Origin of the sequence: Dactylosporangium aurantiacum, assembly GCF_000716715.1 — a bacterium.
Lineage (GTDB): Bacteria > Actinomycetota > Actinomycetes > Mycobacteriales > Micromonosporaceae > Dactylosporangium > Dactylosporangium aurantiacum.
Map to the genome: position 1 here is coordinate 1 of NZ_JNYJ01000009.1, position 56931 is coordinate 56931.

A 56931-nucleotide genomic window follows, 5' to 3' on the forward strand; every position below is an offset into this window, starting at 1 on the left:
TCGTTGCCGGTGAGACGATCCCGCAGCGCGTCCTGACCGAGGAGACCACCTTCACCCCGGAGCAGGCGAAGGCCGCGCTGCCGAACCGCAAGTACTGAGAGGCGCAACCATGGGGACCGCAATGCTGAGCATGAGCGGCATCAGCAAGCAGTTCCCCGGCGTCAAGGCCCTTGAGGGTGTGGATTTCCGCCTGTTCCCAGGCGAGATCCACGCCCTCATGGGCGAGAACGGCGCCGGGAAGTCGACGCTGATCAAGGTGCTGACCGGCGTCTACGACATCGACGAGGGCGAGATCTCACTCGATGGCCGCCAGGTCCGGTTCGCCGGGCCGCAGCAGGCCACCGAGGCCGGGATCAGCACCGTGTACCAGGAGGTCAACCTCTGCGCCAACCTGTCGGTCGCGGAGAACATCTTCATCGGCCGGGAGCCGACCCGCTTCGGCCGGATCCAGTGGGGCGTCATGCGGCGCCGCGCCACGGAGCTGCTCCAGCGCATGGAGCTCGACCTCGACGTCACCGCCCAGCTGTCGACGTACTCCCTCGCCGTCCAGCAACTGGTCGCGATCGCCCGCGCCATCGACGTCGATGCGAAGGTCCTCGTCCTGGACGAGCCGACCTCCAGCCTCGACGCCGGTGAGGTCGCTCAGCTGTTCCGCATCATGCGGCAGCTCAAGGCGCAGGGGATCGCGATCGTGTTCGTATCGCACTTCCTCGACCAGATCTACGAGATCTGCGACCGGATGACCATCCTGCGCAACGGCCGGCTCGTCGGCGAGCACCTCGTCGCGGACATGAGCCAGCTGCAGCTGGTCAGCCTCATGATCGGCAAGGAGCTGGCGCTGCTGGAGCGGCTCGAGGACGCCGGCAAGCGCTCGTTCACCGGTGTCGAGGCCGTCGCCGAGGCGCACGGGCTCGGCCGCTCGGGCGCGATCGAGCCGTTCAGCCTCACCATCCACAAGGGCGAGGTCGTCGGCCTCGCCGGCCTCCTGGGCTCGGGCCGCACGGAGCTGGCCCGGCTGTTCTTCGGCGCCGACCGCGCCGACGCCGGCCGCCTCGAGATCGACGGCCGGCCCGTCGCGATGCACGGCCCGCGCACCGCCATGGACCACGACATCGCGTACTGCTCGGAGAACCGCAAGACCGAGGGCCTCGTCGAGGAGCTGTCGGTGCGGGAGAACATCATCCTCGCCCTGCAGGCGGCCCGCGGCTGGACCCGCCCGCTGCCCCGCCGCCGGCAGGACGAGCTGGTGCAGAAGTACATCGACGCGCTCAACATCAACCCGAAGGACCCCGAGCTGCCCGTGCGCAACCTCAGCGGCGGCAACCAGCAGAAGGTCCTGCTCGCCAGGTGGCTCATCACCGAGCCGCGGCTGCTCATCCTCGACGAGCCGACCCGCGGCATCGACATCGGCGCGAAGGCAGAGATCCAGCGGCTGGTCGTCGAGCTCTCCGACGGGGGGATGGCCGTGCTGTTCATCTCCGCCGAGCTGGAAGAGGTGCTGCGGCTGAGCCACCGCATCGGCGTCCTGCGCGACCGCCGCCTGGTCACGCAGTTGGAGAACACCGACGCGGTCGACCTCGACCGCCTCACCGAGACGATTGCGAGTGGCGCATGATAGCGACGATCACCAAGCACAGGCTGTTCTGGCCGGCGGCGATCCTCGTGGTGCTGCTCGTCACCAACGTCTTCTTCTCCGGCGGCTTCTTCAAGATCGAGTTCCGCGACGGCCACCTGTACGGCAGCATCATCGACATCCTGCGGGCCAGCGCGCCGCTCGGGCTCGTCGCGCTCGGCATGACGCTGGTCATCGCCACCGGCGGCATCGACCTGTCCGTCGGTGCCGTCGTCGCGATCGCCGGCGCCATCGCCTGCCTGCGCATCAGCAAGCTCGACGACCAGAACGCCGTCACCGGCGTGCTGCTGGCCGTGGGGCTCGCGCTGCTGCTGTCGCTGGCGCTCGGCGTCTGGAACGGGTTCCTCGTCGCCACCGTCGGCATCCAGCCGATCATCGCCACGCTGATCCTCATGGTCGCCGGCCGCGGCCTGGCCCAGCTCATCACCGACGGGCAGATCATCACGATCAACAGCAGCCCGTACAAGATGATCGGCGCGGGCTACTGGCTCGCCCTGCCGCTGAGCGTCATCGTCGCCGTCGGTGTCGCCGTGATCGCCGCGATCATCGTGCGCCGCTCGGCGCTCGGCCTGCTGCTGGAGTCCGTCGGCGGCAACGCCGAGGCGAGCCGGCTCGCCGGGATCAAGTCGCGCTGGCTGATCCTCATCGTCTACGTGTTCGCCGGGCTCTGCGCCGGCATCGCCGGACTGATGATCAGCTCCAACGTGTCCAGCGCCGACGGCAACAACGCCGGCCTGCTCATCGAGCTGGACGCGATCCTCGCCGTCGTCATCGGCGGCACGTCCCTGTCCGGTGGCCGGTTCTCCATCGCCGGCACCATCCTCGGCGCGGTCATCATCAAGACCCTCGACATCACCATCTACACCGTCGGCATCCCGCCGGAGGTGACGCTGCTGTTCAAGGCGGTCGTCGTGGTGGTCCTGTGCCTGGCCCAGGCGCCGAAGTTCCGTGAGAAGTTCCAGCGCCGCCGGCCGCCCGCGCCCACCGCACCGCAGGCGCAGCAGAAGGTCGAGGTGACCGCGTGACCACCTTTGAATCGCTGCAGAAGCGGGTGATCCGCAGGCCGCAGCAGCGGCACATCCCGGTCCTGGCGACCCTGGCGCTGCTGTGCGTGATGTACGGCGCCGGCGTCGTGCGGTACACGGGCTTCAGTGACACCCAGATCGTGCTGAACGTCTTCATCGACAACGGCTTCCTGCTCGTCGTCGGCGTCGGCATGACGTTCGTGATCCTGACCGGCGGCATCGACCTGTCGGTCGGCGCGGTCGTCGCGCTCACCACGATGATCTTCGCGTCGCTGGTGCAGGCCGGCTGGTCACCGATCGCGGTGCTGCCGGTGGTGCTCCTCGTCGGCGCGCTGATCGGGCTGGCGATGGGGTGCATCATCCACTTCTTCGACATCCAGCCGTTCATCGCCACGCTCGCCGGCATGTTCCTGGCCCGCGGCCTGTGCTACGTCATCAGCACCGACGCGATCCGGATCGACAACGCGCTGTGGACGTCGCTCGCCGACTACAAGATCCGCTTCGGCGGGTTCCACATCTCGTGGAGCGTCGTCATCTCGCTCGCCGTAGTGCTCATCGCGGCGTACGTCCTGGCGTACACGCGACTCGGCCGCAACGTCTACGCGATCGGCGGCAACCAGCAGTCGGCGATGCTCATGGGCCTGCCCGTCGGGCGCACGAAGATCGCCGTCTACACGATCAGCGGCGTGTGCTCCGCGCTCGGTGGCGTGCTGCTGACCTTCTACACCTCCTCCGGCTACGGGCTGCACGCCCTCGGCATGGAGCTGGACGCGATCGCGGCCGTCGTCATCGGCGGGACCGTCCTCACCGGCGGCTCGGGCTTCCTCTTCGGCACCGTGCTCGGCGTCCTCGTGCTCGGCCTCATCCAGACCATCATCACGTTCGAGGGCACCCTCAGCTCGTGGTGGACCAAGATCGTCATTGGTGCGCTGCTGTTCGCGTTCATCGTGCTGCAGCGGGCCGTGGCGCGGAGAACAACATGACGCGATATGTAGTCGGGGTCGACTTCGGCACCCTGTCCGGCCGGGCCGTCGTGGTCCGGGTCGCCGACGGGGTCGAGGTGGGCACCGCCGTCCACGAGTACCGGCACGGCGCGGTCGAGCGGACCCTGCCGGCCACCGGCGAGGCCCTGCCGCCGCACTGGGCGCTGCAGATGCCCCTCGACTGGGTCGACGTGCTGCGCAACGCCGTCCCGGCCGCGCTGGCCTCGGTGGAGGGCGGGCTGGACGCCACGCAGGTGGTCGGCATCGCCACGGACTTCACCGCGTGCACGTTCCTGCCGGTGCTCGCCGACGGTACCCCTCTCAGCGACGTCCTGCCGGACCGGCCGCACGCCTACCCGAAGCTGTGGAAGCACCACGCCGCGCAGCGCCAGGCGGACCGGATCAACCGCCTCGCCGAGGAGCGCGGCGAGGCCTGGCTGGCCCGGTACGGCGGCAAGCTGTCGGCGGAGTGGCAGTTCGCGAAGGCCCTGCAGGTCCTGGAGGAGGACCCGGAGGTGTTCGCGCGGGCGGAGCGCTTCGTCGAGGCCGCCGACTGGATCGTGTGGCAGCTGACCGGCGTGGAGACCCGCAACGCCTGCACCGCCGGGTACAAGGGAGCCCACCAGGACGGCAGGTACCCGTCGCGGGACTACTTCGAGGCGCTGCACCCCGGCTTCGGCGCGTTCCTGGACAAGGTCGAGGGCCCGCTGGCGCCGCTCGGCGGGCTCGCCGGCCGGCTCACCGCCGAGGCGGCCGCCTGGACCGGGCTGCCGGAGGGCATCGCGGTCGCGGTCGGCAACGTCGACGCGCACGTGACCGCCCCCGCCGCGCAGGCCGTCGAGGCCGGGCAGCTGGTGGCGATCATGGGTACCTCCACGTGCCACGTGATGAGCGGCGCGACCCTCGCCGACGTGCCCGGCATGTGCGGTGTCGTCGCCGACGGCATCGTGCCCGGCCTGTACGGCTACGAGGCCGGCCAGTCCGGTGTCGGCGACATCTTCGGCTGGTTCGTCGACACCCAGCTCGAGGGCGGCCTCACGCACGAGGAGCTCACGGCGCGCGCCGCGCAGCAGCGCCCCGGCCAGCACGGCCTGGTCGCGCTGGACTGGCACAACGGCAACCGCTCGGTGCTCGTGGACCACCACCTGTCCGGCGTGATCGTCGGGCAGACGCTGGCGACCCGGCCGGAGGACCAGTACCGGGCGCTGATCGAGGCGACCGCCTACGGCACCCGCACCATCGTGGAGACCCTCGAGGCGGCCGGCGTGCCGGTCACCGAGTTCATCGCCGCGGGCGGGCTGCTCAAGAACACGTTCCTCATGCAGGTCTACAGCGACGTGCTGCGCCGCCCGATCAGCGTGATCGACTCCGAGCAGGGCCCGGCGCTCGGCTCGGCGATCCACGCGGCGGTCGCCGCCGGCGAATACCCGGACGTGCGGGCCGCCGCGGCCGCGATGGGCAAGGTCAAGCGCGCGGTCTACACGCCCGACGAGGCCGCCGCCGACGTCTACGACCGACTCTACGCCGAGTACCGCCGGCTGCATGACTACTTCGGCCGGTCCGAGGCGCAGGGCGCCAACGAGGTCCTGCACCGGCTGCGGGAGCTGCGCGAGGAGGTGGCCCGATGATCGACAAGCTGCGCCAGGAGGTCTGCGACCTGCACGCGGAGCTGATCCGCTGGGGACTGGTCACCTGGACGTCGGGCAACGTCTCGGCCCGCGTCCCCGGCGAGGACCTGCTCGTCATCAAGCCCTCCGGGGTCGGCTACCACGAGCTGACCCCGCAGAACATGGTGATCTGCGACCTGGATGGCAAGCTCGTCGAGGGCGAGCACGCCCCGTCGAGCGACACCGAGGCGCACGCCTACGTGTACCGGCACATGCCGCACGTCGGCGGGGTCGTGCACACGCACAGCCCGTACGCGACGGCATGGGCGGCCCGCGGCGAGCCGATCCCGTGCTCGATCACCGCGATGGCCGACGAGTTCGGCGGTGACATCCCGGTCGGCCCGTTCGCCCTCATCGGCTCCGACGCGATCGGCCGCGGGATCGTCGAGACGCTCACCGGCCACCCGTCGCCGGCCGTGCTGATGCTGCAGCACGGCCCGTTCACCATCGGCCCCACCGCCAAGGCCGCGGTCAAGGCCGCGGTCATGTGTGAGGACGTCGCCAGAACCATGCACTACGCCCGGCAGCTCGGGACCGTCGACCGGCTGCCGGAGCAGGCCGTCGCGTCGCTGCACGACCGCTACCAGAACGTCTACGGCCAGCCGCAGGGCGGGCAGAGGAGCACATCATGACGCACGAGGTCTGGTTCCTGACCGGCAGCCAGGGGCTCTACGGCCCCGAGACGCTCGACCAGGTCGCGACCCAGTCGAGGCAGATCGCCGCGACGCTGGACGAGTCGCCGGACATCGCGGTGCGCGTGGTGTGGAAGCCGGTGCTGACCAGCGCCGGGGACATCCTGCGGGTGTGCCTGGAGGCCAACGCCGACCCGCAGGTGGTCGGCGTGGTCGCGTGGATGCACACGTTCTCCCCGGCGAAGATGTGGATCTCCGGCCTGGACGCGCTGCGGACCCCGCTGCTGCACCTGCACACGCAGGCCAACGTGGCGCTGCCGTGGGCGGAGATCGACATGGACTTCATGAACCTGAACCAGGCCGCCCACGGCGACCGCGAGTTCGGTTACATCCAGTCCCGGCTCGGGGTGGCCCGCAAGACCGTCGCCGGGCACGTCACCGACCCGCGGGTCACCGCCCGCATCGGCGCCTGGGCCCGCGCGGCCGCCGGCTGGACCGAGATGCGCTCGCTGCGGCTGGCCCGCTTCGGCGACAACATGCGCGACGTCGCGGTGACCGAGGGCGACAAGGTCGAGGCGCAGCTGCGCTTCGGCGTCTCGGTCAACACCTACGGCGTCAACGACCTGGTGGAGGCCGTCGACGCGACCGCCGACGCGGACGTGGACAACCTGGTCAAGGAGTACCACGACACGTACCGGGTCTCCGCCGCCCTGAAGGCGGACCGGGCGGACTCGCTGCGCTACGCCGCCCGCATCGAGCTCGGCCTGCGCTCCTTCCTGGAGGCGGGCGGGTTCAAGGCGTTCACCACCAACTTCGAGGACCTCGGCGGGCTGCGCCAGCTGCCCGGCCTGGCGGTGCAGCGGCTCATGGCCGACGGGTACGGCTTCGGCGGCGAGGGCGACTGGAAGACCTCCGTCCTCGTGCGGACCCTCAAGGCGATGGCGCCCGGCGGCGGCACGTCCTTCATGGAGGACTACACCTACGACCTGACCCCGGGCAGCGAGGTCATCCTGGGCGCCCACATGCTCGAGGTGTGCCCCAGCATCGCGCTGGACACCCCGTCGTGCGAGATCCACCCGCTCGGCATCGGCGGCCGCGAGGACCCGGTCCGGCTCGTCTTCGACGCCACCCCCGGCCCCGCCGTCGTGCTCGGCCTGGCCGACCTCGGCGAGCGCTTCCGCCTGGTGGCCAACGAGGTCGACGTGGTCGCGCCGACCGCGCCGCTGCCGAAGCTGCCGGTCGCCCGCGCGGTCTGGAAGCCACGGCCGGACCTGTCCACGTCGGCGGAGTCGTGGCTCACCGCCGGAGGCCCGCACCACACCGTGCTGTCCTTCGCCGTCGGTACCGAGGAGCTGCAGGACCTCGCCGAGATGACGGGCACGGAGCTGCTGGTCATCGACGCGGACACGACGGTGCGGCAGTTCGCCAAGGAGGTCCGCTGGAACCAGGCGTACCATCGCCTCGCGCGGGGCTTCTGATAAACCAGGTGCGTTCCGTATACGGAACTGGTGAGGTGGTGGCATGACCGTACGCATCAGGCACATCACCATCGACTGCGCGAACTGCTACAACCTCTCCCGGTTCTGGAGCGCCGTCACGGGCTACCGCGAGAACCCTGACGACCCCAACCTCCCGGAGCACACCGAGGCCGCGCTCGAGGCCCCCGACGGCTCCGCCGGGATGCTGTTCGTCCAGGTCCCGGAGGGCAAGGCCGGCAAGAACCGGGTCCACCTGGACCTGCAGCCGACCGACGCCGGCCGGGACGCGGAGGTCCAGCGGATCCTCGGCCTGGGCGCGACCCTGGTCGCCGACTTCCGCAAGGACGACGGCACCGGCTGGGTCACCCTCGCCGACCCGGAGGGCAACGAGTTCTGCGTGGAGCGCAGCGCCGCCGAACGCGCCGCGTCCTGATCCTGTCCCTGCGCCGTTTCTTGCGGGCGGCGCAGGGGCAGCCGCCGGGTCGTCCGCGGCTTGCTTCACGCTCGTTCAGGGCGCACGATGCTGCCATGCAGCGCGCAGAGCACAGTCTCACCGGCGGCGGCGGGGCCCGCATCGTCTACGACGCGTGGACGCCGGCCAGCGTCGACGGCGTCGTCGTGCTCTCCCACGGCATGGGGGAGCACGCCCGGCGCTACGACCACGTCGTGGCCCGGCTCGGCGAGCTCGGCCTGGCCGTCTACGCCCCCGACCACCGCGGCCACGGCCGCTCCGGCGGCCGCCGGATGTACGTGCGCGGCATCGACGAGTACACCGCCGACCTGCACCTGCTGTTCGGCGAGGTCGCCGCCCGGCACCCCGGCCACGTCCCGTTCCTCATCGGGCACAGCATGGGCGCCATGATCGCGCTCGCCTACGCCCTGGAGCACCAGGCGTCGCTGCGCGCCCTCGCGCTGTCCGGCACGCCGGTCGTGCCGGGCTCCGGCATCGGCCGGCCCGCCATCGCCGTCGCGAAGGTCCTCGGCCGGGTCGCGCCCGCCACCCCCGTGCAGGCCCTCGACTCGAAGTACATCTCCAAGGACCCGGCCGTCGTCGCCGCGTACGACGCCGACCCGCTCGTCTACCACGGCAAGATACCGGCCGGTGTCGGCGGCGCCATGCTCACCACGATGGCCGTGTTCCAGCGCCGCCTGCCGTCGCTGACGCTGCCGACGCTCGTGCTGCACGGCGCCGAGGACCGCCTCGTCGACCCGGCCGGCAGCCGCCTCATCGCCGACACCGCCGGCTCGGCCGACCTCACCCTGCACGTCTACGACGGCCTGCACCACGAGGTGTTCAACGAGCCCGAGCGCGACCGGGTCCTCGACGACCTGGTCGCGTGGCTCAAGACGCACTGAACGCCGCTTCCGCGTAACGCGGGCGGACCTGCATGACCATCGCCACGTCGATGCGTGCCCGGCTGCGTGCCCGGGCGGCCGAGGTCGCCGTCGCGCTGCTCGCCCTGCCGCTGCTGCTCGCCCTGCCGCTGCTGCTCGGCCTGCCGCTGCTGCTCGGCTGCGGCTCCTGCGAGGATCCGCAGCGACCGTGACGCCGGCGACGAGCCGCGCGAGACGAAGCCCGCGGCGAGCGCACCTGGCGGACCGTGCCGGAGTCCGACGACAACGACCAGGAGGCCCGGTTCACGACGGTGACCGGTGGAATGCCGGAGCGGCGCGGACCGTTGCACCTCCTTATGAACGACGTCATGGCTGAGTACCGCAGGGGAGTCCTCTACTTCGACGCCGGCGACCCGGTCGAGGCCGCGAAGATCCTCGCCACCGTGCTCGACGAGGAGCCGGGCAACGCGGAGGTGCGGCTGTGGCTGGCCCGCGCCTACTTCGCCTCGGCGCAGCTGCGCCGGGCCGAGACGCACCTGCGTGCCCTCGTGGACCGCGACCCGAGCGACCACTACGCCCATCACCTGCTCGGCCGCACCCTGGAGCGGCAGCACAAGCCCCGCGAGGCGCTGCCGTTCCTGCGCCTGGCCGCGGCGATGGCGACCGTCCCCGACTACGCCGACGCCGTCCGCCGCGTCGAGACCGCCTGCTGATCGCTGCCTGCCGCCTGCTGACCGCTGCCTGCCGGCCGCTGCCGGTGGCCACTGGCGCCGGCCACCGGACGCGGGCGGCTGGTCGCTGAGGGCTGGGCGCCGGCCGCTGGCGGCTGCCCGGTGACGACCGGCGGCCGGCCGGCGGCGGTCCGGGACCCGGTGGTCGCTGTTTCCACCGGCGGCCCCGGGTCGCGTCGGTCGCTATCCGCGCTCCGGGCCGCCGGCGTCGGGCGACGGGAGCGCGACGGTGGTCAGGGCGACCAGCACGAGCAGGGTGAGCGCGGCCAGGGTGGCGTCCTGCGACCCGTCGCGGCGGTCCTCGCGCGCCCGGTCCGGCGCCCATTCCCGCGGCCGCTGCGTCGAGCCGTCCCAACCGTCGTCCCATGCGCCGTCCAGCAGGTCGGCCGGCGACGCGGCACGGGCGCCCGGCGGGTGGACGAACGCCGGTGGCAGCCACGCGGGGCGGTCCGACGGCACCTCGCCGATCCCGCTGAGCGTCGCGATGTACAGGGTCTGCGCCGGCGGCGGTTCGGGGCTGAACCGGTGCTCCCCGGCCCGCGCCCTGGCGACCGGCACCGCGAGCAGCACGAGCAGCCCCGCGGCCAGCGCCGTGCCCCGGCGCGCCGTGCCCGGGCGGGCCGCCGGCCGGTGCAGGCTCCGGCCCGCGGCCACGGTGCCGGCGACCGCGGCCAGCAGCACCGGCACCGTGGCCAGCAGCAGCCCGGCCAGGTCCCGGGAACTGGTCAGCGGCAGCTTGCCGTACGGATCCGGGCGCCACATCGGCCCGGCCGCGACCGCGGTCACCAGCGCGGCGGCGGCCACGGTGCCGGCAGCCGCCAGCCGGGACCGCCACCACCCCGGATCCCGGGGCGGACGCGACCCGGTGACCGGCACGACCGCGTCCGGCCCCAGGACCCCGAGGTCGAGCACGGCCGGCCCCGGCCCGGGGTCGAGCCCGGCCGGGTCCCGCTTGGGGTCGAATCCGGCCGGGTCCCGCTCGGGGTCGAGCCCGGCCGGGTCCCGCTTGGGGTCGAGCCCGGCCGGGTCCCGCTTGGGGTCGAACCCGGCCGGGTCCCGCTCGGGGTCGAGCCAGGCCGGGTCAGCCGGCGGACCGGCGCCGGGCCCGGACTCGCGCAGGTCGAGGATGCCGGCGCGGCGCTCGGCGAACCACGACCGCAGCCGGGCCCGCAACCCGCCTCCGGCGCCGTGCTCCGGCAGCAGCGCGGCCGCCGACAGGCCGAGGACCGCCGCGGTGAGCAGCGCCGCCTCGGCCCGGGCGGTGGTGCCGCCGGCGGGGGCCTCAGTGAGGAAGAACGGCCAGCCCAGCCCGCCGCCACGGAACTCGGTCACGGCCACCAGCCCGGTCACGGCCGCCAGCCCCGCCAGCAGGGCGAGGCGGCGCAGGGGGCCGGTCGATGCGCGGGCCGTGCCGGCGCCGGCGACCACGAGCAGCGCCGCGGCGGTCAGGGTCGCCGACCACGGTACCGGATGGTGAGTGAGCAGGCCCAGCACGTGCGCCGCCGCGAACGCCAGGACCGACCAGCGTGACACCGCGTCGACCAGCACGCCGGCGATCCTGCCACCGTGCCGTGGCGGTCGTTGTCGGCCGACCGGCTCGTGTCCGCCCGGCCGCGCTCCTACCCGTGCCGGGAGCGGGGCCCGTGCCGGGAGCGGGGCCCGTGCCGGGAGCGGGGCGTCGCCCGCATGGTGCCGCTGAACGCCGAGCCGACCTCGTCCGACGCCGCGCGGGTCCGCACGGTCACGCCGGCCTGACCGCGCGGCCCGTCCCGGTGGCCACGCCACGCCCCGGCTCGGGCCCGCGGGTGGGCAGCGTCCAGCGGAACGTGGAACCCTCCCCGACGGTGCTCTCCACGACCAGGTCGCCGCCGTGGTCGCGCACGATCTGCCGGGCGATGGTCAGCCCCAGGCCGCTGCCGCCGGTGGCCCGGTCCCGGGCCGGGTCGGCCCGCCAGAACCGCTGGAACACGAACGGCAGGTCGTCCGGGGCGATGCCGCAGCCGGTGTCGCGGACCTCGACCACGACCGCGTCCGCCTCCGGGAACGCCCGCAGGGTCACCAGGCCGCCGCGGTCGGTGTACCTGATGGCGTTGCCGATCAGGTTGCCCAGCACCTGCCGGAGCCGGTCATGGTCGGCGTGCACGGGCAGCGGCCCGGCGGTCTCCGCGGTCAGCCGCACCCCGGCGGCCTCCGCGACGGCCAGGTGCGCGACCCGCGCCGTGTCGACGAGGTCCGCCACGTCGAAGTCGCTGCGGCGGTACGTCAGGTGCCCGGCCTCGGCGAGCGTCAGGTCCTGCAGATCGTCGAGGATCCGCCGCTGCAGCACCGCCTCATCGTGCAGCGAGCCGAACAGCTCCCGGCTCGGCGCGACCAGGCCGTCCTGCAGCGCCTCCAGGTACCCGAGCAGGTTCGACAGCGGCGTGCGCAGCTCGTGCGCGACGCTGGCGACGAGGCGGCGCTGCGCCTGCTCCGCGGCCTGCAACGCCGACGCCATCCGGTTGAACGACTCCGACAGCTGCCCCAGCTCGTCCCGGCCGGCGGCGGGCACCCGGGTGTCGAGGTGCCCGTCGGCGAGGCGCCGGGACGCGGCGGTGAGGTCGCGCACCGGGCGGCTCACCTGCCGGGCGATGACCGCCGTGCCCAGCACGACCAGCAGCAGGACCCCGCCGCCGGCGGCGAGGCCGGGCCGGCCGATGAGGCTCGCCGCGCCCTGGTCGACGGCGCCCAGGTACAGCTGCAACGGCTCCGGCGCGAACGAGGAGACCCGCTCCCCGAACGCCTTCGTCAGGCACGCCGCCGGGCGCTGCTCGCCGCGGCAGCCGACCACGAACGCCGTGTCGCCCTCCTGCTCGACGGCGTTGCTGTCCCTGACCTGCTGGCCGCAGCCGAAGTCGTCGCCGGTGCCGTTGACGACCGGGATGCCGTACCGGTTGACGGTCGTCGCCGGCGGTGCCAGGCGCTGGTCGGTGAGGCAGCGGGCGAACAGGACGGTCTGGCGGAACTCGATGATGCTCTGCAGCGTCACCGCCTCCAGCCGGTAGCCGATCTTCGCCTCGAGCTCCGGCGACGGCCGCTCGTCGGCCTCGCCGGGCGGGAACGTCAGCGTCGGGCGCGGGTCGATGAGCGCCGGCTGGCTGACCACCGGCCGGGCGCTGCGCCCGGCCATGTGGTCGGTGTCGACGGTCACCTGGCCGTAGAGGTTCGTCAGCCGGATCCGCTGCTGGTTGGCGGTCGAGACCCGCTGGACCACCTTGTCGATCCCGGCCCAGGTGCCGTGGCGCTGCGCGTACTCGCGGAACGTCTCGACGGTGGTGACCTCGTTGCGGGTCGCGGTCTGCTGCGACTCGGCGATCTGCCGGGCGGTGAGCCGGACGCTGAGCCACGCGGTGACCCCGATCGCGGTCACCGCCACCAGCAGCACCAACCCGAACACCCGCAGCCGGAAGCTCATGCTTACCCCTCGCTGAGCCGGTAGCCGCGCCCGTACACGGTCTGGACGTCTCGCCGCCGGGCACACGATGACCTGGACACCGGGGTGCCCGCCGCGGGAGGAGGCGTACTTCCGGCACGCGCTGCGGCCCCTGGCGCGCCCCGCCGAGGACGCGATCGCCGCCGTGCGCGACGCGCTGCGCGACAGCGTCCACGCCCACCTGCAGTCCGAGGTGCCGCTCGGCGCGTTCCTGTCCAGCGGCATCGACTCGACCGCCGTCGTGGCGCTCGCCCGGGAGCTGCGTCCGGGGATCCGCACGTACACGGTCGGCTTCGACGACGAGCGGTACAGCGAGATCGAGGCGGCGACGCAGACCGCGGCGGCCCTCGGGGTCGGCCTGACCGCGACCCTCGTCCACGACGACGACGTGATCGCCGCACTGCCGCGCATCGTGTGGCACCTCGACGATCCCATCGCCGACCCGGCGATCGTGCCGCTGTGGTTCCTGGCCCGCACCGCCGCCCGCGACGTCACGGTCGTGCTGTCCGGGGAGGGCGCCGACGAGCTGTTCGCCGGGTACGAGATCTACCGCGAGCCGGCCGCGCTCGCCGGTGTGGGCCGGCTGCCGGCGTCGCTGCGCCGCGGCCTGCGGGCCGTGTCGGCGGTCATGCCGGAGGGCGTGCGCGGCAAGAGCTTCCTGGACCGGGCCACCACCCCGATCGAGGAGCGCTACTACGGCAACGCCCGCATCTTCGGGCCGGCCGAGAAGGCCCGGCTGATGCGCGCCCCCGCGCAGCCGCACACGGCGGTGACGGCACCGCTGTACACGGCGGCGGCGGACCTCGACGACGTGGCCACCATGCAGTACGTCGACCTGCACACGTGGCTGCCCGGCGACATCCTCACCAAGGCCGACCGGATGTCGATGGCACACTCCCTGGAGCTGCGGGTACCGTTCCTGGACCGGGCCGTCTACGCCGCCGCCGCGTCGCTGCCGACGTCGCTGAAGGTGGCCCGCACCACGAAGTACGCGCTGCGCGAGGCGATGCGCGGCATCGTGCCCGATGCGGTCGTCGACCGTCGCAAGCTCGGCTTCCCCACCCCGACCCGGGTGTGGCTGCGCGGCGACGTCGGCGCCTGGGCCGGCGACGTCTTCGCCGACGCGGGCGTGGACCACCTGCTCGACCTCGGGCACGTCCAGCGGCTCCTGGCCGCCCACCGCCGCGGCGACGCCGACCACTCCCGCAAGATCTGGACCGTGCTGATGTTCTGTCTCTGGTACGCCCAGCAGACCACCCCCCGCCCGGTGCCGGCCCGTCCCTGAGCGGTTGTTCGGCTGCGCGGGGACAGCACCGCGCCGGCGAGCGACGCCAGGCGGTCGGTGTGCGGGTGGGGCATGGCCGGCCGGCTGCGCACCCAGGACCCGGCGGCCGGCGGCCGGCGTGCCGCTGCGCTCCGCGCTCGTCGTGCCCGTCCGCAGCGGCGAGGGCCGGCCCCTGGCAGGAGGCCGGCCCGCGCCGACGGTCAGGTGCCTCAGAGCCCGTCGGGGCCGCTGACGAACCTGGCGGTCGGTGGGGGGCCGTGGTGCCGGTGGCCAGGTAGCCCTACAGGGTGAACTGCTGCCCGGCCGGTGTCGTGCGGATCGCCAGCAGGTCCGTGTCGGTGTCGCCGTCGACGTTGCCGGTGACGAAGGACCGGTCTGCCCAGCTGTTCATGGCCGTGGCGCAGCCGGTGCACGTGGTCGAGTCCATCCACAGTGACGGGGCGGCCGGGCCGCTCCGGCCGTTCGACGTCCACTGCCAGAGGCGGCGGCCCGAGCCCGCGTCGTAGTAGGCCACGACGTCGGCCTTGCCGTCGCCGCCGAAGTCGGCCACGCGGTTGGTGACGCGGCGCGGGTCCGCGTTCGTCGCGGAGGGTCCCAGGCCGTACCACTGCGCCGGCGGCAGCAGACCGGAATCCGTGCCGGCGAGCGTGAAGATGTGGAAGCCGACCGGTCCGTCCTCGCGCATGAAGACCTGGTCTGCCTTGCCGTCGCCGGTGAAGTCCCCGCTGATCTCCTGGTTGTTGAGGGCGCCGGTGTGGACCATCACCTCGTCGATGTCGCCGTAGAGAAAGTCGACCTGGTTGCCGGTGGTCATGCCACGGCCGATCGCCAGCGGCCCGGTCGCGTTCCACATCGCGGCGGGCATGATCTTGCTGCCCTGCAGTGCACCGTCGACCCACAGGCCGAAGACGACCCGGTACTACAGCCATGGCCTTGCGGTCGTCGCGGTCCGTGACAGCACTGGTCTCACCTGGTCGTGCTCGGACCACCTCGGTACGGCGAACCTCGCGATCAAGGAGAGCACCCAGCAGTACTCCGTCCGTCGCTCAACTCCGTTCGGCGGACGACGGGGCACCCGACCCGCCAGCTGGCCGACGACCAAGGGATACCTCGGCGGCGAGGAAGACTCGGCTGCATCGACGGCGATGTCATCGGCTGCATCAGCCTGGCCAGCAACGTCATTCCCTGGGCCAAGGTCGCCAAAATCCCCAAGATCGCCGGCGCGATCAAGAAGGCCTACAAGGCATGGAACGCCTTCAAGGAGAAGCTGGCCTGGGCGAAGGGCATCCTCAAGAAGGCCGACGACGCGGCCACAGCGGACGACGCGGGCGAGGCCGTGGCGGACGCGGGCAAGGCTGATGCCGGCTGCAACAGCCTGTTGCCCGGCACGCCCGTCCTGATGGCGTCTCGGCCGGAAGTGGGAAGGTAGGTATGACACAGGTACTGGTCGCGGTGGCGGACGGCCGGACGGTCACTACGCCACCGTCGACAGCTGACGACCGGTCCGGACGGGGTCGAGGTGGTGCGGGACGTGCGGCACGTGCAGGACGTCCGGGCGCTGCCGGACGACGGCGGCACCCGGTGGGTGGCCGGCGTCGTGACGAGCCGGCAGGGCTGCCTCGTGCTCGGCCGCACCGGCGGCACCCGGCTGCGGGTGGCCGGGGCGGCGTTCGTGGCCGGTTGGGCGGACGGTTCGCTGCTGGTCGCCGACCGTACGGGCACCGCCCGCCGGCTGGCTCGCGACGGCTCGCCGCTGTGGCAGGTGCCGTTGCGGAGTTTCGCGGTGCTCGACGCCGCAGTGGACGAGGGCGCGCTGGTGAGCGTCGCGTCGGGGCGGCTGCTGTACGTCGGTGCGGACGGCGTGGTCGCCTGGAGTGCGGCGGCGCCGGAACGTGAGTCGATCCCCAAGGTGCGAGCAGTCGGCGACGGCTGGGTCTGCCTGAGCACCGCGTCGTCCCGAAGGACGGTGCCGACGGTGTGGCGGGTCGGTCGCGCCGGCGAGCTGACGCCGGTCGCCGAAGTGCCCGCCCCGCCCGACACGTGGCTCGGCTTCGTCGGCGGTGGCCGGTACCTGCTGGGCCGGGACGGCGGGACGGTCGACCTCGGCGCCGGGCAACGCGTGGCAGGGTAACGCCATGGGGATGGATCTGATCGGGCGGCGGTTGTCGGCGGGTGAGCTGCGGGCGGTCCTGGCCGACCCGGCGGCGGTGGACGAGCTGCTCTATGGCGACCTCGACGACGACGAGGCCGACATGCCCGAGCCGGAGCTCGACCTCGACAGGTCCTGGCACGTCGTGCACTTCCTGCTCACCGGCACCGCCTGGGAGGTCACGCAAGGCGCCGGGGAGGCGGTCCTCGGCGGTGTCGAGATCGGTGAGGACGGCGGCTACGGCCCCGCCCGGCTCCTCGACGCCGCCACGGTGCGCCGGATCGCCGCCGCCCTCGACACGCTGGACGTCGACGCCCTGTGCGCCCGCTTCGACCCGGCCGCGATGACCGCCGCCGACCTCTACCCGGACACCCTGCGGCTCGGCCCGGGCGACGTCAGGTCGTTCCTGGACCCGTACCTCGCCGACCTGCGCCGCTTCTATGCCACCGCCGCCACCAACGGCGAAGCGGTCCTCCTCGCGATCACCTGACCCGGGATGCGCACCCGCGTCGACCGGTCCCCGGAGGCATCGCGCTGGCCGGCTTTTGACGGCGGGCCGGCGCCCCGGCGGCGAGCGCCGGACCTGACCGGCGCACCGGGCGGACCGTGGCGATGATCACTTCGGGGTGAGTGTCGGGGGTGGCGCGGGGGCGGCGGGTGGAGGCTGGAAGCCATGTGCGCAGCCTGCCGGGTCGAGACCCACACCGAGGTGCGGAAACCGCGCAGGTTCGCGGCGCTGCGGAACAAGGACTGCCGGCCGTACCTGTTCGGGGCGGCGCTGGCCATGATGGCCGACAACATCGAGCACGTCATCACGTACTGGGTGCTGTGGGAGAAGTTCCATTCCCCGGCGCTGGCCGGGTTCCAGGTGATCAGTCACTGGGTGCCGTTCCTGCTGTTCTCGGTGTACTTCGGCTCGCTCGCCGACCGGTTCGACTGCCGGCGGGTGATCCAGGCCGGGCAGGCGCTGTTCATGACGGTGTCGGCGGCGTGGGGTGTGCTGTTCCTGACCGGCACGCTGCAGGTCTGGCACGCGTGTGTCCTGCTCGTCCTGCACGGCGTCTCCGGGGCGCTGTGGGGGCCGGGGGAGCAGCTGCTGCTGCACGACTTCGTCGGGGCCGAGGAGCTGCCCAGCGCGGTGCGGCTCAACGCCACGTTCCGCAGCCTCGGGGTGCTGTTCGGGCCGGTCGTCGGCTCGGCGCTGCTGCTGGGGCTCGGGCCGACCGCGGGGATCTTCGTCAACGTGCTGTTCTACCTGCCGCTGACGCTGTTCCTGTTCCGCACGAAGTTCACCGGGCACACCAGGGACAACGGCGTGCCGCGGGCCCGGGTGGGGCTCATGGACTCGGTACGGGTGCTCAAGGCCGTCGGCGGCAACCACACCCTGGTCAGCATGATCATCCTGGGTGGGCTGGGGTCGTTCTTCGTCGGGGCCTCGATGCAGTCGGCGATGCCGATCTTCGCGCAGGACCTCGGGGCCGGCGGCGCGCCGGCGGGCGAGGGCGTCGACGGGGCCAGCCTCGCGTACGGGGTGCTGCTGTTCGCCAACGGCGCCGGCGGCGTCATCGGCGGGATCCTGCTCGAGGCGACGGGACGGATCCGCCCGACCGTGCTCGCCGCCGTGATCAGCACCGCCGTGTACGGCGTTACCAGCCTGTGCTTCGCCGTCACCACCAGCTACCCGCTCGCGGTGGCGCTGCTGCTCGTCGGCGGCGTGGCCAACCTCGCGTCGATGTCGATCGGGCAGACCGTCGTGCAGCTGCTCGCGCCGCCCGCCGACCGGGGGCGGGTGATCGGCGTGTACGGGGTCTCCGCCAACGGGTTGCGGGCCGGCAGCGGCTTCACCGTCGGCCTGCTCGGCGCCGCGATCGGTGTGCACTGGTCGCTCGGGCTGAGCGCCGCCGGGCTGTGCGTCGGCACGGTCCTGGCCGGGGTGTACGCGCTGCGGGGGCGTAAATCGGTTCCGGTGGGTGGCGCGGCGTCCGTATGATCGCCGTACCGTGCCGAGGAAGGGGGAGGAGAGCGCCATGCGTCACCGCGTCGTCGTCCCCCAGTCCCGGCACGAGGTGATCCTGGTGTCTTCCCGGCCGCTGGTGTAAGCCCGCGCGGCTGCACCGGCCGGACCCCGCGCCGCCGAAGGCGTGGGGCAATCGCGCTGCCCTGTTCAGATCATCCTGAGAGGCCGCAGAGCCGTGCGCACCAACCACCTGTCCAGGAACCTGTCGACGACCCGCAACATCGGCATCCTCGCCCACGTCGACGCCGGCAAGACGACCATCACCGAGCGGATCCTGTTCCGCACGGGCGCCACGTACAAGCAGGGCGAGGTCCACGACGGCACCACCGTCACCGACTTCGACGCCCAGGAGCGCCAGCGGGGCATCACGATCTTCGCCGCGGCGGTCAGCTGCACCTGGGACGAGCACCGGATCAACCTCATCGACACGCCCGGGCACGTCGACTTCTCCGCCGAGGTGGAGCGGTCGCTGCGGGTCCTGGACGGCGCCGTCGCCGTGTTCGACGGCGTCGCCGGGGTCGAGCCGCAGAGCGAGTCGGTGTGGCGCCAGGCCGACCAGCATCGTGTACCGCGCATCGCGTTCGTGAACAAGCTCGACCGGGCCGGCGCCGACCTCGACGCCGCGGTCGCCTCGATCCGGACGCGGCTGCGCGTCACGCCGCTGGTCGTGCAGCTGCCGATCGGTGCCGAGGACGGCTTCACCGGCGTCGTCGACCTCGTGACCCGCCGCGCGTACACGTGGGTGGACGGCGCGATCGTCGAGGTCGACGTGCCGGACCCGGCGGAGGCCGCCCGGCGGCGCCGCCTGCTCGAGGAGACCGTCGCCGAGCTGCACGCCGGCGCCCTGGAGGAGTTCGTCGCCGACGACGCGCTCAAGGACGCCACGCTGCGCGACGCGCTGCGCGAGCTCACCGGCACCGGCGCCGGCGTGGTCGTGCTGTGCGGCTCGGCGTACAAGAACCGGGGCATCGAGCCGCTGCTGGACGCGGTCGTGGCGTACCTGCCGTCGCCGCTGGACGTCGCGCCCGTCGACCCGCAGCGCCCGGCCACCCCGGACGCGCCGTTCGCCGGCCTCGTCTTCAAGGTCCAGGCCGCCACCACCGGGCGGCTCACGTACGTGCGGGTGTACTCCGGCACGATCGCGAAGGGAGCCACCGTGCTCGACACCGGCACCGGCCGCACCGAGCGGATCAGCCGGATCCTGCACGTCCAGGCGGACCGGCACACCGAGCTGGACGACGCCTCCGCGGGCGACATCGTCGCGGTCGTCGGCGTCAAGCACGCCCGTGTCGGCAGCACCCTCTGCGCGCCGGACGCGCCGCTGGTACTGGAGGCGGCCACCACCGCGGAGCCCGTCGTCTCGGTGGCGGTGGAGGCCCGGGTCGCCACGGACACCGACCGGCTGGCCGCGGCCCTGGCCCGGCTGGTCGAGGAGGACCCGTCACTGCGCGTGCGCAGCGACCCCGAGACCGGGCAGACGGTGCTGTCCGGCCTGGGTGAGCTGCACCTGGAGGTGGCCGTGGAGAAGCTGCGCCAGACCGGCGGGCTGAGCGTCAACGTCGGCCGTCCCCAGGTGTCGTACCGCGAGACGGTCGTGGCGGGCGTCAGCGGCCTGCTGTACCGGCACGTCAAGCAGGACGGCGGCGCCGGCCAGTACGCGCACGTGCTCATCGACGTCACCCCGTCGCAGGAGCCGTTCGGGTTCGACTCGGCGGTCGTCGGCGGGCGGGTGCCGAAGGAGTACGTCAGGGCGGTCGAGGCCGGCTGCCGCGACGCGCTGCTGGAGGGCCCGCTCGGCGGTCACCCGGTGACGGGCGTGCACGTGACGCTCGTGGACGGCCAGACGCACGCGAAGGACTCCTCCGAGCTGGCGTTCCGCACCGCCGGCCGGCTCGCGCTGCAGCAGGCGCTGCGGCAGAGCACCATGGCGGTGCTCGAGCCGGTCGCGGAGGTCACCGTGACCGCCCCCGACGACACCGTCGGCGCGGTCCTCGGCGACCTCGCCGCCCGCCGCGGCCGGGTCACCGACTCCACCAGCCGCGGCGGCACGGCGGTGGTGACGGCGACGGTGCCGCTCGCGGAGCTGTTCGGCTACGCGACCCGGCTGCGCAGCCGGACCCAGGGCCGGGGCACGTTCACCACCCGGCCGGCCGGCTACCAGCCGGCCCCCGGCGGCACCTCAGGCGGCACGGCCTGAACGACGGCTGGGGCCCCACCGGCGACGGTGGGGCCCCAGCCCGGGTCGTTCGAGGAACTCGAGGAAGCGGGCGTCAGCGCGTCATCGCGGAGTACAGGAAGCCGACGATCACCAGCACGCCGATCACCCCGAACAGGATCAACGCGCCGGAGCCGCTGGTGCTGGGGCCCTCGTCGTGCAGTTCTGACGTTTCGGGCTCTTCGTCGGAAGTCACAGGATCTCCCTATACGGACTTGCGGGACATCCTAGCCTGACAACGGGTGGCCGGGCGGTCAGGTTCGCCGCTCGATCGGCAGCCGGGCCCGGGTGAACATCGCGGTACCCACCATCGCGACGGCCGGCACCACCAGGACCGCGACGGCGACGTTCGGCCACGGCACCGCCCACGGGTAGGTGTTGTCGCTCGGCCACATGCTCAGCGCCTTGCGGTTGAGGGCGGCGAGCACCGCCCACCCGGCGCCGAGCCCGGCCGCGGCGCCCAGCAGCGAGCCCAGCCCGGCGATCACCCCCGCCTGGCTCAGCGTCAGCCGCCGTCGCACGCCGGGCGACGCGCCGACCGCGCCGAGGGTCGCCAGGTCCGGCCGGCTGTCGACGGCGGCGAGGCCGGTCGCGATGCCGGCGGCGCCGAGCGCGATGACCGCCGCGACGATGCCCAGGACCACGAGCTCGACGGTGACGTCCGGCCGGTACGGCCACGCGACGGAGCCGTGGTAGGAGTTGCCGAGCGCCTCGGCCGCCTCGTTGAACGCGCCCATCTCGGCCCGCGTCGGCATCCGGCTGGTGGCCACCACGATGCCCTTGACCTCGACGGCCAGGCCGGCCTTCGCGACGGCCTGGGGTGACATCGCGACGAACACCCGCGACACGGCGGTGGTGGTGACGTAGCCGGGGACGGCCACGGTGTGCCCGTAGCCCTCGGGGTCCTCGCGCGAGGGCACCGCCAGCAGGACCGTGCCGTGGTCGACCAGCGACGGGTCGGCCACGACGACGCCGCCGGCGCGCAGGGTCGCCTCGGCGCGGGCCAGGTCCTCGCCGCGTGCGGCGGAGACGACCCCGACGGTCGAGCCGTCGTCGACGATGGTGGTGGCGTTGCCGCCGCCGTTCAGCACGTACCCGTTGCCCCGGCAGCGCGGGTCCCGGATCGCCTTGCGCTGCTCCTCCGGCGTGGCGTCGCCGGGCCGGTACGGGCACCGCCGGTGCACCGGCAGCACCGGCCGCAGCCAGCACGAGGCGTCCGCGGCCGCCCCCGCCGGGCAGGTCACCCCGCGCAGCTCGACGGTGGTCGCCACCGGCAGGGTCGCGGCCGCCGCCTGCACCAGCCGCGGGGTCGGCAGCGGGTCGGCGCGCTCGCCCCGGTCGCCCCAGCCGCGGGTGATCTCCGCGTACCCGTCGGGCAGCGCGGCGACCTGCATGTCCAGCTGCCGCCGCAGGTCGCTGGCGAAGAACACCCCGATGGTCACGGCGCCGAGGACGGCCGCCATCACCGCGGAGATCGCCGGCGCGGTCGAGGAGCGGTGGCGGGCCAGGTCCCGCACCGCGATCCGCGGCGCGAGCGGCAGCCGCCGGCCGAGCCGGGCGACCAGCCCGACGAGCGTCGGCGTGACCACGACCAGGCCCAGCTCGGCCAGCACCAGGCCGGCCATGACGACGGTCGAGTCGATCGCCACGACGCCGTACCCGGCGACGGCGGCGCCGGCGCCGAGCATGCCCAACCCGATGAAGAGCCAGCGGCGGCCGGGCCCGGTCCGGTTGCGCCGCCCGGCGAGGGCCGCGACCACGTCGGTGCGGGCCGCGGCGAACGCCGGCACCAGCGCCGCGCCGACCCCGGCGACGAACGCGAGCCCGGCGATGCCGAGCAGCGCCGCGGGGAAGACCCGGTACCCGCCGGCGCCGGCGTGCGCGACGTGGTCCTCGAAGACGCCCCGCAGCGCGAACGCGGCGGCGACCGCGACGGCGGTGCCGGCCACCCCGGCGACGACGCCGAGCAGCACCCCGTCGGCCAGGACGATGCGGCGCAGCTGTGCCGGGGTGCCGCCGTTGGCGGCGACGAGGGCCAGCTCCCGGCGCCGCCGGCGGGCACCGACCGCGAACGCGGGACCCGCCAGCAGCACGATCTCCAGCACGCCGAGACCGAACACCAGCACGCCCAGCCGGAACACGTCGCCGTTGCCGGACGGCCAGCTCGGCGCGTCCGGCGGCGGGTCGAGGACCACGGCGCGGGAGCGCACGAGGACGCCGTGCTGGTTGAGCGCCCGCACCTGGTCCCAGGTGATCGGGGCGGGCGTGTCGACCAGCCAGGTGCTCTGCTGCCCGGGCGGGTCGACCGGCAGCGTGCCGGGGTGCAGGACCGCGACCGGCTTCAGGTTCTCGGGCAGCTCCATCTCCGCCACGACGCGCAGGTCGCCCCGCTCCGGCAGCCGTACGGTGCCGCCGAGCCGCACCCCGAGCAGCCGCATGGCGGCCGCGTTCAGTGCGATCTCGCCGGTGGACGCCGGTGCGGTGCCGCGCAGCAGGGCCACCCGGCCCCGGTAGGCGGCGTCGGCCAGGTCCAGCTGGTGCCCCGGCAGCTTCTGCTCGCCGGTGCCGCCGCGCAGCCGCACCTCACGCTCGTCGACGAGCGCGACGCGGGAACCGGCGGGCAGCAGCGCGAGCAGGCCCTCGGCGCTCGGCGTGGGCGGCTCGGCGCGGCCCGGGCTCATCACGCTGTAGCCCTCGGCGTCCTGGGTGACCGGCCCGCCGAACTGCCAGCGCACCGACCCCTCGAACCGGCCCAGCTCGCGGTCCAGCCGCTCCGCCGGGGTGAGGGTGAACATGTCGTAGGTGACCGCCGCGAACGACAGCCCCAGCACCGGCAGCAGGATCAGCGCCAGCACGAGCGTGGTGCGGCCCTTCGCCCGGCGCGCCTCCCGCCGGGCGATCCGCAGCGGGACCAGCCAGGTCCTCACGATGTGGCCCCGTCGAGGAGGTGCTCCGGTTCGGCGAGCGGGCCGGAGGTGTCGACGACGACGCCGTCGCGCAGGAACACCACCCGGTCGGCCCACGCGGCGTGCCGGGCCTCGTGGGTGACGAGCACCCCGGCCGCGCCGGCGTCGACCTTGCCGCGCAGCAGTCGCAGCACCGCCTCGCCGGTCTGCGAGTCCAGCGCGCCGGTCGGCTCGTCGGCGAGGATCAGCCGCCGCTGCCCGACGAGCGCCCTGGCGATCGCGACCCGCTGCTGCTGCCCGCCGGACATCTCGTCGGGGAAGCGGTGCGCGTACCCCTCCAGCTCCACCTCGGCGAGACAGGCCAGGGCGGCCCGCCGGGCCCGGCGCACGCCCACCCCGTCCAGCTCCAGCGGCAGCGCGATGTTCTCCGCCGCGGTCAGGCTGGGCAGCAGGTTGAGGTCCTGGAACACGTACCCGATCCGGCGCCGCCGCAGCGCGGCGAGGGCCTTGCGGTCCAGGCCGCCCAGCACGGTCCCCTCCACGGCGACCTCACCCTCGCTCGGCGCGTCGAGCCCGCCGGCGAGGTTGAGCAGCGTCGACTTGCCGGACCCGGACGGGCCCATGACGGCGACCAGCTCGCCCGGTCGGACGGTCAGCGTCACGCCGCGCAGCGCCCGTACCGTCGCCTCGCCGGTGCCGTGGGTGCGGTGCACGTCGCGGAGCTCGAGCACGCTCATGCCGTCACCTCCGCTGCGCTGCGGCCCGCTCATGCCGTCACCTCCGCTACGCTCCGGCGTCGGCCTGAGCTCCACCCTGAGCTGCTGATTCGCAGCCCTCCGCTGCGCTGCGGGCCGCTCATGCCGTCACCTCCGCTACGCTCCGGCGTCGACCTGAGCTCCACCCTGAGCCCATGATTCGCGGCTCCTCGCTGCGCTGCGGCCCGCTCATGCCGTCTTCTCCTCATCGCGATCCGGCGCCGCCTGCGGCGCGGGGGCCGGCAGCGGGGCGTGCCGGGCCAGGCTCGCCTCGCAGTGGTCCAGCCACCGCACCTCGGCCTCCGCCTGGAAGATCATGGATTCGAGCACGAGCCGCCACGACAGGTCGGCCGGGCCGCCGGCGCGCTGCTTCATCCGCGTGTACTCCTGCAGCATCCGCATCGTGGCGGTCCGCTGCGCCTGGATGATGCGGGGCACGTCGACGCCGGGGGTCGTCAGCGCGAGCGCCAGCTTGATCGCCAGCTCGTCGCGGGGTCGGTCGCCGCGGCCGATCGGGGTCGCGAACCAGTCGGCCAGCTCGGCCCGGCCCGCGTCGGTGATCTCGTACGGTCGCTGCCCCCCGTCGTGCTCCGGCAGCGACCGCACCAGGTCGTCGCGTTCGAGCCGCGACAGGGTCGTGTAGACCTGCCCGATGTTCAGCGGCCACGTCCCGCCGGTGGACTCCTCGAACGAGGTCCGCAGCTGGTAGCCGTACATCGTGCCGCGCTGCAGCAGCGCGAGCAGACCGTACTTGATGGACATAGATACGGAGTATGCATACTCGGTATGCGGTGACGCAAGTCGCTTGCCCGACGGGCGACAGCGGACCCGCTCGCCGTCGGTGGATGTGGCGCGGATCGCGCAGTGGGTCGCCGCGCACCTGTACGCCGGCCGATAGGCTTCGCCGCATGGGGGGCGAGCTCGAGGTGCCGCTGCGCGACGGGCGGGTGCTGCACGCGTACGACACCGGCGGCGGCGACCTCGCGGTCCTCTGGCACCACGGCACCCCCAACACCGGCGCGCCGCCGTCGCCGCTGTTCGCCGTGTCGGAGCCGCTCGGCATCCGCTGGATCTCCTACGACCGCCCCGGCTACGGCGGCTCCACCCCGCACCCCGACCGCAGCGTCGCCTCGGCCGCCGCCGACGCCGCCGCGGTCGCCGACGCGCTGGGCGTGCCGCGGTTCGCGGTCATGGGCCACTCCGGCGGCGGTCCGCACGCCCTGGCCTGCGCGGCACTGCTGCCCGACCGGGTCACGGCGGCGGTGAGCGTGTCGGCGCTGAGCCCGTACGACCCGCCGTCCGACGACGGCTACTTCGCCGGGATGGCCGACGGGGGAGTCGCCTCGCTGGGTGCCGCGCTCGCCGGCCGCGCCGCGAAGGAACGGCACGAGGCGACCCCGCACGACGACCGCGACATCGGCTTCCTGCCCGCGGACTGGGCGGCCCTGTCCACCGACTGGTCCTGGTTCGGCGAGATCGTGGCCGCCGCCCAGCGGTCCGGCCCCGCGCCGCTGATCGACGACGACCTGGCGTTCGTGCGCCCGTGGGGCTTCCCCCTCGCCGCCGTGACCGCCCCGGTGCTGCTCATGCACGGCGCCGCCGACCGCATGGTGCCCAGCGTCCACGCCGACCGGCTCGCCGCCCGACTGCCGACCGCCACCCTGCGGATCATCCCTTCGGAAGGTCATATCACCGTCATGCGCCACGCCGCCGACGCCCTGCACTGGTTGCGCTCCCGATGAGCGACCGCTCCCGCGACGGGTACACCCTGACCACCGACCCGGCCCGCGTCGACGTCGACCTGGTGCACCGCTGGCTGTCGGAGGAGTCCTACTGGGCCGCCGGTCGCGCCCACGACGTCGTCGCCCGCTCGATCGCCGGCTCCCTGCCGTACAGCATCTGGCGAGACGGCACCCAGGTCGCCTTCGCCCGCGCCGTCACCGACGGTGCCACCTTCGTCTGGATCTGCGACGTCTTCGTGACCACCGCCCACCGCGGCCGCGGCCTCGGCCAGTGGCTCGTCGACGCCATCGTCGCCGACCTGTCCGCCGCCGGCCTGCAACGCTTCCTCCTCGCCACCCGCGACGCCCACGAGGTGTACCGCCGCTCCGGCTTCGAACCCCTCGCCGGCCCCACCCGCTTCATGGAGATCGACCGCCGCCCCACCCGCGGCGCGATCCTGGCCTCCCTGCCCGACCCCGAGTAGCGCCGCCGTTGGAAACCTCAGCTCAGCATGGGTTCGCGGAGGCGGCTCACTGAGCGGGCGAGGCTGATGGCGCTTGTTCCACGTCGGGACCGGCGGGGTGGGTCCCGGCCGCGTGGAAGGGCGGGTGCTGCCTCGCGGCGGATGGAATGTCGCGTGGTGGAGCCGGGTTCGCTGCCGCTCCTGCGAGCACATGGGTGTTCGGGTCCGGGCCACGGCGTCACCGGGTCGGGCCGCGGCGCCGGAGTGCCGGTGCAGCCGCGGGTCGGCAAGGCATGCGCGGCGAGGCGGGCGGTGGCACCAGGGCGTGGTTCGCGGCGGCACGGCCGCAGCGCGGCGTCGGCCGGGCGCGGTGGCCGCGGCGTTGTCGCAGGCCACGGTTTCGCGGCCGCACGCGACGCGCGCACCGGCGGCGGTGGGAGAGGCCACAGCACCGCCGGGCGGGTCGCAGAGCGTCCAGCACGCGCTGCCGGCGGATGGACGCGAACGGTTTCGCTGGTCAGCCTGGTGGCGCCCGGGCCTGTTCGTCCGACACGCGCCCGACCGGCCCGGTGGCCGTCCGTGCACGGTTGCGGGAATCCGGACACCTGCGGGAGCGCGGGGAAGGCCGGGCCGGCGGTCAGGCGTCGCCGAGCAGGGCGGTGATGTAGCGATCGATGGTGGTGACGGTCTGCGGGGAGGGCTTGACGAACTCGATGCCGACCTCGCCGGCGGTGTCGGTGTCGAGGTGGCGGACCGCGCGGCCCTGCAGCTGCAGGCGCTCGTCGCCGAGCAGCAGGGTGAGGTCGACGACCGACTCGAGGGCGGGCCGCCAGCCGTTCTTCGAGGCGCACCGCAGGCCGGAGATGCTCAGGTCGAGCAGGTCGGCCTCGGCGTGCACGGGGCCCTGGTCGAGCAGGACGGTGCCCTCGACGGCGGCGCGGTTGTGGCGGCGGCGTTCGAGGCGGTCGGTGACCTGGGCGAGGCTCTCGATGCGGGTGATGGCGGCGTGCACCGCCCCGACGAGCTGCTCGACCGAGGCGCGCTGGCTGGCGGCGACCGCGGTGAGGCGGGCGGTGACGTCGCCGACGGCGTTGACGCCCTGGCTCATGTCGGTGATGACGCCGGCCATCGCGGAGGCGTCGGCGCCGAGGGCCTCGACGGTGCTGGTGATGTCGCCGGTGGACTCCTTCGTCTTGGTGGCCAGGTTCTTCACCTCGCCGGCGACGACGCTGAAGCCGCGGCCGGCCTCGCCGGCGCGGGCGGCCTCGATGGTGGCGTTGAGGGCGAGCAGGTTCGTCTGGCCGGCGACGCCGGCGATGAGGTTGGCGATGCCGTCGACGCGGCCCAGGCTGGTGGTGACCGCGTTGATCGCGGAGTCGGCGTCGGCGGCGCGGTCCACGACGGTGCGGGTGACCCGGTCCGCGGCGGCGGCCTGCTGCTCGATCGCGTCGGCGGCGGCGAGGACGTCGTCGGCCTCCGCCATGACGGTACGCAGCTCCGCCAGGACGGCCGCGCTGGTCTCGTCGATGACCTCGCCCGCGCGGCGGCGCACGGTCTGCTCGGCGAGCTGCTGGCGCACGTTCGTCGTCGTCAGCTGCGCCTCCTTGGTGGCGCGCTCCTCGGCGAGGCTGCGTTCCTGTTCCTGCAGCGCGTCGAGCATGGCGTCGACGGCCCGGCCGAGCACGGCGATGTCGTCGGTGCCCGACGGGGCGATCCGCAGCGAGTGGTCGCCGGAGGCGATGATCTGCTCGGTGGTGCGCCGCAGCGGACCGACCCGTCGGCGCAGCGCCGCCCGTACCCCCCAGAGGATGCCGACGACGAGCAGGACCGTCGCGACCGTGACGAAGACGAACAGCTTGACCGCGGTCGCGCTGGCGGCGGCGTGGATCGGGCGGGCGGCGACGACCTCCAGCACGACGCTGCCGCCGTTGACGGTGTCGATGACGGCCTCGACCGCGATGTGGTCGTCGTCCAGGACCTTCGTGCCGATGCGCAGGTCGCCCAGGTCGCTGCGCAGCGCCGGCTGCGGGTCGGTGCCCTCGCGGGCCCGCGGGACGAGCCGCAGCGGCAGGTCCAGGGCCTGGCCCAGGCGGGCGACCCGGGCGTCGTCGAGGCGCTTGAGCAGGATCATCCCGCCGGACGGGGCGCCCTCGCCGCTGCTGGGGAACGTGCCGACGCCGCAGAAGAGGTACGGCGCGTCAGCGGACACCACGCCGCAGCGCGACACGCCGGGCTCGGCGGCCGGGTCGAACAGCTGCCGCAGCACCGCCGGGTCGCGCAGCTGCGGCGGCGGGGTGCCGTGGGTGGGCGCGTCGGTCGTCATCCCGCCGACGCGCAGGGTGCCGTCGGCGCCGATGCCGAACATGCCGTCGATGTCGTTCGCGGAGCTCTGCGCCTCCGGCGGGAAGTCCGCGGCGAAGCCGGCCCGGTCGCCGGTGCCGACGTCGCGGTACGCGTTGTCCCACACCGCGTTCGTGGCGCCGAACGCGGTCAGCAGCTGCGCCTGGGAGTCCAGGCCGATGCGGATCCGGCCGGCGTCCTGGGCGACCTGCCGGGCCTCCAGCTTCTCGAACGCCCCGGTGGTGATCAGCTGCATCACCAGGAAGGCGACGACCAGCCCGGCGAGCCCGCCTGCGGCGGGCAGCAGCAGGCGGGAGATCCGGCGTACGTTCGGGCCCACGATGACCAGTTCGGCACCGGCGGTCCGGACCTTACAGATCCGCGGCGGCGGCGCGGAAGGTCAGCGGTCGGTGCCGAGGTGGGCCATCATCGGCTCGGGGTACCGGGAGCCGCGGGCCGAGTCGGCCGGCACCGCCGCCTCGACGGCCGCCAGGTCCTCCGCGGTCAGCGAAACCGGGGTGAGGGCCTCGGCCAGCCGTTCGCGGGTCCGCGCGCCGACCAGCGGCACGATGTCCGGGCCCTGCGCGGCGACCCAGCCGATGGCCAGCTGGGCGACGGTCACGCCCTTGCGGTCCGCGACCGCCCGCAGCGCCTCGACGAGGGCGAGGTTGTGCTGGACGTTCTCCGCGGCGAAGCGCGGCCCGTGCGCCCGGAAGTCGCCCGGGGCGAGCGCCCGGTCGGCGCGCCAGTGCCCGGACAGCAGGCCGCGGGACAGCACGCCGTAGGCCGTCATGCCGATGCCGAGCTCGCGCAGGGTCGGCAGCACGTCGTCCTCGACGCCGCGGGACAGCAGGGAGTACTCGATCTGCAGGTCGGCGATCGGGTGCACGGCGTGCGCCCGGCGGATGACGTCGGCGCCGACCTCCGACAGGCCGATCTCGCGGATCCAGCCCTCCGTGACCAGGTCGGCCAGGGCACCGACGGTCTCCTCGACGGGCACCGCGGGGTCGAGGCGGGCCGGCCGGTACACGTCGACGTGATCGACGCCCAGACGGACCAGCGTGTAGCCGAGGAAGTTGCGGATGGCGGCGGGGCGGGTGTCCATGCCGCCCCAGGCGTTGTCGGGGCCGCGCAGCGCGCCGAACTTCACACTCAGCCGCACCTTGTCGCGGTCGCCGGGGCGCAGCGCGTCCCGGATGAGCAGCTCGTTGTGGCCCATGCCGTAGAAGTCGCCGGTGTCGATCAGGGTCACACCGGCGTCGATCGCGGCGCGGATGGTGGCGATGCTCTCGGCGCGGTCGGCCGGGCCGTACATGCCCGACATGCCCATGGCGCCGAGGCCGATGGTGGTGTTCTGCATGCCTCGACCATGCCGCCGCGACCGGGGCGGTGACAGCGGAGCGGTCTTCGTAGGAGCGCCGGTCCCTGGCTGCGCCCGGCGCCGGGACGCGACGATGGGGGGCATGCAACGTGACGAGCTCGCCGACTTCCTGCGCCGCCGCCGGCTGGCGATCCGCCCCGCCGACGTCGGGCTCGTGGAGGGGCCGCGCCGGCGCACCGCCGGGCTGCGCCGCGAGGAGGTCGCGCTGCTGGCGGGCATGTCCACCGACTACGTGGTGCGCCTCGAGCAGGGCCGCAGCGCGCAGCCGTCGGCGCAGCTGCTGTCGGCGCTGGCCAGGGCGCTGCGGCTGACCGAGGACGAGCGCGACCACCTGTACCACCTGGCCGGTGTCACCCCGCCGCGGACCTCCGGCGGCGTCACGCACGCGCGGGCGGGGCTGCTGCGGATGCTCGACCTGCTCGGCGACACCCCCGCCACGGTCGCCTCCGACCTGGGCGAGACCCTGGCGCAGAACCGGATGGCGATGCTGCTGCTCGGCGACCAGACCCGGTTCCGCGGTGACGAGCGCTATCACGTGTGGCGATGGTTCACCGATCCGCAGTGGCGCGCGCTGTACCCCGCGCAGGACGCCGACCATCACGGCCGGGTGTCGGTGGCCGACCTGCGGGCGACCGCGGCGCGGCGGCACGGCGACGCGGACGTCGACGGTCTGGTGCGCCGGCTGCTGGCGGCGAGCCCCGAGTTCGCGGCGCTGTGGGGCGAGCACGAGGTGGCGGTGCGCCGCTCCGACCGCAAACGCATCGTCAACCGGCAGGTCGGCCTGGTCCACGTCGACTGCGAGACGCTGGTGACGCCGGACCTCGGGCAGAAGCTGCTGGTGCTCACGCCCCAGCCGGGCACCGACGCGGCGGAGAAGCTGGCGTTGCTCTCAGTGGTCGGCCTACAGCATTTCAGTACGTGAATACCCGCTGGTATCGACTTTCTTCGCGACTCGCATTGACATCCGATAGTTAACTTTCCTATCGTTTCAGCCACCTGTCATCGTGCCGGTGGCGCCGCTTCGTCGTTTGGTTCCCGGGCATCCCCACCCTGCCCGTGCCGCCGGCCGGCCATCCGAAGGAGCACCCTCTTGTCCTCCTCACCCGCACCGGAGTCCGGGGCCGCCCGTCCCGGACGCCACCGGGCCCGGCGCTCGGCCTTCGCCGCCGGCGCCATCGCCCTCGCCACCGCCGCCGTCGGCGGCATCGTCACCCTGGCCAGCCAGCCCGCGGCCGACGCGGCGGTCCTGCCCAACGGCTTCCGCAGCGTCGGGTACATGCCCTCGTGGGCCGGCAGCGCCAACAGCATCCAGTACAGCAAGCTGACCCACATCAACTACGCGTTCGTGCTGCCGAACAGCAACGGCAGCCTGCAGGGCCTCGACAACCCGTCGAAGCTGCAGTCGATCGTGTCGCTGGGGCACGCGGCCGGCGTCAAGGTCTCCATCGCCGTCGGCGGCTGGAACGACGGCAATGACTCCGGCTTCGAAGGGCTCGCGGGCAACGCGACCGCCCGGACCGCGTTCGTCAACAACATCGTCAACCTGGTCAACCAGTACAACCTCGACGGCGTCGACATCGACTGGGAGTACCCGGACCCGGGCACCTCGGGCAACAACTACGCCGCGCTCATGTCGCAGCTGAGCACCGCCATGCACAGCCGCGGCAAGCTGCTCACCGCCGCCGTCGTGTCCGAGGGCTACACCGCCGAGGGCGTCCAGCCGGCTGTGTTCGGCTACGTCGACTGGCTCAACATCATGGCGTACGACGGCGGCAGCCCGCACGCGAACTACGACTGGTCCATCGCGTCCGTCAACTACTGGAAGAGCCGCGGCCTGCCGGCGAGCAAGGCCGTCCTCGGCGTGCCCTTCTACTCCCGGCCCGGGTACTACACGTACAGCGACCTCGTGGCCCGCGACCCGGCCAACGCCAACCGCGACTGCACCACCATCAACGGCGTGCAGGAGTGCTACAACGGCATCCCGACCATCAAGCGCAAGACCACGTGGGCCATGGCCAACGCCGGCGGCATCATGAACTGGGAGCTGTCCCAGGACACGAACACCAGCACCTCGCTGGTCAGCGCGATCTACACCACCGCCACCGGCGGCACCACGCCGACCACCGGCCCGGCCGGCCGCACCGGCCGCATCACCGGCCTGGCCGGCAAGTGCGTCGACGTGGCCGCGGCGTCCACCGCCAACGGCACCGCGGTGCAGCTGTACACCTGCAACGGCACCAACGCCCAGAACTGGACCGTCGCGACCGACGGCACCCTGCGCGCCCTCGGCAAGTGCATGGACGTCACCAGCGCCGGCACCGCCAACGGCACGAAGATCCAGCTCTGGGACTGCAACGGCTCGGGGGCCCAGGTCTGGCAGGCCCAGTCCGACGGCACCCTGCGCAACCCCAACTCCGCCAAGTGCCTCGACGTGACCGGCAACGTGTCCACCGACGGCACCCGCCTGCAGATCTGGGACTGCTTCGCCGGCGCGAACCAGCGCTGGGTCCTGCCGTAGGGCATCGCCGGCCGCCCCTGTCCTTCCCGGGTAGGGGCGGCTCCGGCCGCCCTTGTCCTTCCCGGGCAGGGGCGGCTCGCGGCCGCCCTTGTCCTTCCCGGGCAGGGGCGGCTCGTGGCCGGTCAGCGCAGCTGGACCGGCAGGGTGGTGGTGCCGTGGATGAGCACGCCGGGGCGCCAGATCAGCTCGGAGGCGGGCACCGCCAGGCGCATGGTGGGGAAGGCTGCCAGGAGGTCCCGGAACGCGATCTGCGCCTCCAGCCGGGCCAGGGGAGCGCCCAGGCAGTAGTGGATGCCGTGGCCGAACGCCAGGTGCTGGTTGTCGGGGCGGCCGAGGTCGACCTCCGCCGGGTTCGGGAAGCGCGCCGGGTCACGGTCGGCGCTGAGCAGCGAGATCGCGACGACGCCGCCGGCGGGGATGGTGACGCCGCCGTACGTGACGGGCTCCATCGCGACCCGGAACGTCGCGGTCTCCACGGGGGACTCCAGGCGCAGGAACTCCTCGACGGCGCTCGGGATCAGCGACGGGTCCCGCAGCAGGCGCCGGTGCTCCTCCGGCCGGGTCAGCAGCGTCCACATGCCGTTGCCGATGAGGTTGACGGTGGTCTCGTGCCCGGCGATGAGCAGCAGGAACACCATCGACGTGAGCTCGTCCTCGTCGAGGCGGTCGCCCTGGTCGGTGCTGGCGATGAGCGCGCTGAGCAGGTCGTCGGCGGGGTCGGCGCGTTTGGTGGCGATGAGGCCGCGCAGGTACGCGAGGAACTGCGCGGCCGCCTCCGGTACCCCGGAGCGGTCGACCGACCCGGCGACCAGCACCCCGGTCCAGCGCCGGAACTCGGCCTGGTCGTCCTGCGGGATGCCGAGCAGCTCGCAGATGACCTGGATCGGCAGCTGCACCGCGTAGTCGTCGATGACGTCGGCGCGGTCACCGGCCCGCATGGCGTCGACGAGCGCCGCGCTGAGCTGCTCCACCCGGTCCCGGAGCTGCTCCACGCGGCGCGCCGTGAACGCCTTGGCCACCAGCCGGCGCAGCCGCGTGTGGTCCGGCGGGTCGTTGGCGAGCAGGTGCCGGGTCAGCGGCCCGCTGATCTGCGGGGCGAGCGCCGCGGCGTTCGCCGTCGCGCCGACCCGCTTGGACAGCCGCGGGTCCCCGAGCGCGGTCCTGGCGTCGGCGTACCTGGTGACCAGCCACATCTCCATGCCGGTCGGCAGCTGCAGCCGGTGCACCGGGGCCTGCTCGCGCATGGCGGCATACACCGGGTGCGGGTCGTCCCAGAAATCCTGCGTGAACAGTTGCGGGCTCGGCGCGGTAGTCACCCATTCACCGTAGCCAATCATCACGGGTTTCGGTGCCCTGGTCACCGTCCGTGATGACATGCCGAGCCCGCCGGCCGCGGGCTCAGTGCTTGCCGAGCCAGTCGACGAAGTGGACGGCGCCGATGCGGGCGCCCGGGCCCGGGGTCAGCGACGTGTCGTCGAGCTCGGCGCCGAAGTACCGGGCGTGCGGGTCGGTCGTCACGTCCTGGACCGGCTCGGTGTCCTGGCGGGCGGCGAGGAACCGGCGGATGTGCTCGTCCATCCGGACGGGCTCGGGGCCGGCGAGCTCGACGATGCCGTTGACCGGGGCGGCCTGCGCGACGTCGGCGACGGTCGCGGCGACGTCGTCCGCGGCGACCGGCTGGAACAGTGCCGGTGGCAGCCGCACCGTGTCGCCGTCCAGCCCCGCCTGCGCGATGGCGTGGGAGAACTCGTAGAACTGGGTCGCCCGCACGATGGTGAACGGCACCCCGCCGGCGCTGATCGCATCCTCCTGGGCGATCTTCGCCCGCAGGTAGCCGCTGTCGGGCAGGCGGTCCGCGCCGACGACGGACAGGGCGACGAGGTGCGCCACGCCGGCGTCCCGGGCGGCGGCGACGAGGTTGCCGGCCGAGGCCCGGAAGAACTCCAGCACCGCGGTGTCCTCGAACGACGGCGAGTTCGCCACGTCGACGACGACGTGGGCGCCGGCCAGTGCCTCGGCGAGGCCTTCGCCGGTGACGGCGTTGACGCCGGTCGCGGGTGAGGCCGGCACGACGTCGTGGCCGGCGGCGCGCAGCAGGTTGACGACCTTGCCGCCGATGAGGCCGCTACCGCCGATGACGACGAACTTCATGATCACTCCTTGGTAACTCGGACAATTGTTGTCCGGGATGGGTACGTCCACGACCATACCCGGATACCCGGTGTCCGAGTCAAGTACGATGGCCGGGTGAAGATGTCGGGTGGCGTGGAGTGGGCGCTGCACTGCTGCGTGGTGCTGACCGCGGCGCCGGCGCCGGTGCCCGCCGCGCGCCTCGCCGAGCTGCACGACGTCTCCGGCAGCTACCTCGCCAAGCAGCTGCAAAACCTGTCCCGCGCCGGCCTGGTGCACTCGGTGCAGGGCCATGCCGGGGGGTACGTGCTGACCAGACCCCCGCAGGAGATCACCGTCCTGGACGTGGTGACCGCGGTGGACGGCGCGGCCCCGGCGTTCGTGTGCACGGAGATCCGCCAGCGCGGGCCGCTCGCCACACCGGCCGAGGCGTGCACGGCACCCTGCGCGATCAGCCGGGCGATGGCCGCCGCCGACGAGGCCTGGCGGGCCGCGCTGCGCGGGATCACGATCGCCGACCTCGCCCGGGACGTCACCGGCGACTACGGGCCGGGGGTGTTCGCCGGCATCCGCGCCTGGCTCGGCGCCGCCGGCCCGGCCTGAGCCCGGCCGGCCGTCCCCCGCGGGATCGGCTTGCCCCGGTCACGGCGGTGGTCCTCGGGCGCTGTCACGGGCCCAGCCGCGCCAGCGCGGTGGTCGACCGCACCCGTTACCGACTTCGACCGATTCGCCGGCGTGCGCGCGGCCGGGTCGATCGGCGACGTGGTCCCGAAGCGGGCGTTACCGGCTCACCCTCAACCCCACCACCGGCCTGCTCTCCCAGCTGCTCGGCCGGCCCGTCCCAGCCGTGGAGGTCCGGCTCTGGCGTGAGCTCGCGACCCGTCTTGATGACCACCGGGTTCAACAACGCCTGCAACCGGGGCATCCGCGGCATCCTGCCCGTCGGCGACGGATACCTGTTCTTCGGCATCAACCAGGGCTGGCGGTACTCCACCGAGCCCTCGCGACGACCCGCCCACCGCCGGCCCCGGCCGGACCACCGAGCTGATCCACGAGCTGCTCGCGCACCGAACCGACCGGTCGGGCTGCTCACGACGCTCGCCTCGGCACTGCCCGCCCGTCTGCAGGTGTAGGAGCCCGCGACAGGTCCGGGTCAGGGCCGTGCCGCGGGCGGCAACGGCGGTCGTGCCACGGGCGGCAACGGCGTCGTGCCACGGGCGGCGGCACCGTGGACCAGCTGTGCGTCGCGGCGCCGCATACTGGTGCGATGGATCATGTAGCGCAGCGGCAGGCGATGCTCGACGCGGTCCCCGAGCAGGTCGGTCCCGTCAGGGCGATCCGGCTCGTGCGGGACCTCGACGCCGACGGGGTGCCGGTCCGTCTCTACCAGGACAGCACCGTGCCGTCCGCCCCGGTCCTGCTCTACGCCCACGGCGGCGGCTGGGTCCTCGGCGACCTCACCACCCACGACGGGCTGTGCCGCCTGCTGGCCGCCGAGACCGGCTGGGCCGTCCTCGCCGTCGACTACCGCCGGGCCCCGGAGGCACCGTTCCCGGCCGCGTTCGAGGACATCGACACGGTCAGCGGTTGGCTGCGACGGTACGCCCACCAGCACGCCCTCGACCCGACCACCGTCGCCGTCGGCGGGGACTCCGCCGGCGGCCTCCTCGCCACCGTGGCCGCCCGCCGGGAACGCGACGCCGGCCGCGGCTTCGCCGCGCAGGTGCTCATCTGCCCCGTGACCAGTCCCGCCATGGACTACCCCGACCTCGGCAACGACGGCCTGTGGCCGGCCGAGATGGCGGAGTTCTGGGACGCGTTCGCCCCGCCCGGCGTCGACCGGCACCAGCCCGACCTCGACCCCTTCCTGGCCGACCCGGCAGGCCTGCCACCCGCGGTCATCGTCACCGCCGAGCTCGACATCCTCCGCGACGAGGCCGAACGCTACGCCGCCCGGCTCGCCGCCGCGGGCGTGCCCGTCATCGCGACCAGGTACCAGGGCACGTTCCACAACTTCCCGCGCAAGCTCGCCCTGACCCCCCACGCGGGCGTCGCCGTCGCCCAGATCGCCGCCGCCCTGCGCGCCCTCACCTGACACCCCCACCCCGGCCGCCGCCAACGCCCACCCCACGACCGCGCGCCGCCCGCCCAGCGGCGCACCCGCCGGCGACGCAGAAGGTTGGACTTCGGCCAGCCGCGCCATGGCGGATGACGCACAGACGCGGAAACCGGCCACCGCCGCCGAGGCGAAGGACACGCTGCCCGGCGAGCCTTTCGGCGGCACTGCGGTGGACGGCGCCGCGGTGGGCGGCGCCGCGGTGGACGGCGCTGCGGTGGACGGCGCTGCGGTGGGCGGCGCTGCGGTGGGCACCGCTGAGATGGCGGCGCGTGGCCCGGCGCGTCTGTCGGCGGCGCCGAGGCGGGCGGCGCATAGCTCGGCAGGCCAGACGGGAAGCGCCGAGGTGGCCGACGTGGAGGTCGGCGGATCCGTCGTTGGCGCGGAGTTGGCCGGGTCGCGCGGCAGCGTCGACGTAGGCGGACCAACCGGCGTCGGCAACGTCTGCGGCGTCGAGGCGCGGAGACTGCTGCGTGGCGCCGCGGTGGATGACGTGAAGGCGCGGGGACTGCTGCGTGGTGCCGCGGTGGATGACGTGGAGGTGCGTGGATTGCTGCGTGGTGCCGCGGCGGGCGACGTGAAGGTGCGTGGATTGCTGCGTGGCGCCGCGGTGGACGACGTGAAGGTGCGGGGATTGGTCCGTGGCGCTGCGGTGTACGTGAAGGTGCGTGGATCGCTGCGTGGTGCTGCGGCGGGCGACGTGGAGGTGCGGGGATTGGTCCGTGGCGCGGCAGTGGGCGACGTGGAGGTGCGTGGCGCTGCGGGGCGCGACATGGAGGTTGGCAGAGCCGTCGTCGGCACGGAGTCGGGTGGGTCGCCCGGCGCGAAGTCGGGTCGATTGGTCGGCGGCATCAATGTTCGCGGCGTGACGGTGTGGGGATCAGCGGGCGGCGTCGAGTCCTGCAGGCCAGCCGAGGCCGCGGAGGTGGACCGTGCGGAGGTCGGCGGCGTCGTCGGTGCCGCTGAAGTGGGCGGATCGGTCGGCGGCGGCAAGGCTCGCGGCGTGGCGACGTGAGGATCGGTCCGTGGCGTTGCGGTGGGCGGCGCGTACGTCAGCGGTGTGGAGGCGGGCGGGGCGGACTTCGGCAGGTCTGTCGGGGAGTTCAACGCCCGGCGATCGGCAGGTGCGCGTCTCGCCGGCGGCCGCACCTCCGCTGTCGGTGTCTCGCCCGCTGCCAGCGCCTCGGCCGCTGTCGGCGTGTCGCCCGCTGCCAGTGCCCCGGCCGCTGTCAGTGGCCGGGGCGCTGCCGGGGTCCCGCCCGGGCCTGCGGCTCCCGCCAGCACGCGGGCGTTGCGGAGGCGGGTCAGCTTCGTGGCGTGGCGGGCCGCCAGGCCGTGGGTGCGGGCCTCGGCGAACTCCGCCCTCGCCCGTGCCTTCTCCTCGTGCCGGCGGTGCCATGCGGCGGCCTGTGCCGCCAGGCGGGCGGCGCCGTCGATGACGTCCGAGCCGGATCCTGGTGCTTCCAACGAAAAATACGGTCGTGGCATGCGCCGCCTCCCCCGATAGGCGCTGCCCCACCATTCTCGAACCCGCACCCCGCCTCGTCCAGTGCCATCACCCCCAGCGACCATCCCGCCACCCGACGCTCAGTACGTGCGGTAGTGGCACCAGGAGCGGGCGGCGCGGGTGTTGAGCAGGAGCAGGAACAGGGCCGGAAGCGCGGCGCTCGCGATGGTGGACGGGGTCAGCAGGGAGGTGCTGTACGCCTGCCACGCCGCCGACGCGAGGCTCAGGACGTTGAGCAGGATCAGCACCACGCGGGCCCAGTTGCGGCCGCGCTGGACCTTGCGGCCCAGGACGATCGCGATCAGGCCGAGCACGCCGAAGACGGCGACGACGGTCGCGACGACCGGTGTGACCGCGGATGAGCGGGCGCCGAGCAGCTCACGCCATTCGCCGGTCATGTCCGAGGCCGCGACGGCGAAGAGCGCGGCGACGCCGAGCATCACCAGGCCGCCGAGGTACTGGAAGACGGCGACGACGTGCAGGGAGACCGGGGCGGTGGTGCGGGTCGCGTACACCGGCTGCGGAGGATATGCGTAAGCCATGCCGACAGCGTGCTCGCGCGACGAACCCCGCGACTCGCACGTTCATGCCAACCCCGCGAGGGCCGACCCTGCGAGGGCCGACCCTGCGAGGGCCGCCCCTGCGAGGGCCAGCCGGGGCAAGGGCCGTCATTCCTGGCGCAGCACGTACCCGTCCGACGCGCGTACCGCCGTGCGGGTGCCCAGCGGCGCCGACAGCGGCAAACAACCCGATCGATCGTCGCATGACGTCGATGCTACGACCGGTGCGGTCAGCAGGGCGGGGTCGCCCGGTACAGGTGGATCGACACGGTGGCCAGCCATGCCCAGATCACCAGGACCGCCGCGACGAACCCGAGGGTGAGCGCGGGCGCGCTGTTGCCCGACGCGATCCCCACGAACCCGGCCAGGAAGAGCGCGCCAGAGGTGTACGAGTAGCGCGCCAGCCCCCGCCGGCCGTCCCGGGCGAAGCGACGGCCCACGACCACGCACGCGGCGATGACGCACAGGAAGCCGATGCTGCCCGCCGCCAGGTGCCCGATGCCGTGCCAGCTCACGGCGCCCGGGCCGGCGGGGGTGCCGGCCGGGAAGCCCAGCCCGGGATCGGCGCGCAGCGCGCCCGCGGCGATGAGGCTGGCGCCGTACACGCCGACGAGCCGGGCCACCCACGGGGTGTCCGGCAGCGCCCGGTGCAGGCCCGTCGCGGCGGCCAGGACCATGAGCCCGGTCAGCACGAAGTTGGTGATCTGGATCCAGCCGAGATCGCCGTTGGACAGCAGGCTCCACGCGTGCCGGGTCAGGTCGAAACCTTCCCGGGTGAGGGCCTGGGCGAGGCTGACGGTCACGTAGAACGGGCCGGCGAGCACGCCGTAGCCGAGCAGGGAACGGGTGACCTGGTTGGGAAGCACGGCAGTGGTCTCCTTCGGCGAGGGTGGGCCTTCACCGGTGCCTCGAACGGGGCGGCCGCGATCCGACATCACCGACCAGAAATTTTTCGCGGCGACGCACCGGTGATCGCGGCGAAGCAGGCCCGCACCTCGGCCACGAACAGCGACGGCTGCTCGAACGCGGCGAAGTGCCCGCCGCGGTCCGGTTCGCTCCAGTACCGGATGTCGGTGAACCGGCGCTGCGCCCACCGCCGCGACGGGCGCGGGATCTCCTTCGGGAACACGGAGGCGCCGACGGGCACGGTGACCAGGTCGGTGGCCCCACCGGTGAAGCGCCGCTGCACGTCCTTGAAGCTCTCCCAGTACAGCCGGGCCGCGGACGCGCCGGTGCCGGGCAGCCAGTACAGCATCAGGTTGTCCAGCAGGTCGTCGCGGGTGAACGTGCGGTGCTCCCAGTCGGTCCAGGCCCGGAACTTCTCCGCGATCCACGCGCACAGCGCCGCGGGGGAGTCGACCAGGGCGTAGCCGATCGTCTGCGGCCGGGTCGACTGCTGCAGCGAGTAGCCGTCCTCCACGGCACCGGCCCGCTCGAGGTCGGCGAGGCTGCGCCGCTCCGTCCCGGTCAGGTCGCCGAAGGTCGCCGGGTCGGGCGGGGCGAGCGGTGGCACCAGGTGCAGCCCGACGACCCGGTCCGGGTCCTGCTGCGCGATGGCGGTGCTGACGCTGGTGCCCCAGTCGTGGCCCTGCGCGGCGAAGCGGTCGTAGCCGAGGCCCGCCATCAGCTCCACCCAGGCCCGCGCGATGCGTTCGACGCCCCAGCCGGGACCGGACGGCTTGTCGCTGAAGCCGTACCCGGGCAGCGACGGGCACACCACGTGGAACGCGGGCCCGGCCGCCGGGTCGGTCAGCGGCCCCACCACCTTCAGGAACTCCACCACCGACCCGGGCCAGCCGTGCGTCATCACCAGCGGCAGCGCGTCCGGGTCGGGGGAACGCACGTGCAGGTGGTGGATCCACACCCCGTCGACGAGCGTGCGGTACTGCGGCAGCGCGTTGAGCCGGGCCTCGGCGGCGCGCCAGTCGTAGCCGTCGGCCCAGTACGCGCACAGCCGCCGCACCCATTCCAGCGGCACCCCCTGCGACCAGTCCGGCACCGTCTCAGGCTCCGGCCAGCGGGTCGCGTGCAGGCGCCGGCGCAGGTCGTCGACGACGTCGCCGGCGATCTCGACCCGGAACGGCACGGTGCGCGTCATACCGGCCATCCTCGCGCGCACGGCGGCGGCCCGCAGCGCTGACGCGCATGTCAGGCGAGGGCGAACAGGTGCCCGGTCGGCGAATAGTCGATCTTCCAGTCGGTGTACACGCCGCACGCCCCGTCGGTCAGGCACCGCATCCCGACCGACACCCAGCGCACGTCGCCGTCGTCGCACAGCGCGTAGCCGACGGCGATCTCGAACGTCTCCCCGCCGCACGGGCAGCCGGCCTCGCCCCCGTCCTCCTCGTCGGCGACGTCGGCCGCGTCGAGCATCACGAACTCGTCCTCGCACGCCTCGCACCGCCGGGCCGCGTAGCCGGCCTCGTCGTCGACCCACAGCCGGAACTCGGTCCCGCCGCACGCCGCGCAGACCGACTGTTCGACCCGGTGCACCGGGTAGCCGCCGGCCCGGTACCGCCGCAGGTACGTGTCGAGCTCCATGACCCGCAGCGTAGAGCCCGCGAAAACCGTTCGCCGCCGATTCCCGGCCGTGGTGTCCTCTCCACATCTGGTTCTACGACCCGCCCTCGACGACGACCGGCGCCCTGCAACGCGGCCTCGGCCGCGGCGCCGCGCGGGTAGCGGAGCTGCCGGACCCGGCGACGGCGGTGACGGCCTGCGTCGAGCGGGACCACCGCTACCACTGGGCCGTCGACGAGCGCGCCGTCTACCTGGCGCGGCTCGTCCGCGACCTGCGGCTGCCGGTCGCGCGCCTCGCCGCCGTGCTGCGCGGGCCCGCCGACGAGGACAACGCCTTCGGCAACACCCTCGACGTGCTGGTGGCCCTGGGCCGCGCGGGCGACCACGCGTCGGTCGAGGTGCTGCGCGAGTACGTCCGCGACGGCCCGCGCTGGTCCGACGTCCTCGACGTGATCGGCGGTGCCTGGCCGGCCGAGCTGTGGCAGGAGTGGGCGGCGGAGGACGCCCGCGTCGCCGTGCTGGTCGAGGCGTCCCCGCTGCCGCGGTGCCCGGGCCGGCCGCTGCGCGACGCCACCGACGAGGAGCTGCTCGCCGCGGTCCGCACGGGCGGCGGCGGGTCACCGGCCGCGCTGTGGGAACTGCGCCGCCGTGGTCCGCAGCCGGCGCTGCTGGACCTCGCCGCCGCCGACCTGCCGCCCGCCCGCCTGCGCGGGCCGCTCGGCGCCGCGCTGGAGGAGCTGGGAGCGGCGGCGGTGCCGCTCGCCCGGCAGTGGGCGGCGCGGCCCGGGCACCCGATGGCGTGGACGGCGGCGGCGATCCTCGCCGGGCACGGTGACGAGTCCGACGTGCCGGCTCTCCTCGCCGCGTGGGCGTGGCTCGACCGGCGCGGGGACGACCTGTGCGGCTACGGCCTGCTCGCCGAAGGGCTGGCCCGCATCGGCGGGAGCGGCGCCCGGGCGGTGCTGCCGAAGCTGCGCCGGGCCTGGTTCAGCCCGCACTCGTCCGAGCGCGCCGCCTGCCTGCGCGCCGCCCACACCCTCGACCCGGACGGCTGCGAAGCGCCGCTCACGGAAGGGCTGTGGGACTGCGAGCGCGACGTGCGCCGGTACGCCGCCGAGCACGCGCCGCTGAGCCCGCTGGTGCGGGACCGGCTCGCCGGCCTGCGCGACGACCCTCTGGAGACCGCTGAGGTGCGCGCCGTCGCGGCCGGTCGGCTCGCCGCATGACGCGCCGGTACGCCTACGTCGGGCCGGGCGAGCTGCATGGCCTGGCGCCGGTCGGCGTCGGGGTCGTCCGCGGGGCGGCGGACCTCGACGCGTGGCTGGCCGCACGGGACCCGCGGGAGCTCGCCGAGCCGTTCACGTTCGTGGTCGACGGCGGCGGGGTGCTGCGGCTCGCGCCGCGGCGCAGCGAGCACGTGGCCTGCGCCGGTGGTGGCGACGTGCTCGCCGCGGGCGAGATGGGGTTCGTGCGGACCGCGGCCGGCTGGCGCGTCGACCGGGTCAGCAACCAGTCCACGGGCTACTGCCCCGACGCGGCGGGCAGCTGGCCGGCCGTCGCGGCGGCCCTCACCGCGGCCGGCACGCCGCACCCGGGCGGGTTCACCGACGAGGTGGTCTTCCGCCGCTGTACCGCCTGCGCCGCCCGCAACGTCGTGCACGACGGCGACCTCGTCTGCGCCGTGTGCGCCGCGCCGCTGCCGGAGCACTGGAACCTCGGTCTCAGCTGACGGCGGCCGCCGTGGCGCGCACGTGGGCCGGCAGCTGGTCCGCCGGCATGGGGCGGCCGAAGTGGTAGCCCTGCGCGTAGCGGTACCCGAGCCGACGCAGCACCTCCGCCTGCGCCTCCGTCTCGACGCCCTCGGCGACCGCCCGCAGCCGCAGCCCGTCGCTGATGCCGATGAGCGCCTCGGCGATGACCGAGTGCTCGCCCTGGTCGGTGATGTTGTCGATGAACGACTTGTCGACCTTCAGCACGTCGACGGGGCAGGTGCGCAGCAGGCCCAGCGAGGAGTGGCCGGTGCCGAAGTCGTCGAGGGCGACGTTCACGCCGAGCCGCTTGAGCTGGCGCAGCTCCTCCAGGCCCGACCCGCCGTCGAACACGGCCGTCTCGGTGACCTCCACGGTGAGGTGCCGCGGGTGCAGGCCGGCGGCGGCCAGGGTCGCCTGGACCTGCGCGGCGAAGCCGGACTCCCGCAGCTGCCGCGGCGAGACGTTGACAGAGACGTACCGCAGCGCGTCGGCGCCGAGCTCGTCGCGCCACCGGGCGGCCTGCCGGCACACCTCGGCCAGCACCCACTGCCCGACGGGGACGATGAGGCCGGTGCGCTCCGCGGCCGGGATGAACAGGTCCGGCCGGATCATGCCGCGCTGCGGGTGCTGCCACCGTACGAGCGCCTCCACGGCGACCGTGCGCGCGTCCGACAGCCGCACGATCGGCTGGTAGTACACCCGCAGCTGCCCGGTGTCCAGGGCGACGCGCAGGTCGGCGGCGGTGCGGGCCTGCTCGGCGCTGTGCTGGTCCAGCGCCGGCTCGTAGGTGACGCGGCGGCCCTTGCCCTGCGCCTTCGCCTCGTACATCGCGACGTCGGCGCGGCGCAGCAGCTCCTCGCCGGTGACCTCCGGCGGGCCGCCAAGCGACGGCGGGCCACCAAGCGACGGCGGGCCACCAAGCGACGGCGGGCCACCAAGCGACGGCGGGCCGCCAAGCGACGGCGGGCCGCCCGGCGACAGGGCCAGGCCGATGCTCGCCTCGACGACGAGGGCGTGCCCGCCGGCGTCCAGCGGGCGGCGCAGCTCCGCGGTGACGCCGGCGAGGACCTGCCGGGCCCGGTGCTCGCCGGCGGCACGGAACACCAGCGCGTACTCGTCGCCGCCGAGCCGGGCGGCCAGGCCGTCGGCGGGCCGCAGCTGCGACAGCCGGGTGGCGACCGCGCTCAGCAGCGCGTCGCCGACGGCGTGGCCGAGGTCGTCGTTGATGCCCTTGAAGTCGTCGATGTCGATGAGCGCGACCGCCACCGTGTCCTGCCCGGCGCGCAGCACGTCGTCGGTGTACTGGGTGAGCAGCCGCCGGTTCGCCAGGCCCGTCAGGGCGTCATGGGTGGCCTGCCACGCGAGGGTCTGCTGGTACTCCTCCAGCTCCCGCAGCCGGCTGTCGAGGGTGTCCAGCAGCACCGCGTTGTCGCGCAGCGCGGCGGCCTGCCGGCCGGCGACGAGCAGGACCAGCACCACCGTGCCGAGGGCGACCCCCAGCACGTCGTCGCCGCCGTCGGCCGCGTCGGCCAGCAGCAGCGTCCCGGTGGCGAGGACCGCCAGGTACGGCACGAACGGCCGGCGGGGCCGGCGCACCGCCACGGGCGGCTCGACCCCGGCCGCGCGCCGCTGCCGGTCCGCGGCCAGGCACAGGATGAAGCAGGTGAGGGGCAGGACCACCGGGGTGCCGTTGAGGTGCGGCCGGTCCGTCAGCAGCGGGGTCAGCGCCCCGCCCGTCGCGCCGCCGCCCCCGGCGAGGGCCAGCAGGTACAGCCCCCGCCGGTCCAGCGGCCCGGTGCCGGTGAACGCCACCTTGATGAAGGCGAACACGCACACCGACCCGGTCGCGACGATCGCCAGCACCGCCCACGTCCCGGTGGTGTTGCCGCCGGACCAGCGCTCCCAGTGCCGGAACACGAAGTGCCAGGCGAACGTGATCACCGTGACCAGCACGGTCGCGGTGTCCAGGCCGAAGCGCAGCCACTCGCCGCGGCTGCGCTGGGCGCCGGGGATGCGCAGCAGCCCCCACAGCATCACCAGCAGCCCCGCCAGGTACACCGCCGCGGTGAGCCCGCTGACGTGCTGCGGCGCGACCCGGCCCAGGACCATGTCGACGCCGTTGCTGGCGCCGCCCAGGCCGATGAAGACCATGCCGAGCCCGATGTGCCGCCAGAACCGCCGGGCGGCCGGCGCCAGTGCCGCGGCGGTGCTGGTCGCCCAGCACGCGTACACCGCGAACCCCACCGCGGCCGGCACCGCGACCCAGCTCACCAGCGGCGGCGTCGGCCGGGCCAACCCCACCGCGAACCACGCCTCGGCCATGACGAGCACCACACCCGCGGCCAGCACCACACCCGTCGGACGCCAGCCAGCAACCCTGCTCACACTCGCGGCATCGGCACGCCGACCCCGATCATGAACCAAATCTCAGCCGGCACTCAGCCGATCCACAGATCCGTGACGCACAGTTGATGCACCGCACCGTTTTGGAGGCACCACATGGGTCTTGTTCTCGGCATCGTGAGTCTGGTGCTGCTGCTGTTGCAGGTGCTGCTGATCGCGCGGGCCGTGCTGGACTGGTCGGTCGTGCTCGCCGGCCCGTCGGTGCAGGGCTCGGTGCGGTCCCGGGTGACCGCGGCCGTGTTCGCCGTCACCGAGCCGATCCTCGCGCCGGTCCGCCGCGCCCTGCCCCCGCTGCGCCTCGGCGGCGTCGGCATCGACCTCGCGTTCATCGTCGTCTTCCTCGCCATCATCCTGCTGCGCGCGGTCATCGGCTGACCGCCGTCACCCGCCCCGGGTGACGACACATCGACCGGACCGCTAGGCAGTGTCTTCAAAGGATCACGGGTCGGGCATGATCTGAACCGTGATTCGCCGGTATGAGCTCACGGATGCCGGGTGGGAGTCGCTGTCGCGGTATCTGCCGGCGGTGGTGACGGGTGGTCGGCCGCGGCGGGATGACCGGCGGGTGCTCAACGGCATCGTGTGGAAGGTGCGGTCCGGTGCGCCGTGGCGTGATGTGCCGGATCGGTACGGGTCCTGGCAGTCGGTGTACACCCGGTTCCGGCGGTGGGCTCTGGATGGCACCTTCACGCGGATGTTGGCGGGGATGCACGCTGACGCTGACGCGGCTGGGGACATCGACTGGCTGGTGATGGTGGACTCGACGATCATGCGGGCGCGTCAGCATGCCGCTGGTGGCGGTAAAGGGGGCGATTCGAACCCGGCGAATCGGGCACCGGTTCGGCACCGGCTCACGCCGTCGGACGATCTCGAGGTGGACTGACCACAAAGATCCACCTGGTCTGCGACGGCGCCGGCCGCACGCTCGGGTTCGTCCTCACCGGCGGCACGTCAATGACTGCACCCGCTTCACCACGTGCTCGACACGATCCGGGTCGCTCCGGGTCGCTCGGCGCGGGCCCGGCCGGGTCCGGGTCCGCCCGGAGCACGTCATCGCGGACAAGGGCTACCGCACCAAGGCCATCCGCGACCTGCTGCGACGTCGCGGCATCGGCCATACGATCCCAGAACGTGCTGACCCGCAGGCGAACCGGCGCCGCCGCGGCAGCCATGGCGGGCGGCCGCCAGCGTTCGATCCCGGCACCTACCGGCACCGCAATGTCGTGGAACGCTGCTCCAACCGGCTCAAGCAATGCCGATCCGTGGCCACCCGCTACGACAAGACCGCAACCTCGTTCCAAGCCACCGTCACCATCGCCGCGCTCCTGCAATGGCTATGACCCTTGAAGACACTGCCTATACCCGGCCGCCTCACGGCGGCCGGGTCTTTTCGTGTGCGGATCGACGGTCATAGCAAATGTCAAGTATTGACAGAACTCGTGGCGGCGGCCAGTCTTCCCTGCAAGGAAGCCTCGCAACCTTCCCCCAGATGCGATGAGCACGATCCGGCACGACGCGCCGGCGGCGGCTCCGGCGAGCGGCGCGCCGGGGTCCGGTGCCGGTGATCCCGCACGTCCCCCAACGGCAATCCCACGACACCGGCCGTACGTCACGGCGCACCCCAGCGGTGCCGCCGGCGGGCGCGGCCCGCCGAGTGGCACCCCTGATCGGAGCGTTTGTGAGAAGACTGCGGTTCAGCACGCTGCTGGTGGCGGTCGCGGCAGCGGTCGCCGGGCTGTCCGCGCCGCCGGCCCACGCGGCCGTGCCGGCGGACCTGACCACGCTGGTCAACCCGATGATCGGCACCCAGAAGGAAGGCAACACGTTCCCGGGTGCGGCCCTGCCGTTCGGCATGGTGCAGGTCAGCCCCGACACCGGGCACGGCACCGGGTACAACTACGACCACGGCAAGGTGTGGGGCTTCTCCAACACCCACCTGTCCGGCGTCGGCTGCCCCGTGCAGGGCGAGGTGCCGCTGATGCCGACCGTCGGGGCGGTCAGCTCCGCCGACCCCAACACCTACGGCCAGCCGCTCAACCACGCCCAGGAGCAGGCGACCGCGGGCTACTACCGGCTCGCCACGCCCAACGGGGTCACCACCGAGCTGACCGCGACGCTGCGCAGCGGGTGGCAGCGGTACACCTTCCCGGCGAGCACCCAGGCCAACGTGCTGTTCAACACCGCCCAGGCGCGGGGCAGCGGCACCGGGGCGCAGTCCTCGTCGATCTCGATCGTCGGCAGCGACACCGTCGAAGGGTCGGTGACGACGGCCGGGTTCTGCGCCAACTCGCCGGCGCACACCGTGTACTTCTCGGCGCGGTTCAGCCGGCCGTTCGCGTCGTTCGGCACCTGGTCCGGCAGCACGTTCACCGGCGGCAGCCGCACCTCCGGCGGCAGCGGCGCCAAGGGCGGCTGGGTCCGGTTCGACACGTCGTCGGACCGGGTGGTCACCGCCAAGGTCGGCCTGTCCTACACCGGTATCGCCGGCGCCCAGGCCAACCTCGCCGCCGAGACCAGCGCCGCCGGGTTCGACTTCGACACGATCCGCACCGCCGCCCGCGACACCTGGAACGCCAAGCTGCACAAGGCCGAGGTCGACGGCGGCAGCACCGACCGGCAGGTCGCGTTCTACACGTCGCTGTACCACTCGCTGCTGCACCCCAACCTCGCCGGCGACGTCAACGGCCAGTACCGCGGCTTCGACAACGTGGTGCGCACCGCGTCGGGGTACACGCCCTACCAGACGTTCTCGCTGTGGGACACCTACCGGGCGCAGAACCAGCTCGTCGCGCTGCTCGAGCCGCAGGTGGCCCGCGACTACGGCCTGTCGCTGCTGGCGGTGGACCGGGAGCTGGGCTGGCTGCCGAAGTGGTCCCTGGCCAACACCGAGACGAACACCATGACCGGCGACCCCGTCACCCCGTTCCTCGTCGACCTCTGGGCGCGTGGGCTGCTCAACGGGTACGAGTCGCAGGTGTACACGGCGCTGCGCAGGAACGCCACGGCCGTGCCGACGAACGTCAACGGCCGCAACGGCAACCCGTACTACGCGGCGCTGGGCTACATCCCGACCGGCGTGACGTGCAACCCGGTGCTGCCGATGGACCACGACTGCAAGTTCCCCAGCTCGGCGACGCTGGAGTACGCGGCCGCCGACTCGTCCCTGGCCATCATGGCCCGCGCGCTGGGCAACACCGCCGACGCGACCATGTTCGAGGCCCGCGGCCAGAACTACCGCAACCTGTTCGACCCGTCGATCGGCTTCTTCCGCCCCCGCAACGCCAACGGCGCCTGGGGCAGCCCGTACTCGCCGACGGACGGCTCGCACACGTTCCACGAGGCCGGCGCCTACCAGTACCAGTGGCTCGTCCCGCAGGACCCTGACGGCCTCGTCTCGCTGCTCGGCGGCAAGGCCGCGACGAACAACCGCCTCGACCAGTTCTTCGCCTACGGCAACCTGCTCACCGACCCGTCCGGGACCGCGCACAACACGTGGGTCAACGGCGCCTACGACTACTACAGCTTCACCACGTACAACCCGAACAACGAGCCGGACCTGCTCGCCCCGTACACGTACCTGTGGACCGGGCAGCCGTACAAGACCTCGACGGTGCTGCGGGCGGCGTACACCCTGTTCACCAACGGCCCCAACGGCGTCACCGGCAACGACGACCTCGGCACCATGTCCGCCTGGTACGTGTTCTCCTCGCTCGGCCTGTACCCCCTGATGAACGGCGCCAACTTCTACGGTGTCAGCACCCCGCAGTTCCCGTCGGCGAAGGTCACCATCGGCACGTACGGCAGCCAGCAGGGCGGCGTGCTGAACATCACCGCGCCGTCGGTGAGCGACAGCAACCGCTACATCGCCACCGCGTCCCTCGGCGGCACCGCGTTCACCCGCACCTGGCTGTCGCAGGCCGACATCGCCCACGGCGGCAACCTCGCCTACACGGTCGCCGGCACGCCCGGCACGTGGGGCACCGGCGCCGGCGACACCCCGCCGTCCTCGAACCACACCACGCCGCCGGCCCCCTCGGTGAACCTGGCCCAGGGCAAGGCCGCCACCGGGTCCACCGCGTGCGCGGCCGACGAGTCACCCGCGAAGGCCGTCAACGGCAGCGTCACCGGCGGCAACACCGACAAGTTCTGCTCCACCACCGCCGGCGCGTCGCTGCAGGTCGACCTGGGCGCCACGCAGACGGTGAGCAAGGTCGTGGTCAAGCACGCCGGCGCCGGCGGCGAGCAGGCCGCCTTCAACACCAGGGCGTTCACCGTGCAGCTGTCCACCGACGGCAGCAGCTGGTCGACGCCGGTGACGGTGACCAACAACGCCGATCCCGTCACCGTCCACCAGTTCACCGCCACGCCGGCACGGTACGTGCGGCTCACCGTCACCACGCCGACGCAGACGACCGACGGCGCGACGCGCATCTACGAGCTGGAGGCCTACGGCTCGGCCACCGCACCGGTGAACCTGGCGCTGAACCGCCCCGCCACCGGCAGCACCCCCTGCGCCGCCACCGAAGGCCCCGAGAAGGCCGTCAACGGCAGCACCTCCGGCGGCAACCCCGACAAGTTCTGCTCCGGCGTCGCCGGCGCGTGGCTGCAGGTCGACCTCGGCGCCACCAGGGCGATCAGCCGCTTCGAGCTGGCCCACGCCCAGGCCGGCGGCGAGCCCGCCGACTACAACACCAGGGCGTTCACCATCCAGGTCTCCGCCGACGGCAGCACCTGGAGCACGCCGGTCACGGTGACCGGCAACACCGCCGCGAACACCACCCACCCGGTCAGTGGGGTCTCCGGCCGGTACGTGCGGCTGAACGTCACCACCCCGACGCAGACCGCGGACACCGCGACCCGCATCTACGAGCTGCGCGTCTTCGGCTGAGCCCCTGGGGCGGGAACGCCTCGGCCCGGTCGTTCCGGCGACCGGGTCGGGGCGCCACGCTTCCGGCCTGCGCGCGGTCCGGTGCGGCGGCGCGGTCCGGGGCGCGGTCCGGTGCGGCGGCGCGGTCCGGTGGGGCGGCTGGCCGGCGGCGGGTCAGGCGGCTGGCCGGCGGCGGGTCAGGCGGCGGGTCAGGCGGCTGGCCGGCGGCGGACGAGGGCGACACCGAAGGCGGCGAGGCCCGCGGACAGGGCGCCCAGGCCGAGCAGGACGAGCGTGCCGGTCGACCCGCGGTTGTCGTCCCGGGCGGCGTCCGCCATCGCCGGCCGGCTGGCGGCACCGCGTGGCAGGCCCATCCGGCCGCCCGCCTCACCGATCGCCTGGGCCCGCGGTGGCCCCGCCACCGGCTGCCTGGGCGTGTCGCGGGCCTTGTCGAGGCCGCGCCCGGCCTGCTGCGCCACCCGCACCGGGCCGGTCCGGCCGGTCTGCTGCGTGACGCCCGCCGGGTGCCGTGCGGCGGCGGGATGCCGCGCCGCGGCGGGATGCCGCGCCGCGGCGGATTGCTGCGCGGCGGCGGATTGCTGCGCGGCGGCGGCGGGATCCTCGGCCGCGTCGAGCATGCCGTCGTTGACCTCACCGTCCACGGGCGCCGCGGTGACGGCCGGGCCGGCGGCGGTCGTGCCGGTGCCGGTGGGATCCGTCGCGGTGCCCGTGGAGGGCGTGGCGGTGCCGGTGGGCGCGGTGGTCTTCGGTGTCGCGGGGCGCTGGCGCGTGACCCGGTTGCGTTGGGTGGCCGCCGCGTTCGCCTTCGCCTTGGCCTTGGCCCTCGCCTTGGCTTTCGCCGCGGCCTTCGCCTTGATCTTCGCCTTCGCCCTGGCTTTCGCGGCGGCCCTGGCCTTCGCGGCGGGGTTGGCCTTGGGCTGGGCGGGGGTCCGGCCGGCCTTGCGGTCGTTGGTCCTGCCGTCGCCGGCGGGGGCGGGGATGTCGAACGTCCGCACCTTCGCGCCGCCGTCCGGGCCGGGCCGGGAGTGCTGGGCGGGGCTCGCGCACGCCGTCCCGCCGGCCGCGCCGGCGACGGCGATCCCCACGGCCAGCACGAGACCGGCCCTGACGACGTGGCGAGCGGATCTGGTGAGCACGGGCATCAGGCCCCTCTGGTACGCATATTTCCGGACAAACACCTACTGAAGGTAATTTAGCCGCTACACCGCGTGCGGGGGTGATATTCGCTGCGGTTGCTGCGAGAGTGACCGAACCGGTGCGGCGCGTCGATGGTCGGCTGATCCGCCCGGCGCCGCGCCGGCGATACGCTGCCGCCGTGACCGTGCCTCCCGCCGACCCGCGCGGGTCCGGCCCGCACCCCGCGCAACAGCCCCAACCCGCCGGCCAGTGGCCGGCCCAGCCGACCGGTCAGTGGCCCGAGCCCACCGGTCAGTGGCCGCCACCGCCGGGGCCGCAGCCCGGAGCCGGGCCCGGCCAGCCGGCATCCCCGCCCGGGTCGTGGGCACCGCCGCCCCCGGCGCAGCCGTGGACGCCGCCCGGGCAGCCGGCGCGGGCCTCGGGTGCGCTGCCGTGGATCGTCGGCGGGGCGATCCTCGGCGTCCTCGCCCTGCTCGTCGGCGCCGCCGTCCTCGTGGTCCGGCTCGGTGCCGGCGACGACGGCAACGGCAACGCCGGTCGGGCCGACCCGCCGGCCGCCGCCGGCACCGGCGCGACCGCCGCTACCCCGAAGCCGACCGCCGCCGCCCAGTCCACGCCGCCGGCGCTGCCGGACCGGCCCGGGGCGGTGACGTCGCCGAGCACCGCGCGGCCCGAGCTGGCGACCCGTCCCCTGGCGGAGGAGGGCACGCTGCGGTCCGGCACCCAGGGCGCCGCCACCGAGGTCACGTTCGTCAACGCGCGGCAGGACTTCGTCACCGTGTACTGGCTCGACTTCGAGGGCAAACGGGTCCGGTACCAGCACGTGCCCAGCGGCGCCCAGTACACGCAGCAGACCTACGCCACGCACGCCTGGCTGGTCTGCGACGCCGGCGGCGGCGCGCTCGTCATCGTCGTCGCCACCGAACAGCCCGGGCAGGTCACGGTCCGGTAGCGGGATGCAACCGGGTCGCGGTCCCGGCGGTCAGACCAGCATGAGACGCATCGCAGCGACGCTGCTCGCCGCACTCGTGCTCGCCGGCTGCGGCAGCGACCCCGCCACCCCGGACGCCGCCACGTCGTCGGCCGCGGCGGAATCACCGACGGCGCGGGCCGCGCCGAGCCCGACCGACCGGCGCTGCGCCGACCCCGAGCTCAACGACAAGCAGGTCGCGTTCCAAGGCACCGGCGCCTTCCTCACCGGCCTGCTGCTCGGCACCGGCCGGACCGTGCTCGTGCTCGCCCCGCAGGCCAGCGCCGACGCCTGCTCGTGGCTGTCCTGGGCCAGGCAGGAGGCCGCCGCCGGCTACCGCGTCCTCGCCCTAGACTTCGCCGGTGAGGGCCGCTCGCAGCGCCGCGAGAGCGGCACGCCGTCCGCTGACGTGCTGTCGGCGGTGGCGTACGCGCGCACCCTCGGCGTCGAACGCGTCGTGCTCATCGGCGCCTCCCGCGGCGGCACCGCGGCCCTCGTCGCGGCGGCCGCCGCCACCCCGCCGGTCACCGCCGTGATCAGCCTGTCCGCCCCGGACTCGTACGCGGGGGAGGACGCCGCCGCAGCCGTGCCCCGGCTGACCGTCCCCGTCCTGTACGTCGCCGCCACCGGCGACACGTCGTTCGCCGCGGACGCCCAGGCGATGTACGACGCCACCACCGACAAGCGCCGCGGCATCACGCTCGTCCCCGGCCGCCTGCACGGCACCGCCCTGCTGACGATCACCGGCGAGGGCGCGCCGGAGGCGGCCAAGGCCGTCACCGGCTTCCTCGCCACGCACGCCGCGCCCTGACGCGGACGTTGTCCCGGGCCGGCGGGGCCCGCCGCCCCATGCGGCCCGGGACACGGTGCCGCGACGCTGACCGGCATGGACAACGTCACCACACAGATCCGCACCACGCCGCGGCGTGGCTGGGCGCTCACCGGCGCCGCCGGCGGCCTCGTCGGGCTCCTCGGCATCGGCTTCGGCGCAAACCTCACCGCCGACGTCGGCGACGGCATCAAGGACAACGCGCAGCTGGTCGCCGCGATCGTCGCCCACCGCGACCTCGTCTGGGTGTACCAGGTGAGCTGCGTGCTCGCCGCGGCCTGCCTGGTCGTGTTCGCGGCCGGCCTGCGGCGGCACCTCGCCGTGCAGGAACCCGCCGGCAGCCTCGTGCCCGTCGTCGCGGCCGCCGGGGTCGGCCTGGTCGCCGCGGCCACGCTCGTCGGCGGCGGCATCTGCACCGAGCTGTACTGGGCCCTCGGCGAACCCGAACGCTGGGACCCCGACACGATCGCGGCGATGATCGAGGTCTACAACACGATCGCCTGGCTGTGGGCGGGCGCCGGGCTCAGCGCCGCCGCGGTCGCCGTGGGCGGGTTCCGGCACGGCTCGGCCAGCCGCTGGCTCGCCGCGGTCAGCGCCGTGCTCGCCGTGCTCGTCGCCGCGACCCAGGCGTTCCCCGCCCAGTACGGCGCCCTGTACCCGGGTGCGGTGTGGGTGCTCGTCGCCGGGCTCGGGCTCGGCCTGCGCGGGACAAAGTCCCGGGACGGCGGGACACCGTGATCGTTAGGGTCTGAGGCGATGCACCGCGCAGCCTGGGCCACGCTCGCCGTCGCGGGCGTGGCGGTCTGGCTGGCCATCGGCAACGGCGCCCCGCTCGCCGGCGTCAGCCACCTGCTCGCCGTCGCCGCCTGCGCGGTCGCCGGCGGGCTGGTGCTGCGGCAGCGGCCGGCCAACCCCCTCGGCCGGCTGCTGCTGCTCGGCGCCGCCTGCTTCGTGCTGCTGGAGGCGTTCGGGCAGTACGCCATCCGCGGCCTGCCGGGCGCGACGGCGGCGGCGTGGCCGCAGACGTGGCTGTGGGCGCCGGCGAACCTCGCGCTCGCCGCGCTGCCCGCGTTCTTCCCCGACGGCCGGCCCGGCCGGTGGATGGCCAGGGCGCTGTGGACCGTCACCGGGCTCGGCGCGGCCGCCGCGGTCACCGGCGCGCTGCGGCCCGGCCACAACGACCAGGTCGGCCCCGACGGCCTGGCCAACCCGCTCGGCGTGGCCGCGCTGCACGCCGTCGCGCCGGTCACGGAGCCGTGTTCACCGCCGGCGCCGGGCTGCTGTTCGTCGCCGGCGCGGCCGGGGTCGTCGCCGAGGCGGTCACCGCGACCGGGGCCCGGCGGGCGCAGGCGCGCTGGCTGGCGTACTCGATCGGGCTCGTCGCGCTCGTCGTCCTCGGCCGGCTCGGCGCCGGGCTCACCGACGGCGACCCGGACCGGATCTGGCCGTACGACGACGTGTGGTGGGACCTCGCCGGCAGCGTCTCGCTCGCCGGCATCCCCGCCGCGATCGGGGTCGCGGTGCTGCGGCACCGGCTGTTCGACATCGACCTGCTGATCAGCCGCACCGCTGTGTTCGTCGTGCTGACCGGCGGGGTCGGCTGCGCGTACCTAGTCATCGTCGGCTACCTGGGCGCCTCGTCGGTGGTGGCCGCGGTCGCCGCCGCCCTCGTCTTCGGCACCGCCCGCCACCGCGTCCAGCGGCGCGTGAACCTGCTCGTGTACGGCGAGCGCGACGACCCGTACACCGTGCTGACGAGACTCGGCGAGCGGCTCGCGGAGGTCCAGGACCCGCTGGCCGTGCTGGCCACGAGCACGGCCACGGTCCGCGAGGCGCTGCAGCTGTCGTACGTGCGCATCGACACCGACGGCGGCCGCTCCTACGAGATCGGCAACCGGCCCGCGCACCCGGTCGAGCTGCCGCTCGTCGCCGGCGGTGACACGGTCGGGACGCTGCTCATCGGGCCGCGTCCCGGGGAGGCCGCGCTCGGCCCCCGCGACCTGCGGCTGCTCACCGACGTCGCCCGGCACATCGGCCCGGCCGTGCAGGCCGGGCGGTTCGCGGCGGACCTGCAGCGCTCCCGCGAGCAGCTGGTGCAGGCCCGCGAGGAGGAGCGCCGCCGGCTGCGCCGCGACCTGCACGACGGGCTCGGCCCGACCCTCGCCGGGCTCACCATGCGCGCCGAGGCCGCCCTGGCGGTCGGCGCGGGGGAGGCGGCGCAGGGCCTGCTGGAGGAGATCGTCCGCGACGCCGAGGCCGCCGTCGTCGAGGTGCGCCGTCTGGTGGAGGGGCTGCGCCCGCCGGCGCTCGACACGCTCGGGCTGCGCGGCGCGCTCACCGCGCACCTCGCGGGCTGGCCGCCCGGCGGCCCGCACGTCGGCGTCGACGCGCCCCAGGAGCTGCCGGTGCTGCCCGCCGCGGTGGAGGTCGCCGCGTACATGATCGCCGTCGAGGCCCTGGCCAACGCACGCCGCCACGCCGGCGCCACCGCGGTGCGGCTAGGGTTGCGGCTGGACGGCGGGCACCTGCTGGTGACGGTCACCGACGACGGCCGCGCCGCCACCGCGGCGCCGGGGACGGCGATCGGCGCTGGGGTGGGCATGCACTCGATGCGTGAACGCGCCGCCGAGCTCGGCGGCACCCTCGAGGTGGTCTCATCGCCGGCCGGGACGACCGTGACGGCACACTTGCCGGTTGGAGCAGCAACATGAGCGGCCCGCAGCGCAGCGGAGGTGACGGCGTGAGCGGGCCGCAGCGGAGCGAGGAGCCGCGAACCGTGGGCGCAGGGTGGAGCTCAGGCCGGCGCCGGAGCGCAGCGGAGCGCAGCGGAGGTGACGGCATGAGCGTCAGGGTGCTGATCGTCGATGACCACGCGCACTTCCGGGCCGGGCTGCGGGCGCTGCTGGCCACCGCCGACGGGATCGAGGTGTGCGGCGAGGCCGCCAGCGGCGAGGAGGCGCTGACCGCGCTCGCCCGGCACCAGCCCGACGTCGTCCTGCTCGACCTCGCCATGCCCGGCATGGGCGGCATCGCCGCGACCCGGCGCATCCTGGAGGCCAGCCCGCACGTGCGGGTCCTGGTGCTGAGCATGGCGGACGACGACGACTCCGTGTTCGCCGCGCTGCGGGCCGGCGCCCGCGGGTACGTGCTGAAAGGCGCCAGACGCGTCGAGATCATCCGCGCGGTCCGGGTCGTCGCCGACGGCGAGGCGATCTTCGGCCCGGCGATCGCGACCCGGCTGATGGGCTACTTCGCCGCCGTCGACCGGGAGCCGCCGGCGCCCACGATCCCCGGCCTGACCCAGCGCGAGCACGAGATCCTCGGGTTCGTCGCCCAGCACCTGACGAACCCGCAGATCGCGCAGCGGCTCGGGCTGAGCCAGAAGACCGTGCGCAACCACGTCTCCAACATCTTCG

The 56931-nt window shown here is 74.0% G+C and carries 52 protein-coding genes and 1 pseudogene (1 of these 53 only partly in view); 36 read left to right on the forward strand and 17 right to left on the reverse strand.

Annotation, left to right across the window (positions count from 1 at the left end):
- Positions 1 to 121: 121 nt before the first annotated feature.
- The 10 genes from OP18_RS12365 (at position 122) to OP18_RS12405 (ending at position 9466) form a co-directional block, all read left to right on the forward strand.
- Positions 122 to 1615, forward strand: coding sequence for a sugar ABC transporter ATP-binding protein (locus OP18_RS12365; RefSeq protein ID WP_245635371.1), 1494 nt, complete (start codon positions 122 to 124; stop codon positions 1613 to 1615).
- Positions 1612 to 2658, forward strand: coding sequence for an ABC transporter permease (locus OP18_RS12370; RefSeq protein WP_033358998.1), 1047 nt, complete (start codon positions 1612 to 1614; stop codon positions 2656 to 2658). Before OP18_RS12365 ends, OP18_RS12370 begins: the two co-directional genes overlap by 4 nt.
- On the forward strand, positions 2655 to 3641 hold the full coding sequence (yjfF, locus tag OP18_RS12375) for a galactofuranose ABC transporter, permease protein YjfF (protein WP_211273519.1): 987 nt from the start codon (positions 2655 to 2657) through the stop codon (positions 3639 to 3641). The genes OP18_RS12370 and yjfF overlap by 4 nt, the downstream gene beginning before the upstream one ends.
- Complete coding sequence (locus OP18_RS12380) at positions 3638 to 5269, forward strand: ribulokinase (RefSeq protein WP_033358999.1); 1632 nt, start codon at positions 3638 to 3640, stop codon at positions 5267 to 5269. Before yjfF ends, OP18_RS12380 begins: the two co-directional genes overlap by 4 nt.
- Positions 5266 to 5940 carry an L-ribulose-5-phosphate 4-epimerase gene (locus OP18_RS12385; RefSeq protein WP_033359000.1) on the forward strand — a complete coding sequence of 225 codons (675 nt, stop codon included), beginning with the start codon at positions 5266 to 5268 and terminating at the stop codon, positions 5938 to 5940. The genes OP18_RS12380 and OP18_RS12385 overlap by 4 nt, the downstream gene beginning before the upstream one ends.
- Complete coding sequence (gene araA, locus OP18_RS12390) at positions 5937 to 7418, forward strand: L-arabinose isomerase (protein WP_033359001.1); 1482 nt, start codon at positions 5937 to 5939, stop codon at positions 7416 to 7418. The genes OP18_RS12385 and araA overlap by 4 nt, the downstream gene beginning before the upstream one ends.
- Before the next feature lie 43 nt (positions 7419 to 7461).
- Positions 7462 to 7851 carry a VOC family protein gene (locus OP18_RS57060; RefSeq protein ID WP_033359002.1) on the forward strand — a complete coding sequence of 130 codons (390 nt, stop codon included), beginning with the start codon at positions 7462 to 7464 and terminating at the stop codon, positions 7849 to 7851.
- Positions 7852 to 7946: 95 nt separating this feature from the next.
- Positions 7947 to 8774, forward strand: a complete 828-nt coding sequence (locus OP18_RS12400) for an alpha/beta hydrolase (RefSeq protein WP_033359003.1) — start codon at positions 7947 to 7949, stop codon at positions 8772 to 8774.
- A gap of 32 nt (positions 8775 to 8806) precedes the next feature.
- The gene (locus OP18_RS57065; RefSeq protein ID WP_156089468.1) at positions 8807 to 8965 is read left to right on the forward strand and encodes a hypothetical protein; all 159 of its coding nucleotides are present in this window, start codon (positions 8807 to 8809) and stop codon (positions 8963 to 8965) included.
- Positions 8966 to 9109: 144 nt separating this feature from the next.
- Entirely contained in the window at positions 9110 to 9466 is a 357-nt protein-coding gene (locus tag OP18_RS12405; RefSeq protein ID WP_033359197.1) for a tetratricopeptide repeat protein, read from the forward strand.
- Between the two features lie 201 nt (positions 9467 to 9667).
- Here the strand turns inward: OP18_RS12405 and OP18_RS12410 are convergent, their stop codons facing one another.
- Positions 9668 to 11032, reverse strand: a complete 1365-nt coding sequence (locus tag OP18_RS12410; RefSeq protein ID WP_033359004.1) for a collagen-like domain-containing protein — start codon at positions 11030 to 11032, stop codon at positions 9668 to 9670.
- An 18-nt stretch (positions 11033 to 11050) separates the two neighbouring features.
- Here OP18_RS12410 and OP18_RS12415 point away from each other — a divergent pair, with 18 nt between their 5' ends.
- Complete coding sequence (locus tag OP18_RS12415) at positions 11051 to 11239, forward strand: hypothetical protein (protein WP_033359005.1); 189 nt, start codon at positions 11051 to 11053, stop codon at positions 11237 to 11239.
- On the opposite strand, the gene OP18_RS12420 is transcribed toward OP18_RS12415, so the two are convergent.
- On the reverse strand, positions 11226 to 12935 hold the full coding sequence (locus OP18_RS12420) for a sensor histidine kinase (RefSeq protein WP_052386608.1): 1710 nt from the start codon (positions 12933 to 12935) through the stop codon (positions 11226 to 11228). The two genes, OP18_RS12415 and OP18_RS12420, sit on opposite strands and share 14 nt — an antisense overlap.
- 67 nt (positions 12936 to 13002) lie before the next feature.
- Between OP18_RS12420 and OP18_RS12425 the strand changes: the two genes are divergently transcribed.
- Positions 13003 to 14238: an asparagine synthetase B family protein gene (locus OP18_RS12425; RefSeq protein ID WP_052386609.1), complete on the forward strand. Its 1236-nt coding sequence runs from the start codon at positions 13003 to 13005 to the stop codon at positions 14236 to 14238.
- A 280-nt stretch (positions 14239 to 14518) separates the two neighbouring features.
- On the opposite strand, the gene OP18_RS12430 is transcribed toward OP18_RS12425, so the two are convergent.
- Entirely contained in the window at positions 14519 to 15139 is a 621-nt protein-coding gene (locus OP18_RS12430; RefSeq protein ID WP_260710622.1) for a LamG-like jellyroll fold domain-containing protein, read from the reverse strand.
- A 75-nt stretch (positions 15140 to 15214) separates the two neighbouring features.
- On the opposite strand from OP18_RS12430, the gene OP18_RS57070 reads away from it, so the two are divergent.
- From OP18_RS57070 to fusA, 5 genes are all read left to right on the forward strand, one after another.
- Positions 15215 to 15667, forward strand: a complete 453-nt coding sequence (locus OP18_RS57070) for a hypothetical protein (protein ID WP_156089469.1) — start codon at positions 15215 to 15217, stop codon at positions 15665 to 15667.
- 102 nt (positions 15668 to 15769) lie between these two features.
- On the forward strand, positions 15770 to 16369 hold the full coding sequence (locus tag OP18_RS12435; RefSeq protein ID WP_156089470.1) for a PQQ-binding-like beta-propeller repeat protein: 600 nt from the start codon (positions 15770 to 15772) through the stop codon (positions 16367 to 16369).
- 4 nt (positions 16370 to 16373) lie between these two features.
- Entirely contained in the window at positions 16374 to 16877 is a 504-nt protein-coding gene (locus OP18_RS12440) for a YfbM family protein (protein ID WP_033359008.1), read from the forward strand.
- Positions 16878 to 17060: 183 nt separating this feature from the next.
- On the forward strand, positions 17061 to 18377 hold the full coding sequence (locus tag OP18_RS12445; protein WP_033359009.1) for an MFS transporter: 1317 nt from the start codon (positions 17061 to 17063) through the stop codon (positions 18375 to 18377).
- Positions 18378 to 18579: 202 nt separating this feature from the next.
- Positions 18580 to 20601, forward strand: a complete 2022-nt coding sequence (gene fusA, locus OP18_RS12450) for an elongation factor G (RefSeq protein ID WP_033359010.1) — start codon at positions 18580 to 18582, stop codon at positions 20599 to 20601.
- 73 nt (positions 20602 to 20674) lie between these two features.
- Here fusA and OP18_RS57075 read toward each other — a convergent pair whose 3' ends face one another.
- The 4 genes from OP18_RS57075 to OP18_RS12465 all read right to left on the reverse strand — a co-directional run bounded on the left by OP18_RS57075 (position 20675) and on the right by OP18_RS12465 (position 25042).
- Positions 20675 to 20815 (reverse strand): hypothetical protein, encoded by a 141-nt coding sequence (locus tag OP18_RS57075; RefSeq protein WP_156089471.1) that lies wholly within the window; start codon positions 20813 to 20815, stop codon positions 20675 to 20677.
- A 58-nt stretch (positions 20816 to 20873) separates the two neighbouring features.
- Complete coding sequence (locus OP18_RS12455; protein WP_052386610.1) at positions 20874 to 23546, reverse strand: FtsX-like permease family protein; 2673 nt, start codon at positions 23544 to 23546, stop codon at positions 20874 to 20876.
- Positions 23543 to 24262 carry an ABC transporter ATP-binding protein gene (locus OP18_RS12460; protein ID WP_081970685.1) on the reverse strand — a complete coding sequence of 240 codons (720 nt, stop codon included), beginning with the start codon at positions 24260 to 24262 and terminating at the stop codon, positions 23543 to 23545. Before OP18_RS12460 ends, OP18_RS12455 begins: the two co-directional genes overlap by 4 nt.
- A 207-nt stretch (positions 24263 to 24469) precedes the next feature.
- A complete protein-coding gene (locus OP18_RS12465) occupies positions 24470 to 25042 on the reverse strand; it encodes a PadR family transcriptional regulator (protein WP_033359012.1) in 573 nt (190 codons plus the stop codon).
- Between the two features lie 146 nt (positions 25043 to 25188).
- On the opposite strand from OP18_RS12465, the gene OP18_RS12470 reads away from it, so the two are divergent.
- Both OP18_RS12470 and OP18_RS12475 read left to right on the forward strand, forming a co-directional pair.
- Complete coding sequence (locus tag OP18_RS12470; protein WP_033359013.1) at positions 25189 to 26022, forward strand: alpha/beta fold hydrolase; 834 nt, start codon at positions 25189 to 25191, stop codon at positions 26020 to 26022.
- Positions 26019 to 26486, forward strand: a complete 468-nt coding sequence (locus tag OP18_RS12475; protein WP_033359014.1) for a GNAT family N-acetyltransferase — start codon at positions 26019 to 26021, stop codon at positions 26484 to 26486. The genes OP18_RS12470 and OP18_RS12475 overlap by 4 nt, the downstream gene beginning before the upstream one ends.
- Before the next feature lie 616 nt (positions 26487 to 27102).
- On the opposite strand, the gene OP18_RS52345 is transcribed toward OP18_RS12475, so the two are convergent.
- Together OP18_RS52345 and OP18_RS12485 are read right to left on the reverse strand one after the other, a co-directional pair.
- Positions 27103 to 29145 carry a methyl-accepting chemotaxis protein gene (locus tag OP18_RS52345; protein ID WP_052386611.1) on the reverse strand — a complete coding sequence of 681 codons (2043 nt, stop codon included), beginning with the start codon at positions 29143 to 29145 and terminating at the stop codon, positions 27103 to 27105.
- A 60-nt stretch (positions 29146 to 29205) separates the two neighbouring features.
- Complete coding sequence (locus OP18_RS12485) at positions 29206 to 30165, reverse strand: aldo/keto reductase (RefSeq protein ID WP_033359015.1); 960 nt, start codon at positions 30163 to 30165, stop codon at positions 29206 to 29208.
- A gap of 103 nt (positions 30166 to 30268) precedes the next feature.
- On the opposite strand from OP18_RS12485, the gene OP18_RS12490 reads away from it, so the two are divergent.
- Together OP18_RS12490 and OP18_RS12495 are read left to right on the forward strand one after the other, a co-directional pair.
- Entirely contained in the window at positions 30269 to 31108 is an 840-nt protein-coding gene (locus tag OP18_RS12490) for a helix-turn-helix domain-containing protein (protein WP_033359016.1), read from the forward strand.
- Positions 31109 to 31276: 168 nt separating this feature from the next.
- The gene (locus OP18_RS12495; RefSeq protein WP_052386612.1) at positions 31277 to 32704 is read left to right on the forward strand and encodes a glycosyl hydrolase family 18 protein; all 1428 of its coding nucleotides are present in this window, start codon (positions 31277 to 31279) and stop codon (positions 32702 to 32704) included.
- Positions 32705 to 32826: 122 nt separating this feature from the next.
- On the opposite strand, the gene OP18_RS12500 is transcribed toward OP18_RS12495, so the two are convergent.
- Positions 32827 to 34020: a cytochrome P450 family protein gene (locus tag OP18_RS12500; protein ID WP_245635358.1), complete on the reverse strand. Its 1194-nt coding sequence runs from the start codon at positions 34018 to 34020 to the stop codon at positions 32827 to 32829.
- Positions 34021 to 34102: 82 nt separating this feature from the next.
- Entirely contained in the window at positions 34103 to 34855 is a 753-nt protein-coding gene (locus OP18_RS12505) for an SDR family oxidoreductase (protein ID WP_033359018.1), read from the reverse strand.
- A gap of 102 nt (positions 34856 to 34957) precedes the next feature.
- Between OP18_RS12505 and OP18_RS12510 the strand changes: the two genes are divergently transcribed.
- The 4 genes from OP18_RS12510 (at position 34958) to OP18_RS12525 (ending at position 37965) form a co-directional block, all read left to right on the forward strand.
- Entirely contained in the window at positions 34958 to 35437 is a 480-nt protein-coding gene (locus tag OP18_RS12510) for an RrF2 family transcriptional regulator (RefSeq protein ID WP_033359203.1), read from the forward strand.
- Positions 35438 to 35700: 263 nt separating this feature from the next.
- Complete coding sequence (locus OP18_RS12515; protein WP_156089472.1) at positions 35701 to 35967, forward strand: hypothetical protein; 267 nt, start codon at positions 35701 to 35703, stop codon at positions 35965 to 35967.
- A gap of 134 nt (positions 35968 to 36101) precedes the next feature.
- Positions 36102 to 36929 carry an alpha/beta hydrolase gene (locus tag OP18_RS12520; protein WP_081970686.1) on the forward strand — a complete coding sequence of 276 codons (828 nt, stop codon included), beginning with the start codon at positions 36102 to 36104 and terminating at the stop codon, positions 36927 to 36929.
- 106 nt (positions 36930 to 37035) lie between these two features.
- Positions 37036 to 37965: a hypothetical protein gene (locus OP18_RS12525; protein WP_033359020.1), complete on the forward strand. Its 930-nt coding sequence runs from the start codon at positions 37036 to 37038 to the stop codon at positions 37963 to 37965.
- A gap of 572 nt (positions 37966 to 38537) precedes the next feature.
- Here the strand turns inward: OP18_RS12525 and OP18_RS12530 are convergent.
- The 4 genes from OP18_RS12530 to OP18_RS12545 form a co-directional block, all read right to left on the reverse strand.
- Positions 38538 to 38999, reverse strand: a complete 462-nt coding sequence (locus OP18_RS12530) for a hypothetical protein (RefSeq protein ID WP_156089473.1) — start codon at positions 38997 to 38999, stop codon at positions 38538 to 38540.
- A 248-nt stretch (positions 39000 to 39247) separates the two neighbouring features.
- On the reverse strand, positions 39248 to 39883 hold the full coding sequence (locus OP18_RS12535) for a DUF998 domain-containing protein (protein WP_033359022.1): 636 nt from the start codon (positions 39881 to 39883) through the stop codon (positions 39248 to 39250).
- Between the two features lie 68 nt (positions 39884 to 39951).
- Entirely contained in the window at positions 39952 to 41115 is a 1164-nt protein-coding gene (locus OP18_RS12540) for an epoxide hydrolase family protein (protein WP_033359023.1), read from the reverse strand.
- Between the two features lie 50 nt (positions 41116 to 41165).
- Positions 41166 to 41558 carry a hypothetical protein gene (locus OP18_RS12545; protein WP_052386614.1) on the reverse strand — a complete coding sequence of 131 codons (393 nt, stop codon included), beginning with the start codon at positions 41556 to 41558 and terminating at the stop codon, positions 41166 to 41168.
- A gap of 167 nt (positions 41559 to 41725) precedes the next feature.
- Between OP18_RS12545 and OP18_RS12550 the strand changes: the two genes are divergently transcribed.
- Complete coding sequence (locus OP18_RS12550; RefSeq protein ID WP_052386615.1) at positions 41726 to 42763, forward strand: hypothetical protein; 1038 nt, start codon at positions 41726 to 41728, stop codon at positions 42761 to 42763.
- Positions 42760 to 43266, forward strand: coding sequence for a hypothetical protein (locus tag OP18_RS12555; protein WP_033359025.1), 507 nt, complete (start codon positions 42760 to 42762; stop codon positions 43264 to 43266). Before OP18_RS12550 ends, OP18_RS12555 begins: the two co-directional genes overlap by 4 nt.
- Here the strand turns inward: OP18_RS12555 and OP18_RS52350 are convergent.
- Positions 43259 to 45673 carry a putative bifunctional diguanylate cyclase/phosphodiesterase gene (locus OP18_RS52350; protein ID WP_156089474.1) on the reverse strand — a complete coding sequence of 805 codons (2415 nt, stop codon included), beginning with the start codon at positions 45671 to 45673 and terminating at the stop codon, positions 43259 to 43261. The two genes, OP18_RS12555 and OP18_RS52350, sit on opposite strands and share 8 nt — an antisense overlap.
- 114 nt (positions 45674 to 45787) lie before the next feature.
- Here OP18_RS52350 and OP18_RS12565 point away from each other — a divergent pair, with 114 nt between their 5' ends.
- The 3 genes and pseudogenes from OP18_RS12565 (at position 45788) to OP18_RS12575 (ending at position 50579) form a co-directional block, all read left to right on the forward strand.
- Positions 45788 to 46066 carry a YggT family protein gene (locus OP18_RS12565; protein WP_033359026.1) on the forward strand — a complete coding sequence of 93 codons (279 nt, stop codon included), beginning with the start codon at positions 45788 to 45790 and terminating at the stop codon, positions 46064 to 46066.
- Positions 46067 to 46154: 88 nt separating this feature from the next.
- Positions 46155 to 47031: pseudogene (locus OP18_RS57080) on the forward strand (IS5 family transposase).
- Positions 47032 to 47369: 338 nt separating this feature from the next.
- Complete coding sequence (locus OP18_RS12575) at positions 47370 to 50579, forward strand: GH92 family glycosyl hydrolase (protein ID WP_052386617.1); 3210 nt, start codon at positions 47370 to 47372, stop codon at positions 50577 to 50579.
- Positions 50580 to 50767: 188 nt separating this feature from the next.
- On the opposite strand, the gene OP18_RS52355 is transcribed toward OP18_RS12575, so the two are convergent.
- On the reverse strand, positions 50768 to 51715 hold the full coding sequence (locus tag OP18_RS52355; protein ID WP_162189784.1) for a hypothetical protein: 948 nt from the start codon (positions 51713 to 51715) through the stop codon (positions 50768 to 50770).
- A 179-nt stretch (positions 51716 to 51894) separates the two neighbouring features.
- Between OP18_RS52355 and OP18_RS52360 the strand changes: the two genes are divergently transcribed.
- The 6 genes from OP18_RS52360 to OP18_RS12605 all read left to right on the forward strand — a co-directional run.
- Positions 51895 to 52668, forward strand: coding sequence for a VHL beta domain-containing protein (locus tag OP18_RS52360; protein ID WP_156089477.1), 774 nt, complete (start codon positions 51895 to 51897; stop codon positions 52666 to 52668).
- A 40-nt stretch (positions 52669 to 52708) separates the two neighbouring features.
- Entirely contained in the window at positions 52709 to 53497 is a 789-nt protein-coding gene (locus OP18_RS52365) for an alpha/beta hydrolase family protein (protein WP_052386620.1), read from the forward strand.
- Between the two features lie 75 nt (positions 53498 to 53572).
- Positions 53573 to 54253, forward strand: a complete 681-nt coding sequence (locus OP18_RS12595; RefSeq protein ID WP_052386621.1) for a hypothetical protein — start codon at positions 53573 to 53575, stop codon at positions 54251 to 54253.
- Between the two features lie 18 nt (positions 54254 to 54271).
- Positions 54272 to 55072, forward strand: a complete 801-nt coding sequence (locus OP18_RS60500; RefSeq protein WP_245635359.1) for a hypothetical protein — start codon at positions 54272 to 54274, stop codon at positions 55070 to 55072.
- Positions 55073 to 55608: 536 nt separating this feature from the next.
- Entirely contained in the window at positions 55609 to 56226 is a 618-nt protein-coding gene (locus OP18_RS60505) for a sensor histidine kinase (protein WP_245635372.1), read from the forward strand.
- A gap of 128 nt (positions 56227 to 56354) precedes the next feature.
- Positions 56355 to 56931, forward strand: the 5' portion of a protein-coding gene (locus OP18_RS12605) for a response regulator (protein WP_033359028.1). Its footprint extends 80 nt past the window's final position; only the first 577 of its 657 coding nucleotides appear in the window; its start codon is at positions 56355 to 56357; its stop codon lies off the right edge, out of view.

Excerpts from the sequence above, each read along its gene's own strand:
- OP18_RS12370 (WP_033358998.1), top strand. The coding sequence starts at position 1,612 with ATGATAGCGACGATCACCAAGCACAGGCTGTTCTGGCCGGCGGCGATC.
- OP18_RS12445 (WP_033359009.1), top strand. The coding sequence starts at position 17,061 with ATGTGCGCAGCCTGCCGGGTCGAGACCCACACCGAGGTGCGGAAACCG.
- OP18_RS12485 (WP_033359015.1), bottom strand. The coding sequence starts at position 30,165 with ATGCAGAACACCACCATCGGCCTCGGCGCCATGGGCATGTCGGGCATG.
- OP18_RS12545 (WP_052386614.1), bottom strand. The coding sequence starts at position 41,558 with ATGGAGCTCGACACGTACCTGCGGCGGTACCGGGCCGGCGGCTACCCG.
- OP18_RS12405 (WP_033359197.1), top strand. The coding sequence starts at position 9,110 with ATGAACGACGTCATGGCTGAGTACCGCAGGGGAGTCCTCTACTTCGAC.
- OP18_RS12595 (WP_052386621.1), top strand. The coding sequence starts at position 53,573 with ATGGACAACGTCACCACACAGATCCGCACCACGCCGCGGCGTGGCTGG.
- OP18_RS12555 (WP_033359025.1), top strand. The coding sequence starts at position 42,760 with ATGACGCGCCGGTACGCCTACGTCGGGCCGGGCGAGCTGCATGGCCTG.
- OP18_RS12490 (WP_033359016.1), top strand. The coding sequence starts at position 30,269 with ATGCAACGTGACGAGCTCGCCGACTTCCTGCGCCGCCGCCGGCTGGCG.
- OP18_RS12475 (WP_033359014.1), top strand. The coding sequence starts at position 26,019 with ATGAGCGACCGCTCCCGCGACGGGTACACCCTGACCACCGACCCGGCC.
- OP18_RS12465 (WP_033359012.1), bottom strand. The coding sequence starts at position 25,042 with ATGTCCATCAAGTACGGTCTGCTCGCGCTGCTGCAGCGCGGCACGATG.
- OP18_RS12380 (WP_033358999.1), top strand. The coding sequence starts at position 3,638 with ATGACGCGATATGTAGTCGGGGTCGACTTCGGCACCCTGTCCGGCCGG.
- OP18_RS12525 (WP_033359020.1), top strand. The coding sequence starts at position 37,036 with ATGGCGGATGACGCACAGACGCGGAAACCGGCCACCGCCGCCGAGGCG.
- OP18_RS12400 (WP_033359003.1), top strand. The coding sequence starts at position 7,947 with ATGCAGCGCGCAGAGCACAGTCTCACCGGCGGCGGCGGGGCCCGCATC.
- OP18_RS12460 (WP_081970685.1), bottom strand. The coding sequence starts at position 24,262 with ATGAGCGTGCTCGAGCTCCGCGACGTGCACCGCACCCACGGCACCGGC.
- OP18_RS12530 (WP_156089473.1), bottom strand. The coding sequence starts at position 38,999 with ATGGCTTACGCATATCCTCCGCAGCCGGTGTACGCGACCCGCACCACC.
- OP18_RS12420 (WP_052386608.1), bottom strand. The coding sequence starts at position 12,935 with ATGAGCTTCCGGCTGCGGGTGTTCGGGTTGGTGCTGCTGGTGGCGGTG.
- OP18_RS12425 (WP_052386609.1), top strand. The coding sequence starts at position 13,003 with ATGACCTGGACACCGGGGTGCCCGCCGCGGGAGGAGGCGTACTTCCGG.
- OP18_RS12385 (WP_033359000.1), top strand. The coding sequence starts at position 5,266 with ATGATCGACAAGCTGCGCCAGGAGGTCTGCGACCTGCACGCGGAGCTG.
- OP18_RS12520 (WP_081970686.1), top strand. The coding sequence starts at position 36,102 with ATGGATCATGTAGCGCAGCGGCAGGCGATGCTCGACGCGGTCCCCGAG.
- OP18_RS12540 (WP_033359023.1), bottom strand. The coding sequence starts at position 41,115 with ATGACGCGCACCGTGCCGTTCCGGGTCGAGATCGCCGGCGACGTCGTC.
- OP18_RS12505 (WP_033359018.1), bottom strand. The coding sequence starts at position 34,855 with ATGAAGTTCGTCGTCATCGGCGGTAGCGGCCTCATCGGCGGCAAGGTC.
- OP18_RS52365 (WP_052386620.1), top strand. The coding sequence starts at position 52,709 with ATGAGACGCATCGCAGCGACGCTGCTCGCCGCACTCGTGCTCGCCGGC.
- araA (WP_033359001.1), top strand. The coding sequence starts at position 5,937 with ATGACGCACGAGGTCTGGTTCCTGACCGGCAGCCAGGGGCTCTACGGC.
- OP18_RS12510 (WP_033359203.1), top strand. The coding sequence starts at position 34,958 with ATGTCGGGTGGCGTGGAGTGGGCGCTGCACTGCTGCGTGGTGCTGACC.
- OP18_RS57065 (WP_156089468.1), top strand. The coding sequence starts at position 8,807 with ATGACCATCGCCACGTCGATGCGTGCCCGGCTGCGTGCCCGGGCGGCC.
- OP18_RS12365 (WP_245635371.1), top strand. The coding sequence starts at position 122 with ATGCTGAGCATGAGCGGCATCAGCAAGCAGTTCCCCGGCGTCAAGGCC.
- OP18_RS57060 (WP_033359002.1), top strand. The coding sequence starts at position 7,462 with ATGACCGTACGCATCAGGCACATCACCATCGACTGCGCGAACTGCTAC.
- OP18_RS60500 (WP_245635359.1), top strand. The coding sequence starts at position 54,272 with ATGCACCGCGCAGCCTGGGCCACGCTCGCCGTCGCGGGCGTGGCGGTC.
- OP18_RS12470 (WP_033359013.1), top strand. The coding sequence starts at position 25,189 with ATGGGGGGCGAGCTCGAGGTGCCGCTGCGCGACGGGCGGGTGCTGCAC.
- OP18_RS12565 (WP_033359026.1), top strand. The coding sequence starts at position 45,788 with ATGGGTCTTGTTCTCGGCATCGTGAGTCTGGTGCTGCTGCTGTTGCAG.
- OP18_RS12440 (WP_033359008.1), top strand. The coding sequence starts at position 16,374 with ATGGGGATGGATCTGATCGGGCGGCGGTTGTCGGCGGGTGAGCTGCGG.